Source organism: Allobosea eneae (genome assembly GCF_042657265.1).
Classification (GTDB): domain Bacteria; phylum Pseudomonadota; class Alphaproteobacteria; order Rhizobiales; family Beijerinckiaceae; genus Allobosea; species Allobosea eneae.
This window is the reverse complement of record NZ_JBHSLW010000034.1, coordinates 55,181-110,298: the sequence shown is the minus strand read 5'-3', so window position 1 is coordinate 110,298 and position 55,118 is coordinate 55,181. Positions and strand designations below refer to the sequence as shown.

52 protein-coding genes and 2 tRNA genes (2 of these 54 running past the window's edge) are annotated in these 55,118 nt (G+C 66.8%); 33 read left to right on the top strand and 21 right to left on the bottom strand.

Translation table 11 applies throughout. The features are described 5' to 3' along the window. The 3 genes in view from ACFPOB_RS20210 to ACFPOB_RS20200 are tightly spaced (at most 5 nt apart) and all read right to left on the bottom strand, a layout consistent with a single transcriptional unit that may run on beyond the window. A protein-coding gene (locus ACFPOB_RS20210; RefSeq protein ID WP_377800196.1) for an ABC transporter permease crosses the window boundary here: on the bottom strand, window positions 1-490 show its 5' portion. The gene continues 305 nt to the left of window position 1, outside the view; the window shows 490 of its 795 coding nt (coding positions 1-490); its start codon is at window positions 488-490; its stop codon lies off the left edge, out of view. 5 nt (window positions 491-495) lie between these two features. Next, window positions 496-1,353 carry an ABC transporter permease gene (locus ACFPOB_RS20205; protein ID WP_377800195.1) on the bottom strand — a complete coding sequence of 286 codons (858 nt, stop codon included), beginning with the start codon at window positions 1,351-1,353 and terminating at the stop codon, window positions 496-498. Beyond that, window positions 1,350-2,405, bottom strand: a complete 1,056-nt coding sequence (locus ACFPOB_RS20200; protein WP_377800194.1) for an ABC transporter ATP-binding protein — start codon at window positions 2,403-2,405, stop codon at window positions 1,350-1,352. Before ACFPOB_RS20200 ends, ACFPOB_RS20205 begins: the two co-directional genes overlap by 4 nt. 179 nt (window positions 2,406-2,584) lie before the next feature. On the opposite strand from ACFPOB_RS20200, the gene ACFPOB_RS20195 reads away from it, so the two are divergent. Together ACFPOB_RS20195 and pgi are read left to right on the top strand one after the other, a co-directional pair. Then, window positions 2,585-3,394, top strand: coding sequence for an IclR family transcriptional regulator (locus ACFPOB_RS20195; protein ID WP_377800193.1), 810 nt, complete (start codon window positions 2,585-2,587; stop codon window positions 3,392-3,394). A gap of 186 nt (window positions 3,395-3,580) precedes the next feature. Further along, window positions 3,581-5,209: a glucose-6-phosphate isomerase gene (pgi, locus tag ACFPOB_RS20190; RefSeq protein WP_377800192.1), complete on the top strand. Its 1,629-nt coding sequence runs from the start codon at window positions 3,581-3,583 to the stop codon at window positions 5,207-5,209. A 119-nt stretch (window positions 5,210-5,328) separates the two neighbouring features. Here pgi and ACFPOB_RS20185 read toward each other — a convergent pair whose 3' ends face one another. The 3 genes from ACFPOB_RS20185 to ACFPOB_RS20175 form a co-directional block, all read right to left on the bottom strand. Beyond that, window positions 5,329-6,603, bottom strand: coding sequence for an NAD(P)/FAD-dependent oxidoreductase (locus ACFPOB_RS20185; protein WP_377800191.1), 1,275 nt, complete (start codon window positions 6,601-6,603; stop codon window positions 5,329-5,331). A gap of 86 nt (window positions 6,604-6,689) precedes the next feature. Further along, on the bottom strand, window positions 6,690-7,070 hold the full coding sequence (locus tag ACFPOB_RS20180) for a cupin domain-containing protein (protein WP_377800190.1): 381 nt from the start codon (window positions 7,068-7,070) through the stop codon (window positions 6,690-6,692). Continuing rightward, entirely contained in the window at window positions 7,067-8,104 is a 1,038-nt protein-coding gene (locus ACFPOB_RS20175) for a LacI family DNA-binding transcriptional regulator (protein ID WP_377800189.1), read from the bottom strand. Before ACFPOB_RS20175 ends, ACFPOB_RS20180 begins: the two co-directional genes overlap by 4 nt. A 146-nt stretch (window positions 8,105-8,250) precedes the next feature. Here ACFPOB_RS20175 and ACFPOB_RS20170 point away from each other — a divergent pair, with 146 nt between their 5' ends. The 8 genes from ACFPOB_RS20170 (at window position 8,251) to ACFPOB_RS20135 (ending at window position 17,926) form a co-directional block, all read left to right on the top strand. After that, window positions 8,251-9,528: an ABC transporter substrate-binding protein gene (locus ACFPOB_RS20170; RefSeq protein WP_377800188.1), complete on the top strand. Its 1,278-nt coding sequence runs from the start codon at window positions 8,251-8,253 to the stop codon at window positions 9,526-9,528. A gap of 5 nt (window positions 9,529-9,533) precedes the next feature. Then, window positions 9,534-10,562, top strand: coding sequence for a carbohydrate ABC transporter permease (locus ACFPOB_RS20165; protein ID WP_377800187.1), 1,029 nt, complete (start codon window positions 9,534-9,536; stop codon window positions 10,560-10,562). Next, entirely contained in the window at window positions 10,559-11,611 is a 1,053-nt protein-coding gene (locus tag ACFPOB_RS20160; protein ID WP_377800186.1) for a carbohydrate ABC transporter permease, read from the top strand. The genes ACFPOB_RS20165 and ACFPOB_RS20160 overlap by 4 nt, the downstream gene beginning before the upstream one ends. Next, window positions 11,611-12,678 (top strand): ABC transporter ATP-binding protein, encoded by a 1,068-nt coding sequence (locus tag ACFPOB_RS20155; protein WP_377800185.1) that lies wholly within the window; start codon window positions 11,611-11,613, stop codon window positions 12,676-12,678. Before ACFPOB_RS20160 ends, ACFPOB_RS20155 begins: the two co-directional genes overlap by 1 nt. Window positions 12,679-12,698: 20 nt before the next feature. Next, window positions 12,699-14,975 (top strand): glycoside hydrolase family 31 protein, encoded by a 2,277-nt coding sequence (locus ACFPOB_RS20150; protein ID WP_377800184.1) that lies wholly within the window; start codon window positions 12,699-12,701, stop codon window positions 14,973-14,975. A gap of 86 nt (window positions 14,976-15,061) precedes the next feature. Next, window positions 15,062-15,766: a GntR family transcriptional regulator gene (locus ACFPOB_RS20145; protein WP_377800183.1), complete on the top strand. Its 705-nt coding sequence runs from the start codon at window positions 15,062-15,064 to the stop codon at window positions 15,764-15,766. Window positions 15,767-16,043: 277 nt separating this feature from the next. Beyond that, on the top strand, window positions 16,044-17,003 hold the full coding sequence (locus tag ACFPOB_RS20140; RefSeq protein ID WP_377800182.1) for a dihydrodipicolinate synthase family protein: 960 nt from the start codon (window positions 16,044-16,046) through the stop codon (window positions 17,001-17,003). A gap of 161 nt (window positions 17,004-17,164) precedes the next feature. Then, on the top strand, window positions 17,165-17,926 hold the full coding sequence (locus tag ACFPOB_RS20135) for a hypothetical protein (protein ID WP_377800181.1): 762 nt from the start codon (window positions 17,165-17,167) through the stop codon (window positions 17,924-17,926). A gap of 112 nt (window positions 17,927-18,038) precedes the next feature. Here ACFPOB_RS20135 and ACFPOB_RS20130 read toward each other — a convergent pair whose 3' ends face one another. Continuing rightward, window positions 18,039-19,073: an Ldh family oxidoreductase gene (locus ACFPOB_RS20130; RefSeq protein ID WP_377800180.1), complete on the bottom strand. Its 1,035-nt coding sequence runs from the start codon at window positions 19,071-19,073 to the stop codon at window positions 18,039-18,041. A gap of 102 nt (window positions 19,074-19,175) precedes the next feature. On the opposite strand from ACFPOB_RS20130, the gene ACFPOB_RS20125 reads away from it, so the two are divergent. After that, window positions 19,176-20,177, top strand: a complete 1,002-nt coding sequence (locus ACFPOB_RS20125) for a 4-hydroxyproline epimerase (protein ID WP_377800179.1) — start codon at window positions 19,176-19,178, stop codon at window positions 20,175-20,177. On the opposite strand, the gene ACFPOB_RS20120 is transcribed toward ACFPOB_RS20125, so the two are convergent. Then, entirely contained in the window at window positions 20,131-21,078 is a 948-nt protein-coding gene (locus tag ACFPOB_RS20120; RefSeq protein ID WP_377800178.1) for an AraC family transcriptional regulator, read from the bottom strand. The genes ACFPOB_RS20125 and ACFPOB_RS20120 overlap by 47 nt on opposite strands. Before the next feature lie 98 nt (window positions 21,079-21,176). On the opposite strand from ACFPOB_RS20120, the gene ACFPOB_RS20115 reads away from it, so the two are divergent. Continuing rightward, complete coding sequence (locus ACFPOB_RS20115; protein WP_377800177.1) at window positions 21,177-21,935, top strand: SDR family oxidoreductase; 759 nt, start codon at window positions 21,177-21,179, stop codon at window positions 21,933-21,935. Window positions 21,936-21,983: 48 nt separating this feature from the next. Here ACFPOB_RS20115 and ACFPOB_RS20110 read toward each other — a convergent pair whose 3' ends face one another. The 7 genes from ACFPOB_RS20110 to ACFPOB_RS20080 form a co-directional block, all read right to left on the bottom strand. Beyond that, window positions 21,984-22,247, bottom strand: a complete 264-nt coding sequence (locus ACFPOB_RS20110; RefSeq protein WP_377800176.1) for a formate dehydrogenase subunit delta — start codon at window positions 22,245-22,247, stop codon at window positions 21,984-21,986. Beyond that, on the bottom strand, window positions 22,244-23,089 hold the full coding sequence (fdhD, locus tag ACFPOB_RS20105) for a formate dehydrogenase accessory sulfurtransferase FdhD (protein WP_377800175.1): 846 nt from the start codon (window positions 23,087-23,089) through the stop codon (window positions 22,244-22,246). The genes ACFPOB_RS20110 and fdhD overlap by 4 nt, the downstream gene beginning before the upstream one ends. Continuing rightward, window positions 23,076-25,958 (bottom strand): formate dehydrogenase subunit alpha, encoded by a 2,883-nt coding sequence (gene fdhF, locus ACFPOB_RS20100; protein WP_377800173.1) that lies wholly within the window; start codon window positions 25,956-25,958, stop codon window positions 23,076-23,078. The genes fdhD and fdhF overlap by 14 nt, the downstream gene beginning before the upstream one ends. 10 nt (window positions 25,959-25,968) lie before the next feature. Continuing rightward, a complete protein-coding gene (locus tag ACFPOB_RS20095) occupies window positions 25,969-27,540 on the bottom strand; it encodes a formate dehydrogenase beta subunit (RefSeq protein WP_377800170.1) in 1,572 nt (523 codons plus the stop codon). Continuing rightward, complete coding sequence (locus tag ACFPOB_RS20090; protein WP_377800167.1) at window positions 27,537-28,007, bottom strand: NAD(P)H-dependent oxidoreductase subunit E; 471 nt, start codon at window positions 28,005-28,007, stop codon at window positions 27,537-27,539. Before ACFPOB_RS20090 ends, ACFPOB_RS20095 begins: the two co-directional genes overlap by 4 nt. 214 nt (window positions 28,008-28,221) lie before the next feature. Further along, window positions 28,222-29,136 (bottom strand): LysR family transcriptional regulator, encoded by a 915-nt coding sequence (locus ACFPOB_RS20085; protein ID WP_377800164.1) that lies wholly within the window; start codon window positions 29,134-29,136, stop codon window positions 28,222-28,224. A 342-nt stretch (window positions 29,137-29,478) separates the two neighbouring features. After that, a complete protein-coding gene (locus ACFPOB_RS20080) occupies window positions 29,479-30,417 on the bottom strand; it encodes a LysR family transcriptional regulator (RefSeq protein WP_377800163.1) in 939 nt (312 codons plus the stop codon). 79 nt (window positions 30,418-30,496) lie between these two features. Between ACFPOB_RS20080 and mdlC the strand changes: the two genes are divergently transcribed. From mdlC to ACFPOB_RS20045, 7 genes are all read left to right on the top strand, one after another. Continuing rightward, window positions 30,497-32,110, top strand: a complete 1,614-nt coding sequence (mdlC, locus tag ACFPOB_RS20075; protein WP_377800161.1) for a benzoylformate decarboxylase — start codon at window positions 30,497-30,499, stop codon at window positions 32,108-32,110. Between the two features lie 17 nt (window positions 32,111-32,127). Beyond that, the gene (locus ACFPOB_RS20070; protein ID WP_377800159.1) at window positions 32,128-33,582 is read left to right on the top strand and encodes an aldehyde dehydrogenase; all 1,455 of its coding nucleotides are present in this window, start codon (window positions 32,128-32,130) and stop codon (window positions 33,580-33,582) included. Window positions 33,583-33,590: 8 nt separating this feature from the next. Then, complete coding sequence (locus ACFPOB_RS20065) at window positions 33,591-34,514, top strand: ketopantoate reductase family protein (RefSeq protein WP_377800157.1); 924 nt, start codon at window positions 33,591-33,593, stop codon at window positions 34,512-34,514. Between the two features lie 189 nt (window positions 34,515-34,703). Then, window positions 34,704-35,252, top strand: coding sequence for a TRAP transporter small permease (locus ACFPOB_RS20060; protein ID WP_377800156.1), 549 nt, complete (start codon window positions 34,704-34,706; stop codon window positions 35,250-35,252). Further along, a complete protein-coding gene (locus ACFPOB_RS20055) occupies window positions 35,249-36,583 on the top strand; it encodes a TRAP transporter large permease (protein ID WP_377800154.1) in 1,335 nt (444 codons plus the stop codon). The genes ACFPOB_RS20060 and ACFPOB_RS20055 overlap by 4 nt, the downstream gene beginning before the upstream one ends. A 58-nt stretch (window positions 36,584-36,641) precedes the next feature. Continuing rightward, entirely contained in the window at window positions 36,642-37,703 is a 1,062-nt protein-coding gene (locus ACFPOB_RS20050; RefSeq protein ID WP_377800153.1) for a TRAP transporter substrate-binding protein, read from the top strand. A gap of 195 nt (window positions 37,704-37,898) precedes the next feature. Further along, window positions 37,899-38,033: a hypothetical protein gene (locus tag ACFPOB_RS20045; RefSeq protein ID WP_377800152.1), complete on the top strand. Its 135-nt coding sequence runs from the start codon at window positions 37,899-37,901 to the stop codon at window positions 38,031-38,033. Window positions 38,034-38,080: 47 nt separating this feature from the next. On the opposite strand, the gene ACFPOB_RS20040 is transcribed toward ACFPOB_RS20045, so the two are convergent. Continuing rightward, complete coding sequence (locus tag ACFPOB_RS20040) at window positions 38,081-38,989, bottom strand: LysR family transcriptional regulator (RefSeq protein ID WP_377800151.1); 909 nt, start codon at window positions 38,987-38,989, stop codon at window positions 38,081-38,083. 116 nt (window positions 38,990-39,105) lie between these two features. On the opposite strand from ACFPOB_RS20040, the gene ACFPOB_RS20035 reads away from it, so the two are divergent. The 10 genes from ACFPOB_RS20035 (at window position 39,106) to ACFPOB_RS19990 (ending at window position 48,790) form a co-directional block, all read left to right on the top strand. Then, window positions 39,106-40,539 (top strand): NAD-dependent succinate-semialdehyde dehydrogenase, encoded by a 1,434-nt coding sequence (locus ACFPOB_RS20035; RefSeq protein ID WP_377800150.1) that lies wholly within the window; start codon window positions 39,106-39,108, stop codon window positions 40,537-40,539. Window positions 40,540-40,566: 27 nt separating this feature from the next. Next, a complete protein-coding gene (locus tag ACFPOB_RS20030) occupies window positions 40,567-41,547 on the top strand; it encodes a dihydrodipicolinate synthase family protein (RefSeq protein WP_377800148.1) in 981 nt (326 codons plus the stop codon). A gap of 32 nt (window positions 41,548-41,579) precedes the next feature. After that, window positions 41,580-42,131 carry a 3-hydroxyanthranilate 3,4-dioxygenase gene (locus ACFPOB_RS20025; RefSeq protein WP_377800147.1) on the top strand — a complete coding sequence of 184 codons (552 nt, stop codon included), beginning with the start codon at window positions 41,580-41,582 and terminating at the stop codon, window positions 42,129-42,131. A 153-nt stretch (window positions 42,132-42,284) separates the two neighbouring features. Beyond that, window positions 42,285-43,424 carry an ABC transporter substrate-binding protein gene (locus ACFPOB_RS20020; protein ID WP_377800146.1) on the top strand — a complete coding sequence of 380 codons (1,140 nt, stop codon included), beginning with the start codon at window positions 42,285-42,287 and terminating at the stop codon, window positions 43,422-43,424. Between the two features lie 75 nt (window positions 43,425-43,499). Continuing rightward, on the top strand, window positions 43,500-44,414 hold the full coding sequence (locus ACFPOB_RS20015; RefSeq protein ID WP_377800144.1) for a branched-chain amino acid ABC transporter permease: 915 nt from the start codon (window positions 43,500-43,502) through the stop codon (window positions 44,412-44,414). Further along, window positions 44,407-45,429, top strand: a complete 1,023-nt coding sequence (locus ACFPOB_RS20010) for a branched-chain amino acid ABC transporter permease (protein WP_377800142.1) — start codon at window positions 44,407-44,409, stop codon at window positions 45,427-45,429. The genes ACFPOB_RS20015 and ACFPOB_RS20010 overlap by 8 nt, the downstream gene beginning before the upstream one ends. Continuing rightward, window positions 45,426-46,178, top strand: a complete 753-nt coding sequence (locus ACFPOB_RS20005) for an ABC transporter ATP-binding protein (protein WP_377800141.1) — start codon at window positions 45,426-45,428, stop codon at window positions 46,176-46,178. The genes ACFPOB_RS20010 and ACFPOB_RS20005 overlap by 4 nt, the downstream gene beginning before the upstream one ends. Next, complete coding sequence (locus ACFPOB_RS20000) at window positions 46,178-46,879, top strand: ABC transporter ATP-binding protein (RefSeq protein WP_377800140.1); 702 nt, start codon at window positions 46,178-46,180, stop codon at window positions 46,877-46,879. The genes ACFPOB_RS20005 and ACFPOB_RS20000 overlap by 1 nt, the downstream gene beginning before the upstream one ends. Continuing rightward, window positions 46,866-47,978, top strand: a complete 1,113-nt coding sequence (locus ACFPOB_RS19995; protein WP_377800139.1) for an alpha/beta hydrolase — start codon at window positions 46,866-46,868, stop codon at window positions 47,976-47,978. The genes ACFPOB_RS20000 and ACFPOB_RS19995 overlap by 14 nt, the downstream gene beginning before the upstream one ends. Further along, window positions 47,978-48,790 (top strand): aspartate dehydrogenase, encoded by an 813-nt coding sequence (locus ACFPOB_RS19990; protein ID WP_377800137.1) that lies wholly within the window; start codon window positions 47,978-47,980, stop codon window positions 48,788-48,790. The genes ACFPOB_RS19995 and ACFPOB_RS19990 overlap by 1 nt, the downstream gene beginning before the upstream one ends. Window positions 48,791-48,903: 113 nt before the next feature. Here the strand turns inward: ACFPOB_RS19990 and ACFPOB_RS19985 are convergent. After that, window positions 48,904-48,978, bottom strand: a tRNA-Gln gene (locus tag ACFPOB_RS19985). Window positions 48,979-49,149: 171 nt separating this feature from the next. Between ACFPOB_RS19985 and ACFPOB_RS19980 the strand changes: the two genes are divergently transcribed. Beyond that, window positions 49,150-49,226, top strand: a tRNA-Pro gene (locus ACFPOB_RS19980). Window positions 49,227-49,602: 376 nt separating this feature from the next. Here ACFPOB_RS19980 and ACFPOB_RS19975 read toward each other — a convergent pair. The 4 genes from ACFPOB_RS19975 to ACFPOB_RS19960 are packed head-to-tail and all read right to left on the bottom strand — an operon-like array spanning window position 49,603 to window position 52,128. After that, window positions 49,603-50,265 (bottom strand): MIP/aquaporin family protein, encoded by a 663-nt coding sequence (locus ACFPOB_RS19975; protein ID WP_377800136.1) that lies wholly within the window; start codon window positions 50,263-50,265, stop codon window positions 49,603-49,605. Window positions 50,266-50,267: 2 nt separating this feature from the next. Then, window positions 50,268-50,717: an arsenate reductase (glutaredoxin) gene (gene arsC, locus ACFPOB_RS19970; protein ID WP_377800135.1), complete on the bottom strand. Its 450-nt coding sequence runs from the start codon at window positions 50,715-50,717 to the stop codon at window positions 50,268-50,270. Further along, the gene (locus tag ACFPOB_RS19965; protein ID WP_377800134.1) at window positions 50,714-51,613 is read right to left on the bottom strand and encodes a metalloregulator ArsR/SmtB family transcription factor; all 900 of its coding nucleotides are present in this window, start codon (window positions 51,611-51,613) and stop codon (window positions 50,714-50,716) included. The genes arsC and ACFPOB_RS19965 overlap by 4 nt, the downstream gene beginning before the upstream one ends. Further along, complete coding sequence (locus tag ACFPOB_RS19960; RefSeq protein WP_377800133.1) at window positions 51,610-52,128, bottom strand: arsenate reductase ArsC; 519 nt, start codon at window positions 52,126-52,128, stop codon at window positions 51,610-51,612. The genes ACFPOB_RS19965 and ACFPOB_RS19960 overlap by 4 nt, the downstream gene beginning before the upstream one ends. Window positions 52,129-52,260: 132 nt before the next feature. On the opposite strand from ACFPOB_RS19960, the gene ACFPOB_RS19955 reads away from it, so the two are divergent. The 3 genes from ACFPOB_RS19955 to ACFPOB_RS19945 all read left to right on the top strand — a co-directional run. Then, a complete protein-coding gene (locus tag ACFPOB_RS19955; protein WP_377800132.1) occupies window positions 52,261-53,304 on the top strand; it encodes an ArsJ-associated glyceraldehyde-3-phosphate dehydrogenase in 1,044 nt (347 codons plus the stop codon). Window positions 53,305-53,308: 4 nt separating this feature from the next. Next, window positions 53,309-54,553, top strand: a complete 1,245-nt coding sequence (arsJ, locus tag ACFPOB_RS19950; protein ID WP_377800130.1) for an organoarsenical effux MFS transporter ArsJ — start codon at window positions 53,309-53,311, stop codon at window positions 54,551-54,553. Window positions 54,554-54,776: 223 nt separating this feature from the next. After that, window positions 54,777-55,118 carry the 5' portion of a hypothetical protein gene (locus ACFPOB_RS19945; protein ID WP_377800128.1) on the top strand. 39 nt of this gene lie beyond the right edge of the window, so only the first 342 of its 381 coding nucleotides appear in the window; it begins with the start codon at window positions 54,777-54,779; its stop codon lies beyond the right edge, outside the window.

Below are 55,118 nucleotides of genomic sequence, written 5' to 3'. Positions count from 1 at the left end.
CCGCCTGCTCGGCCGAGCGGTCGAGCCCGGTGAAGGCAGCCATCACGAGGCGCAGCACATAGGGCGTGATCACCACGACATGGCAGGCGACCAGCCAGGCGAAGCTGCCGGTCGCGCCGATCAGCGCGAAGAGCCGCAGGAAGGCGACGCCGAGCACGAGGTGCGGGATGATCAGCGGCGAGAGGAAGAGCGCGTTTAGCGCATCGCGACCGGGGAAGTCGTAGCGGTCGATGGCCAGCGCCGCCGGCACCGAGATCGCGACCGAGAGCGTCGCGGCGAGCGTCGCCAGCCAGAGGCTGTTGACGAAGGAGGCGACGAAATCGGGATGGCGGAAGATCTCGCGGAACCAGCGCAGCGAGAAGCTGGTGGTCGGGATCGAGAGCGTGTTCTCCGGCGTGAAGGCGACGAGGCAGATCACCACCAGTGGCGCCAGCACGAAGGCGACGACGAGGGTGTGGAAGAGGAGCGCGACGGGGCCGTTCTTTTGCATCGAGCTCACCCCAGGGCCTTGCGGGCGCGCGTCTCGACGACGCGGTTATAGGCCAGCATGATCACGAGATTGGCGGCGAGGACGATGATCGCGATCGTCGCGCCGAGCGGCCAGTTCAGCTCGTGCATGTATTCGTCGTAGACCAGCGTCGCCGCCATCTTGAGCCGGCGCCCGCCGAGCAGGCCCGGGATGGCGAAGGCCGAGGCCGAAAGGCCGAAGACGATCAGGCTGCCCGACAGCATGCCGAGCGAGACCTGCGGCAGCACGACCCGGCGCAAGGCGGTGAAGTGGGAGGCGCCAAGGCTCCAGGCGGCGGCCTCGACCATCGGATCGAGCTTCTGCAGCGCGGTCCAGACCGGGATCACCATGAAGGGCAGCATGACGTGGACGAGCGCGATCACGATCGCGGTCTCGGTGTAGAGCAGGCGGACGCTGTCGAAGCCGAGCGCCTGCAGCGACTGGTTCACCAGCCCGGTCGAGCCGAGCAGCATGCTCCAGCCGAAAGCGCGGACGACCACCGAGACCAGCAGCGGCCCAATGATCACCAGGAGGAAAACCGAGCGCCAGGGATCGCGCATCCGCGACAGGATATAGGCCTCGGGCGCGCCGATGACGGCGCAGATCAGCGTGGTCAGCGCGGCGAGGCGGAGCGTGCGCCAGAAGATGCCGAGGTAGTAGTCGTCCGAGAATACAGCCGCGTAGTGGGCGAGGGTGAACTCGTTCTTGATGCCGGTGGTGTGGTCATAGGCGTGGAAGGACAGGATCACCGTCAGCACGAGCGGCAGGACGATGAGCCCGAGGAAGACCAGCGCGCCCGGCCCGGCGAGCCAGAACGGTGTCGCCGCGGAGCGCCCGACACTCATGCCGCCGCTCCCGGCGCGAGCGGCTCGATGCGCAGGCTGGCCGGAGCCCAGTCGAGCGCGACCCTGGCGCCTTCGCGGTCCGGCTCGTCGCCGTCGTTCGGCGCCGAGACCAGGATGGCGCCCGCCGCGGTCTCGACCGTGAACAGCCAGGAGCTGCCGAGGAAGAAGCGATTGGCGATGGTGCCGTCGAGCCGGCCTTGCCCTGGCGGCTTCAGCGCGATCTTCTCTGGCCGGATCGAGAGCGCGATCGCCTGTCCTTCCTGAAGACCGCTGGCCTCAGCGGGCAGGGCGACGCCGGCAACCTCCGCCGCGCCCTTGCGCCAGACGCCGTCCAGCCGGTTCATCTTGCCGACGAAGGTGGAGATGAACGGCGTTGCCGGGTTCTCGTAGAGCCTGTAGGGCGCGTCGACCTGCGTCATCCGGCCCTGCTCCATCACCACGACGCGGTCGCTGATCGAGAGCGCCTCGGCCTGGTCGTGCGTCACCATGATCGTGGTGGTGCCGACGCGCTGCTGGATGCGGCGCAGTTCGAACTGCATCTCCTCGCGCAGTTTCGCGTCGAGATTGGAGAGCGGCTCGTCGAGCAACAGCACCGGCGGCTGGATGACGAGGGCGCGCGCAATGGCGACACGCTGGCGCTGGCCGCCGGAGAGCTGGCGCGGATAGCGCTCGGAAAAGCCGCCGAGATGGACGAGGCCGAGCATGGTCGCGACGCGCTCGTCGCGCTCGGCCCTGGCGATCTTGCGCATCTCCAGCCCGAAGGCGACGTTCTGCGCGACCGTCATATGCGGGAAGAGCGCATAGCTCTGGAAGACGATGCCGAGCCCGCGCCTGTTCGGGGTCTCACGGGTGATGTCGCGGCCATCGAGCATGATCGTGCCGGTGGTCGGCTCGACCAGCCCGGCGATCATCTGCAGCGTCGTGGTCTTGCCGCAGCCGGAGGGGCCGAGCAGCGAGACGAACTCGCCCTTGGCGACGCTGAGGTCGATGTCGCGCGCGGCGGCGAAGTCGCCATAGATCTTGCTCAGCTTCTCCAGCGTCAGGAAGCCCATGATCTCTCCCGCTTGGCTTGCCCCGCCCGCTCATCGGGGTCTTTTGCCCTCGTGCTTTCCAGAAGCCGCAGCGATGGAACTTCGTCAACGAATAATTCCATATGAGAGAATTTTTATCCTATAAATTCCGTTATATGAAATTTATTGCGCCATCACTCTAAGTCGATTAAGATGGGTGAATGACGGATTCTGCCGAACCTCTCTCCAGCCTGCGCCGCGCGCTCGGCCTGCTGCGTCTGGTCGGGGCGGCGGAGGCCGGCGGCATCCGCCTGAAGGACCTCGCCGAGCAGGCCGGCTGCAGCCAGCCCACAGCGCACCGCGCCCTGCAGGACCTCGTAGCCGAGGGCTTCGTCGAGCAGGTCGGCAAGCGCTACCGACTGGCACTCGACCTCTTCGTGCTGGCGGCCCGCGCCGGCCATGCCGATGGCTTGCGCGACCTCGCCAAGCCGGTGCTGCTGCGCCTCTCGGCGACGCTGACCGACACGATCTTCCTGCTGGTCCGCAACGGCTATGAAGCCGTCTGCCTCGACCGGATCGAGGGGCCGTTCCCGATCCGCTCCTTCACCGGCGACATCGGCGGCAAGGTACCGCTCGGGCTCGGGCAGGGCAGCCTCGCCATCCTCGCCCATCTGCCCGAGGCCGAGCGCGAGGCGGTGATCCGCTTCAACGTGCCGCGCCTGCTCGATCGCGGCTTCCTCGACGAGGCGGCGCTGCGGGTCGAGCTGGAGAAGGCGCGCGAGCAGGGCTGGGTCAATCTCAACACCGGGCTGATCCCGGGCATGGCGGGGCTGGGCGTGCCGGTCTTCGATGCGCAGGGGCGTGTCGTCGCCGCGCTCAGCGTCGGCACGCTGGCGGATCGTCTGAGGCCTGAGCGCCTGCCCGGCGTCGTCGCCATCCTCAAGGCGGAGGCCGCGACGCTCGGCGCCATGCTCAACCCGTTCGACACGGCCTTGCGCCATCCCTCGCGCAGCCTGAGCGCGGTCTCGTGACCCAGGCTGGCGGCGAGGCGCGGCTGGTCTCCCGAAAGCGGTAGAGATCGACGCCGAGCTCGCCCGTCCGGGCCGATGCTAATCCGTCTGCATGGCTCCCCTGTCTCGTTGCCGCCGTGACCTTGCGGCCATCGATATGCTACCTCGGCTTGCCGCTGCGGCGGCCGATCGCAGTCGCCACGGAGGATGATCGTGCTTGAGAAGGCCTGGGCGGATCTTGCCGCGCATCGTACCCGAACCGCCTCGCAGCATTTGCGCGAGCTCTTCGCCGCCGACAGGCAGCGCTTCCAGACCTTTTCGGCCCGGCTCGAAGACCTCCTGCTCGACTATTCCAAGACGGCGGTGACGCCTGAGACCATCGAGCTGCTGCTGGCGCTCGCCGGAGCGGCCGATGTCGCAGCCAAGCGCGACGCGATGTTCGCCGGTGAGCCGATCAACACGACGGAAGGGCGCGCCGTGCTGCACACGGCGCTGCGCAATCAGTCGGGCCGGCCGGTCATGGTCGACGGCGCCGACGTCATGCCGGAAGTCAATGCGGTCCTTGAACGGATGTCGACCTTCGCCAACGGTATCCGCAGCGGCACGATCGCGGCTTCCGATGGCGAGCGCTTCACCGATGTCGTCAATATCGGCATCGGCGGCTCGGATCTCGGGCCGGTGATGGCGACGCTCGCGCTGGCGCCCTATCATGACGGGCCGCGCCTGCATTACGTCTCCAATGTCGACGGCGCCCATATCGCCGATACGCTGGCTAAGCTCGATCCAGCCCGAACGCTGGTGATCGTGGCCTCGAAAACCTTCACCACGATCGAGACCATGACCAATGCCGCGACGGCGCGGCGCTGGATTGCCGGGGCGCTCGGCGAAGACGCGGTGGCCGGGCATTTCGCCGCCGTCTCGACCGCGCTCGACAAGGTCGCGGCCTTCGGCATCGCGCCGGACCGGATCTTCGGCTTCTGGGACTGGGTCGGCGGGCGCTATTCGGTCTGGTCGGCGATCGGCCTGCCGGTGATGATCGCGATCGGGCCCGAGAACTTCCGCGCATTCCTCGCCGGCGCGCATGCCATGGACGAGCATTTCCGGACCGCGCCGCTCGACAAGAATCTGCCCGTTCTGCTGGGGCTGGTCGGGCTCTGGCATCGCGAGAGTTGCGGCTACCCCGCCCGCGCCGTCCTGCCTTACGACCAGCGGCTGGCGCGGTTGCCCGCCTATCTGCAGCAGCTCGACATGGAGTCAAACGGCAAGCGCGTGCACAAGGCCGGCGGTGCGGTGACGCGGCCGACCGGGCCGCTGGTCTGGGGCGAGCCCGGCACCAATGGCCAGCACGCCTTCTTCCAGCTGCTGCATCAGGGCACCGACATCATCCCCTGCGAATTCCTGGTCGCGGCGGAGGGGCATGAGCCGGAACTCAGCCATCAGCATCGCCTGCTGCTCGCCAACTGCCTGGCCCAGAGCGAAGCGATGATGAAGGGCCGCACGCTGGAGGAGGCGAAGGCGCAGCTGGCCAAGCAGGGGCTGTCGGCGGAGGCGGCCGAGCAGCTCGCGCCTCACAAGGTCTTCCCCGGCAACCGGCCGAGCGTGACCATCGCCTATCACAAGCTCGACCCGTTCACGCTCGGGCGGCTGATTGCGCTCTATGAGCACCGCGTCTTCGTCGAGGCGGCGGTGTTCGACATCAACGCCTTCGATCAATGGGGCGTCGAGCTCGGCAAGGAGCTGGCGACGGCGTTGCTGCCTGTGATCGAGGGCAAGGCGCCGGCCGAGGTGCATGACGCCTCGACGGCGGGGCTGGCGCGCTATCTGACCGGGCGTTGAGCGAGGCCGTCATTCTCGGGCGAAGCGAAGCGTAGACCCGAGGGTCTCTGGACGAGATGACACTGACCTGAATCTCCTCCGGCCGGATATGCTCGGGTCAAGCCCGAGCATGACGCGCTTCAGCTCCCACCCCCCGGTTGCTTCACGTCGCGCTGGGTGATCAGTCTGGCGCTGCGCTGGTCGCGCGCGTGAATCCACAGCCAGCTCAGTGCGACGCTGAGCCGGTTGCGCACGCCGATCAGGAAATAGATGTGCGCCAGGCCCCAGAGCCACCACGCCAGCCAGCCCTTCAGTTTGACCCGGCCGAAATCGATGATGGCGACGCGCTTGCCGACGGTCGCGAGGCTGCCGGCATGGCTGTAGGCGAAGGGTCGCGGCGCCTTGTCGCCGGCGAGCCGGCGCTTGATCGTCGCTGCGACATGGCGGCCCTGCTGCTTGGCAGCGGGCGCGATGCCGGGCACCGGCTTGCCGTCCTGGTCCTTGACCATGGCGGTGTCGCCGAGCACGAAGATCTCCGGCCGGCCGGGCACGGTCAGATCGGCCGCGACCTCGACGCGCCCGGCGCGGTCCATGGGAGCGTCGAGCCAGGCGCCGGCCGGCGAGGCGCGTACGCCTGCGGCCCAGATCATCGTCGCGGCCGGCAGTCGCTTCTCGCCGATCATCACGCCCTCAGGACCGCAGGCGGTGACCGGCGCGCCCGTGCGGATCTCGACGCCGATGCGCTCCAGCTCCTTGTGCGCATAAGCCGCCAGTTCCTCGTCGAAGCTGGGCAGGATGCGCGGGCCGGCCTCGATCAGCACGACGCGGGTCTCGCGAGTGTCGATCCGGCGGAAATCCTGAGGCATTGTGGCGCGCGCCAATTCCGCGATCGTGCCGGCGAGTTCGACGCCGGTCGGACCGGCGCCGATGACGACGAAGGTCAGGAGCGCGGCCCGACGGCCTGCATCGGTTTCCGCTTCTGCCTGTTCGAAGGCGAGCAGGATACGGCGGCGAACCGTCGTCGCGTCTTCGAGGGTCTTGAGACCCGGCGCGTAGGGCTCCCAATCGTCATGGCCGAAATAGGCATGGGTCGCGCCCGTGGCGACGACGAGCGTGTCGTAGTGCAGGATCTCGCCGGTCGAGAGCGCGACCTCGCGCCTGACGGTGTCGATCCCGGTGACCTCGGCGAGCAGCGTGGTGACGTCGTCACGGCGCCGGAACAGATGCCGGATCGGCCAGGCGATCTCCGAGGTCGCGAGCGAGGCGGTGGCGACCTGGTAGAGCAGGGGCTGGAAGAGATGGTGATTGCGCCGGTCGACGATGGTGACGCGCACGTCGGCGCCGGCGAGACGATGCACGGCCTCCAATCCGGCAAAGCCGCCGCCGATCACCACGACATGATGCGGTCCGCTCATCGGCCATCCCTCGTTGCGGCAGCACAACGGTTTTGTAGCATGACTGCAGGGCCGGGGCTGTATCTGGCTCTTCGCACCCGTCCGTTTCAGGGAATCCAGCGCCGCGACTGCTCGGCGCGGTCGTCATAGCTCGCCTCGAAGATCGGGGAGGCGAGGGTGGCGCGGACCTTGAGGATGCCGCTGCCGATATTGCGGAAGCCGTGCCTGGCGCCGGCCGGGATCACGATCGACTGGTTGGCGCGCAGGATCAGGATCTCGCCGCGAAGCGTGACCTCGGCTTCGCCTTGCATCACTTCCAGCACCTCCTCGACGGCGTGGTGATGGAGGGGAGCGCCGAGACCGGGATCGCAGAACTGCTCGAATATGCAGAGCTGGGCCGAGTGCTCCAGCGCCGAGACCCGCATCAGCGTCATCACGCCCTCGCGCCATTGCTCAAGCGGCTGGGTCTCGTGGTCGATGCGGTTCATGCCGTCGCCTTCTGTGCGAACCCTATCATGGGTGGCTCATGCGGAATGCGAACCTCCGAGGTCGGCGCGCCGCTCCAGAGCGATTCCAGCTGGCTGACGACATGCCCGCCGAAGCTCTCATAGGGGATGCGGATCGAGGTCAGCCAGGGCGCGATCCAGTGGTTGAGCGCATTGCCGTCGACGCCGACCAGGGTGCAGCGCTGCGGGATCGGCACGTTGTTCTCGACCGCAAGCCGATAGGCGCCATAAGCGATCAGATCGCTGACGCAGAGCGCGCCTTGCGGCCAGCCCCCCTCTTGCACCAGCGTCCTGGCGGCGGCGTAGCCGATCTCGATATGCGACAGTCCCGGCCCGCTGGCGCGGCGGATTGCATCGGCCGGGACACCGCGTTCGACGAGGCGGTCGATGAAGCCCGAGGCGCGCTCCTGGGTGCTCGAGACGTTCTGCGCCGCCATCAGCACGGCCGGGCGCTCGATGCCGCGCGCCAGCATGAAATCGGCGGCGTCGGCACCGGCGGCGCGGTTGTCGATGCCGACATAGGCGCCGCCGCCGAGCGGGTTGTGGCGGGCGACGAAGACCATCGGGTCGCCGCGCCGGAGCGTCTCCTCAAGCCCACGGCTGCGCACGGCGCTGACCATCACATAGCCGGCTACGAACTGCTCGCGCATCGCCTGCAGGTAGTCGTCCTGCAGTTCGGCGCGGTCATGCGTGTCGCAGAGGATCATGACGTAGCCGGCGGCGCGTAGCGCTGCCTCGGTCGAGACCGCGATCGCTGCCATCGCCGGGTTGTCGAGATTGGGGGAGAGCATCGCCACGACTCGGCTGGCACGCTGGCGCAGCGCGCGCCCGACCGGGTTCGGCCGATAGCCCAGCCGCGCGATCGCTTCCTCGACACGCGCCACTGTCTCGGGCGAGGCGCGCCCGCTCTCGCCATTGACGATGCGCGAGACGGTGGAGATCGAGACGCCGGTATCCTCCGCGACCGTGGTGAGCGATACCGAACCCTGATGTGCCCTGGCGGCCCTGGTCTTCATCGCGCTCCATCCCCGATTCTGCGCCTAGTGAACCGGCTCCCAAGAGATGCCGGCTCACTTCGGGATTGACAAGCTAGGCAAACGTTTGCCTAAATGATTGTCAAGGTGCTCATCGAGGCACCGGTTCAAGCGGGGATGGAACGCTCATGCACAGCAAGCATTGGATTTCGGCGCTCGCCTTGACGGCCGGCCTCGTCATCGGCGGTCTCGCGCAGGCCCAGACCACAGTGCGCATCGCCTGGTATTCCGACGGCAATGAGGGCGAGGTCATCACCGACCTGCTCAAGCGCTTCGAGGCCCAGAACAAGGACATCAAGGTCGTGCTCGACCAGGTGCCCTACAAGGCCATCACCGAAAACCTGCCCGTCCAGCTCGCCTCGGGCCAGGGCCCCGACATCGCCCGCGTCGTCGATCTCGGCGGCATCGCCCGCTATGCGCTCGACCTGCGGCCGCACCTCAAGGACGCGGCCTACTGGGAAAAGAATTTCGGGCCGTTCCTGCCCTGGATGCGCCCCGAGGGGGACACCAAGGCCATCACCGGCTTCATGACGCAGCTCACCGTCACCGGCCCCTTCGTCAACAAGACGCTGTTCGAACAGGCCGGCATCGCCATGCCGGGCGCCAAGGCGACCTGGGAGGAGTGGGGCAAGGCGGTCAAGGACGTCGCGGCCAAGGTCCAGGCGCCGTTCCCGCTGGCGATGGACCGCTCCGGCCACCGCTTCTTCTCGGTCGCGGTCTCCGAGGGCGCCAAGGTCTTCGACGCCAAGGGCGAGCCGGCTGTCATTGACGACGGTTTCAAGCGCGGCGCCAAGCTGGTCTATGACTGGCACAACAACGGCGTGATGAAGAAGGAGCTCTGGGGCTCGGTCTCCGGCACCGCCTATCGCGGCGCCAATGACGAGTTTAAGAACGCCCAGGTCGTGATGTATCAGTCGGGCTCCTGGCAGATCGCCCAGTTCGACAAGACCGTCGGCGACGCCTTCGACTGGATCGCGGTTCCCTCGCCCTGTGGCGCTGGCGGCTGCTCGGGCATGCCGGGCGGGGCCGGCCTCGTTGCGATCAAGACGACCAAGAGCCCGGAAGCTGTCGCCAAGGTGATGGACTATCTCGCCAGCGAGCCGGTGCTAAGCGAGTTCTACGCCCGCTCGCTGTTCGTGCCAGGCCATCTTGGCATCGCCGCCAAGGGCCTCGACTATCAGGGCGCGAGCGCGCCGGCCAAGGCGGCGCTCAAGGTCTTCTCCGACCAGGTCGCGCAGCTCTCGCCGGTCGCCTATCAATTGCAGGGCTATACGAGCAACCGCGTCATCTTCAACGCGGTGATCAGCCGGCTCGGCCAGGCGATCTCGGGCGAGGGCAGCCTCGACGAAGCCTATAAGCGGATCGAGTCGGACATCGCCCAGCAGATCGCCGAGCGCAAGAAGTAAGGCGGATGGCCTCCGACGCTCCCATCCCCGCGGCGCAGCTGGAACGCGCCGGCGCAGCGAACCTCTTCGCCGCGCCGCTCGCGATGCTGATGCGCCTCATCGACTGGCCGATGCAGGCGCTGCAGCGGCTGATCGGCGAGCGCCGGATGGCCTATGTCTTCCTCCTGCCCAATCTGGTTTTCTTCTCGCTCTTCGTCTTCCTGCCGCTCATCATCAACTTCATCTTCTCGGTGACGGGTGGGGCGGGGCTGTTCCCGTCCGAGCGGCCTTATGTCGGGGCGCAGCAATACGCCTATCTCTTCGACTGCGGCTCCTTCCTCGATCCGTCGTCCTGCCGCGAGGACCATTTCTGGCGCGGCGTCGCCAACACCGCGCGCTTCACCGTCTTCCAGGTCACCGCGATGGTGCTGTTCTCGCTGCTGACCGCGGTGGTGCTGAACATGAAGATCAAGGCGCGCGGCTTCTTCCGCGCCGTCTATTTCTTTCCGGTGCTGCTTTCGCCGGTGGTGGTGGCGCTGACCTGGAAATGGATCCTGCAGCGCGACGGCCTGCTCAATGCGGCGATCACCTCGCTCGGCGGCGAGCGCATCCTGTTCCTGGTCGATCCGAGCTGGGCGATGTTCTGGATCGTCTTCGTCTCGATCTGGGCCCATATGGGCTTCTACACGCTGATCCTGCTCGCCGGCCTGCAGGCGATTCCCGCCGATCTCTATGAGGCCGCGGAGATGGATGCGACGCCGCGCTGGCGCGTGTTCTGGCGCATCACCCTGCCGCTGCTCTGGCCGAACATGATCGTCGTGATCGTGCTGGCGCTGATCCGCGGCGTGCAGACCTTCGACGAGGTCTTCGTGCTGACGGGTGGCGGCCCGGGCACCGCGACGCTGATGGTCGTGCACTACATCTACGAGACCGCCTTCGCCAACCAGGTCCAGAACTTCGGCCTGGCGGCCGCCGCCTCCGTCGTGCTCGGCGTCGTGCTGTTCGCGCTGACGTTGGCCCAGCTCGCGGCGAGCCGCCGCAAGGGGGCGGCATGAACAGGCTCGCCCGCATGGCGGTAGCCCGCCGCAATCCCGGCCGCTGGCACTGGACCGATATCGCGGCCTACGCCTATCTCGGGCTCGGCGTCGTGTTGATGTTCGGCCCGGTGCTCTGGCTCGGCCTCTCCTCCTTCAAGACGCAGGCCGGCCTGCTCGAATTTCCGCCCTCGCTGCTGCCGATGTCGCAGAAGGAGGTCCGGGTCGAGGGCCATGCCCAGCCGCTGCCGCTCTTCGAGGTGACGATGGAGGACGGCAGCAAGCGCGTGCTGGCGCAGGTCCGCCGCATCGGCATCCAGGCGCAGATGATCGACCCGGCCAATCCCGGCCAGAGCATCCGCGTGCCGATCGACAAGCGCACCCCGGTGCGTGAGTTCAAGCTCGCGACCGAGAACTACACCGAGCCGCTGGAGCGCTTCGCCTTCACCCGCTTCTTGTGGAACTCGGTTTTCGTGACGGCAGTCGCGACGCTGATCACCCTGGTGATCAACTCGATGGCGGCCTATGCGCTCTCGATCTACGAGTTCCGTGGCAAGACGGCGGTGATGCTGATGGTGATCGGCACGCTGATGATCCCGATCACCATCATCCTGGTGCCGGTCTATCTCGTCATCACCAAGCTCGGCCTGGTCAACTCGCTCTGGGCGGTGATCCTGCCCGGCGCTGCAACGCCGACCGGCGTCTTTCTGCTGCGCCAGTACATGCTGACCCTGCCGCGCGACCTGATCGAGGCAGCGCGCATGGACAAGGCTTCTGAGTGGCAGATCTACTGGCGCATCGTCATGCCGCTCGCCATGCCGGCGCTCGCCGTGCTCGCGATCTTCTCGATCATGTGGCGCTGGAACGAGTTCCTCTGGCCGCTCGCGGTGCTGACCAAGACCGAGGCCTATACGCTGCAGATCGGTCTCAACGCCTTCCAGGGCGAGTTGCAGACGCAGTGGCATTACCTGCTCGCGATGACGGTGGTGACGCTGCTGCCGGTCGCGCTGGTCTTCGTCTTCCTGCAGCGCTTCATCACCACCGGCATCGCCAATACGGGAATGAAATAATGGCGGGACTGAGCCTATCGGGCGTCCGCAAGGCCTATGGCGCGACGACGGTGCTGCATGGCATCGACCTCGACGTCGCCGATGGCGAATTCGTCGTCTTCGTCGGTCCCTCCGGCTGCGGAAAGTCGACGCTGCTGCGCTCGATCGCCGGGCTGGAGACGATCACCGGCGGGTCGATCGCGATCGACGGCGCAGATGTCACCGGGCTGCCGGCCTCCGAGCGCGGGCTCGCCATGGTGTTCCAGTCCTATGCGCTCTACCCGCATATGAGCGTCTACGCGAACATGGCCTTCGCGCTGGAAAACATTGGCTTCAAGCGCGACGAGATCGACAGGCGGGTGAAGCGCGCCGCCGGCATGCTGCGCCTGACCGACTATCTCGAGCGCAAGCCCAAGGCGCTCTCCGGCGGCCAGCGCCAGCGCGTCGCCATCGGCCGCGCCATCGTGCGCGATCCAAAAATCTTCCTGTTCGACGAGCCGCTCTCGAACCTCGACGCCGAACTGCGCGTCGCCACTCGCAAGGAGCTCGCCGCGCTCCATGCCGAGATCGGCGGCACGATGATCTACGTCACCCACGACCAGGTCGAGGCGATGACGCTGGCGCACCGTATCGTCGTGCTCCATGGCGGCAAGATCGAGCAGGTCGGCACGCCGCTGGAACTCTACAACCGGCCCGACAATCTCTTCGTCGCCGGCTTCATCGGCTCGCCGCGCATGAACCTGCTGCCGGGCAAGGTGGTGAGGCCGGGCGCGGTCGCGCTCGGCGAAGCAGGCCATGAGGTCGCCTGCGCGACCGGGAACGTTGCTGCGGGCGCATCGGTCACGCTCGGCATCCGGCCGGAGCATCTTTCGCTCGCCGCGCCGGGCGGCGGGGTGCCGCTGACGATCGAGCTGGTCGAGCGCCTCGGCGGCGAGAGCTATCTCTATGGCGCTTCGCCCGGCCTGCCGCAGATCACGCTCCGGCTCGACGGCCAGAGCGAGCACCAGCGCGGCGGGAGCGTCGCGCTCGCCTTCCCGCAGCAGCATCTGCACCTGTTCGACGAGAACGGCCGGGCTGTCCGGTCCTGACGACTGACTAGAGAGATTCCATGAAAGCCCTGACGCAAGGCCGCTATCTCGGCCGCGACGGCGAAGCCGCCTTGTTCGATGTCGGCCTTGGCGCGACCATCGCCGTGCGTATCCTCGAAGGCGATATCGGCCGGGTGACGCTGAAGCCGCAAGACGGCTACCGGCTCGACCGCGGCTGGTCGATCGCGCCCGGCGGGCTCGAGCCGCCCTATGAGGGGCGCCCGCGCGACGATCTTTCCGGCTTCTCCTGCCCGCAGGCGAGTGTCGCCGAAGGCGAGGGCAAGGTCACGCTCTCGGCTGGCGGCCTCTCCGCCGAGGTGACGCTGTCGCCGTTCGGTATCGCCTGGCGGCGCGAGGGCGAGGCTGAGCCCTTCCTGCAGGACCGCACGACGCAGGCCTATCTGGTCTCGCCGCGCACCGGCGCAGTGGCGCATTTCATGGCGCGTGACTATGCCGAGCGGCATTACGGGCTCGGCGACAAGGCCGGCCCGCTCGACCGGACCGGGCGGCGCTTTGCGATCGATGCTGTCGATCCCTGCGGCTTCGATGCCGAATTGTCCGACCCGCTCTACAAGATGCTGCCCTTCTTCATCGTCGACGGGAAGGCGGGCGCCCATGGCGTGTTCTACGACAACCTCTCGACCGGCAGCGTCGATCTCGGCTGCACGCTCGACAATTATCACGGCCTGTTCCGCTCCTGGAAAGGCGATGATGGCGATCTCGACTATTACGTCTTGGCCGGCCCGACCGTGCCGGATGTGGTCAAGCGCTTCTCCTGGCTGACCGGCGGCCAGGCCTTTGCGCCGCGCTGGTCCTTCGGCTTCGGCGTGACCTCGATGGCGATCGCCGATGCGCCCGATGCTGATGCCCGCATCAGCGACTTCATCGCCAAATGCCGCAAGCACGCCATCCCCTGCGACAGCTTCCATTTCGGCTCGGGCTATACCCAGATCGGCCAGCGCCGCTACGCCTTCAACTGGAACCGCGACAAGTTCCCGGAGCCGCTGGCGACGATGAAGCGGCTGAACAAAGCCGGCATGCACACGGTCGCCAATCTCAAGCCCTGCCTGCTCGATGATCACCCGCGCCTCAAGGAAGCGCTCGACCAGGGCTTCCTGGTCAAGGATGCCAAAACCGGCGAGCCGGCGGTGGCGCAGTTCTGGGACGGGCTCGGCTTCCATGTCGACTACACCAACCCGAAGGGCCGGGCCTGGTGGCGCGCCGGCATCGAGAGTGCGCTGCTCGACCATGGCTTCACCACGGTCTGGAACGACAACAACGAATACGAGATCTGGGACGAGGACGCGGTCTGCGACGGCGACGGGCGACCCTTCCGCCAAGCGCTGGCGCGCCCGGCGCAGCCGCTGCTGATGACCAAGCTCTCCTATGAGACGCAGGCTGCGCGCGAGCCGGGCAAGCGGCAATATGCGATCACGCGCGGTGGCTGCGCCGGCATCTCGCGCTACGCGCAGACCTGGTCGGGCGACAACGAGACCGCTTGGAAGACGCTGCGCTACAACCTGACCCAGGGGCTCAATATGAGCCTGTCGGGCCTATTCTCGATCGGCCATGATGTCGGCGGCTTCCATGGGCCGACGCCCGGCCCGGAGCTCTTCGTCCGCTTCAACGAGTTCTGCGCGCTCTGGCCGCGCATGGTGATGAACTCCTGGAACGATGACGGCGTCGTCAACCTGCCCTGGATGTATCCGGAGATGATCCCGCAGGTGCGCGAGGCGATCTCGCTGCGCTACCGGCTGATGCCCTATCTCTACACGCAGATGTGGCGGGCGAGCCGCGACGGCATCCCGGCCGTGCGCCCGCTGCTCTACGATTTCCCGCAGGATGCGACGGCGGTCACGGTCGACGATGTCTTCATGCTCGGCCCGGACGTACTGGTCGCGCCGGTGCTGGAGGAGGGCGCGCGCGAGCGCAGCGCCTATCTGCCGCAGCATGAGGGCGGCTGGTATGACTGGCATGACGGCAAGCACTACCCCGCCGGCGTCACCGTCACGGTTCCCGCGCCGCTCGGCAGGCTGCCGCTGTTCGTGCGGGCCGGGGCGCTGATCCCGCTCGGCGATGCCAAGGGCATCAGCGATGAACGCGAGGTGCTGGTCTGCGGCGTGGTCGAGGGCGCCTCGGGCGAGCTCTACGAGGACGATGGCGAGACCGCCGACTGGCGCGGTGCCGGCTCGACCGTGCTGCGCTTCGAGGTCCGCAATGGCGAGGTCGCGATCGAGCAGCAGGGCGAAGCCAAGCCGCGCTTCAACAAGATCGCGATCCGGCAGATCGGCGGCTGAGTCTGCTCGACCGCGCCGGTCTCGGCCGGCGCGGTTGCTGCCTCTGGGTACAATCTGTATTCGTCATGTCGACAAGAGGTTTCGACATGACCGACAGGACCACGGCGGCTCCGGCCGAGCGCAAGCGGGGCGAGGGCGTCAAGCTCGTCTACGACATTCTGCGCGACGACATCATCGACCTGGTGCTGCCGCCGGGCAGCCCGATCGACGAGATTCAGCTCGCCGAGCGGCTGTCGATGTCGCGCACGCCGATCCGCGAGGCGCTGGTGCGGCTGGCGAGCGAAGGGCTGGTGACGACGCTGCCCAACCGCTCGACGGTGGTGTCCAATATCGACTTCCTCAACCTGCATACCTTCTTCGACGCGATCACGCTGATGTATCGCGTCACCACAAGGCTGGCCGCCGAGTTCCACGTGCCGGCGGATCTCGACGTGATCCGCGCCCGGCAGGCCGCCTTCGCCGGGGCGGTCGAGGCGCAGGACGCGCTCGCCATGATCGCGACCAACCGTGATTTCCATGCCGCCATCGCCGAAGCCGGGCGCAACCCGTATTACACGGGACTGTTCTGCCGCCTGCTCGACGAGGGCCGGCGCATCCTGCGACTCTATTACTCCTCTTTCGAGGATCGCCTGCCGCAGCGCTATGTGGCGGAGCATGAGGAGATGATCGCGGCGATCGCGGCCCGCGACGTCGAGGGCGCCGACCGGCTGGCCAAGGCCCATGCCGACCAGATCGTCCAGCAGATCCAGCAATTGATCGCCCGCGACAGGCGCCAGACGCTGGTGCTGTAGGACGCTCTCTTCTCTCGTCCAGCTACCGTCATTCCGGACAAGCGGCGGAGCCGCGCAGTTCCGGAGTCCATCGAAGGGCGCTGAGCTCTACGATGGATTCCGGCGCTCCGCTCCGCTGCGGCCGGAATGACCGCACCTTGGGTGAAATGCTCGTTCCGAAGGGAGCTCCAGGCCGCTCAATTTTCTTGTCGACAAATAAAATACAAAGAGTATTATTTTTGTCGACCAAGGCGGTGACATAGGCCGCGCGTTGAACCGCCAGCCCGAGGAGCGCGTAATGAAGGCCCAGATCTTTTCCGGCTGCATGCCGGCGCTGATGACCCCCTGCAAGGACGACCGCAGCCCAGACTTCGAGGCGCTGGTGCGCAAGGGCAAGGAGCTGATCGCCGCCGGCATGTCGGCCGTGGTCTATTGCGGCTCGATGGGCGACTGGCCGCTGCTCACCGACGCGCAGCGCATGGAAGGCGTCGAAGCCCTGGTGAAGGCCAGCGTGCCGGTGATCGTCGGAACCGGCGCGGTCAACACCGCCTCCGCCGTCGCCCATGCCGCCCATGCCCAGAAGGTTGGCGCCAAGGGGCTGATGGTGATCCCGCGCGTGCTGTCGCGCGGTTCGGTGGTCGAGGCGCAGCGCCACCATTTCAAGGCGATCCTCGCCGCGGCGCCCGATCTGCCGGCGGTGATCTACAACAGCCCCTATTACGGCTTCGCCACCCGCGCCGACCTGTTCTTCGCGCTGCGGGCCGAGCATCCGAACCTGGTCGGCTTCAAGGAGTTTGGCGGCGCCGCCGACATGCGCTACGCCGCGGAAAACATCACCAGCCGCGACGATGACGTCTCGCTGATGATCGGCGTCGACACCTGCGTCTTCCACGGCTTCGTCAACTGCGGCGCGACCGGCGCGATCACCGGTATCGGCTGCGTGCTGCCCAGGGAGGTGCTGCACCTCGTCAGCCTGAGCCAGGCGGCGGCGAAGGGCGATGTCGAGGCGCGGCGCCTCGCGCTCGAGCTGGAGGCGGCGCTCGCGGTGCTGTCCTCCTTCGACGAGGGGCCGGAGCTCGTGCTCTATTTCAAGCACATGATGGTGCTGAAGGGGGATGCCGAGTACACGCTGCACTTCAACCCGACCGATGTGCTCGGCGAGAGCCAGCGCGGCTATGTCGAGGCGCAGCTCAAGCTGTTCGACGGCTGGTACGCGCAGTGGGCGAAGCAGCCCGCCGCGCTGAAGCATGCGGCCTGAGGCATTTGCTCAGGACAGGCCGTCCCGGAGACGGGAGGGCCTCACCATTGGCCATGGGTGGCAAGCAGCCCCACGTGACGAATGTCTCAGTTGGGTCGAAAGCGGAAGTTAGCAACTTTGGACTAGTTCTCCCGCAAAGGTTGTGGCAGGCGGCAAGCAATATGTCCAAATGGAAGATCGCCCTCATCCTGCTCATCGGAGCGATCTATGCCGTCTCTTTGACAGCGTGTGGTGAGAGTTTCGGCACGTATCACTTCCGCCTCACGATCGAAGCTGACACACCCGAGGGCGTGCGCAGTGGCTCCGGCGTTATGAGCGTAAGCTATGGCCGCGGACCGCGGTGGGCAGCCGGCATTGGTGGTGGGAATGCTTACGCGCGCTTGCGCGGTGAAGCTGTATTTTTCGACCTCGGAAATGGCCGCAATGTTGTAATGCTGATTGCGCATGGAGCGCGCGCCGAAAGTGGATTTGAGATGCGCTGGTTGCCCGTCACTGCGTTGACCGGTGCCGTTCAGGGCTGGGGCAGCACAGACGCGCTAGCCGCATTGCAGTCCAAAGGCTTGCGCCTTGAAGGCAAGGTGGAACTGCCGCCGCCGCTCATCCCAACGCTCGCAACATTCTCGGAAGTTAACGATCCAACAACAATGAGACAGCTCGGCCCATCCGAGTTCCCCTATTATTTTGGCAAGGGATACACGTTTAAGCGCGCCACACTCGAAATTGTCTCATCTGGCATTTGGCCATTCTCTCTTCTGCCGTTGCCTTGGCCGCGCTGGTTGTTCGGATATCCAATAACTCGAGGCATCAAGGACCGGCTACCAGCCCTAAATGTGCCAGACGGCCCAAATACCGCATTTCGCTCGGCGAGACTTACGTTTGGCGGCGTTGGAAACGGCGAGAGCGCCTTTCGCACGAACTATTAAGGCTGGTCTCGGATTCATTCACGCCGCGCGCCGTATTCGAGAAGTCGAGACCGCAATGTCCGTAATGGGTCGTGAGCTGACCGTTCCGCCAAGCCTCTGGCCTTCTCGTTGGTCAGGTGACGGCGTCGAGCCCCAGCGCCTCCAGCCGGTCCAACTGATCGATCTCGGCTGCGGTCAGCGCGACACCCTCCGCCAGCGAGGCCTCGCGGGCCTTGAAGCGGCGCTGCGAGGGCAGGCGCGCACCCTGTCCGGCGATCGCCTCGAACAGGATCTCGGCGCGGGCGAAGGGATCGCCGGGGCGGCCGGCGGCGAAGCGCTCGGGCGAGAATGCGAGGATCAGTTCGCCATGCTGCGGCGCCAGCGTCGTGGTTCCCAGGACATCGAGCGCGCCCTGGCTGGTCAGGTCGCCGATCATCACGCCGGCCAAGAGTTCGATCATGGTCGAGATCGCCGAGCCCTTGTGTCCGCCGAAGGGCAGCATCGCCCCGGCGAGCGCCGCGGCCGGATCGGTGGTCGGCTGGCCCTGCGAGTCGAGGGCCCAGCCCTCGGGCAGGGGCTTGCCGGCACGGCGATGCAATTCGATCTCGCCACGCGCCGCGACGCTGGTGGCGAAGTCGAAGACGTAAGGGTGGCTATCCTTGCGCGGCCAGCCGAAGGCGAGTGGATTGGTGCCGAGCAGCGCGCTGGTTCCGCCTGAAGGTGCGACGGTGGCATAGCTCGGGCACATCGCCAGCGCAGCAACGCCCATTTCGGCGAGCGCCTCGACCTCCGGCCAGAGCGCCGAGAAATGCGTGCAGTCGTTGATCACCAGCGCGGCCAAGCCTAGTTTCCTGGCGCGTTCCGCCAGTGCCAGAGCCCCCAGCTCGAAGCCGGCGCAGGAGAAGGCGCCGCCGGCCGAGACGCGCAGCACGGCCGAGCCGTCATCGTGCAGCATCGGCTCGGCGTCGGGCGAGACCTTGCCGGCCTTGATGGTGCGCAGGCAGCCTTCGACCCGGTAGACGCCATGCGACTTGCAGCCGTCGCGCTCGCCGGCCGCGATCACGCGGGCCAGCGCCGCGGCATGAAGCGGCGACAATCCGCCCTTGCGGAAGACCGCCTCGATCCGGCGCGTCAGTGCCTCCACACTGAGGGTTGTCGTCTCGCTCATGGCGTTGCCTGCCTCTGTCATTGCAAATCTGTATACATGCTGTATTCAAAAAGCCGACATGACTTCAAGCAGGCTTTGCGCGCCTGAGGAAAGTTCTGAACCATGGCCAGCCACACCTTCTCCTGCATCGACGGCCACACCTGCGGCAACCCGGTTCGCCTGGTCTCGGGCGGCGGGCCGCGCCTCGACGGCGCGACCATGCTGGAGAAGCGGGCGCATTTCCTGCGCGAGTTCGACTGGATCCGCACCGGGCTGATGTTCGAGCCGCGCGGCCACGACATGATGTCGGGCTCGATCCTCTATCCGCCGACACGGCCCGATTGCGACGTCGCCGTGCTGTTCATCGAGACCTCGGGCTGCCTGCCGATGTGCGGCCATGGCACGATCGGCACGATCACCATGGGCATCGAGAACGGGTTGATCACGCCGCGCGAGCCGGGCAGGCTCTCGATCGACGCGCCGGCCGGCAAGGTCGACATCAGCTATCGCCAGGAGGGCCGCTTCGTCGAGGAGGTCCGCCTGACCAATGTTCCGGGCTTCCTCTATGCGGAAGGGCTGAGTGCCGAGGTCGAGGGGCTCGGCGAAATCGTCGTCGACGTCGCCTATGGCGGCAATTTCTATGCGATCGTCGAGCCGCAGAAGAATTTTCGGGACATGGCCGACCACACCGCCGGCGAGCTGGTCGGCTGGTCGCCGAAGCTGCGCGCGGCGCTGAACGCGAAATACGAATTCGTCCATCCGGAGCATCCGGAGATCCAGGGCCTCTCCCACATCCAGTGGACGGGCAAGGCGACGCAAGGTAGCGCCCATGCGCGCAACGCCGTGTTCTATGGCGAGAAGGCGATCGACCGCTCGCCCTGCGGCACCGGCACCTCGGCGCGGATGGCGCAGCTCGCCGCCAAGGGCAAGCTCGCGGTCGGCGACGAGTTCGTGCACGAGTCGATCATCGGCTCGCTGTTCAAGGGCCGCGTCGAGGCGGCGACGACGGTGGCGAATCGCCCGGCGATCATTCCCTCGATCGCCGGCTGGGCCCGGATGACCGGCTACAACACCATCTTCATCGACGACCGCGACCCGTTCGCGCACGGCTTCGTGGTGAAATAGGCCGCTCCGCCAGGCTGCGGGCATAGCGGCCGGGCGGCTGGCCGACATGGCGGCTGAAGGCCGTGCTGAAGGTGCTGGCCGAGCCATAGCCGACACGCTCGGCAACCTCAGCGACGTCGATGTCGCGACGTAGCAGGTCCTTGGCCAGCGCCATCCGCCAGCCCAGCAGATATTCCATCGGCGGCACGCCGACATTGCGGGCGAAGCGCTCGAAGAAGGCCGAGCGCGACAGCCCGGCCTTCCTGGCGAGCCGGGCCATCGTCCAGGCGCGGGCCGGCTCGGCATGGATGCTGCGGATGGCGTCCGCCAGCCTGGCATCGCCGAGGCCGCGCAAGAGCCCTGCCGGCGCATCCGCCGCCTGCGTTAGCCGTAGCGCCTCGACCAGCAGGATCTCGACGAGGCGGCCGAGCACCAGCTCCCGGCCGGGCCGCTGAGCGCCGGATTCCTCGATGAGGAGCCGCACCAGGGTCGAGAGCCGCGGGACCTCGCGGATCTGGATCTGTGCCGGCAGCAATGAGACGAGCAGGCCGGCCTCGTCGACATCGAAGGTGAAGTAGCCGCCGAGCAGGCGCACATTCGCCGGGGCGTCGGGATCGCCATGGCGCAGCTCGGTATCAGGCGAGGGCGCGAGATCGGGCGTGATTAGCATCGGCGTCGCCGGCTCGAAGCCGGACAGGATAAATCCGGGCGTCGTCGGCAGCAGCACGAAATCGCCCGCGGCCAGGGTCAGGACCTCCTCTCCGTCGATGGCGAGGCGGCAGCTGCCCTCGACGACCGCGCAGAAGCTGGGATAGCCGAAATCGGCATAGCGCACGGCCCAGCGTCCGGCGCCGCTGATGCCCTTGGTGAACACCGCGCGTGGCCGCAGCAGGCTGATGATCTCGGCGAGCGGGTCGATCATGATCCGGACTATCTCAAATAAAATATGGACTATCGATCGTAGATCGTCCTGAACGCTGCTCGTATCACGGTAGCATCGAAACCAGCAAGGACATCATCATGAAGACGGTGCTGATCACCGGTTGCTCCTCGGGCTATGGTCTGGAGACCGCCCGCCATTTCCTCGCGCAGGGCTGGAACGTTGTCGCGACCATGCGCACGCCGCGCGAGGACATCCTGCCGCGCTCGCCGGCGCTGCGCATCCTGCCGCTCGACGTGACCGATGTGGACAGCATCGCGACGGTGCTCGCGGAAGCGGGGCCGATCGACGTCCTCGTCAACAATGCCGGGATCGGCGTGGCCGGCGCCTTCGAAGCGACGCCGATGGACCATATCCGCAAGGTCTTCGAGACCAACACCTTCGGAACGATGGCGATGTGCCAGGCCGTGATCCCGCAATTCCGGGCGCGGGGCTCCGGCGCGATCGTCAACGTCACCTCCAGCGTCACGCTGGTGTCAATGCCGCTGGCGGCGGCCTATACGGCGAGCAAGCAGGCGATCGAGGGCTTCACCGGCTCGCTCGCCCATGAGCTCGGCCATTTCGGCATCAGGGCCAAGCTGGTCGAGCCGGGCTATGCCCCGACCACGCGCTTCACGCAGAACAGCGGCGTGCGCATCGAGGACATGATCCCGGCGAGCTACGCCGCCTTCGCCGAGCCGATCTTCGCCGCCTTCGCCAAGCCGGCCTTGGTGACCAGGGAGAGCGACGTCGCAGAGGTCGTCTGGCAGGCGGCGAACGACAGCTCGGGCCGGCTCCACTTCCCGGCCGGTGCGGATGCGGTGGCGTTGGCGGAGAGGGCGGGCGGCGGGCGCCGCTAGGGTATCACTGTACGATCTGCCGGGGCGCGCGAGGGGCGGCTCAGCCGGTCAATTGCCCGGCCTGACCTTGGCGCGCGCCTGCCGTACGAGCGGCGACAGGGCCGTCGCATCCGCCTCGAAGCCGGTCCGGAACTCCTCGCGCATGCGCTTCGTCCAGAATTGGTTGATGTGGTCGGCGATCGCGGCGATCGCCTGCTCCTCGGGATACGACTTGAAGAAATCGCTGATCTGGTTGGCCATGAAGGCGAGCTTGGCGAGATGCTCGCCGGCATGATCGTGGCTCATCGTTTTGGCGCTGGTAACCTCGATCATCTCGCTGCGCTCTCCACGGTGTCGGCGAGACGGCCGGTGAAGACCGTCGCGGAATCGGCGCGCGCGATGCAGACCAGGGTCAGGCCGAGCGCGTTCGCCCGCTCGATCGCCAGCGAGGTCGGCGCCGAGATCGCGACCAAGGTGCCCGCCCCGAAGATCGCCGCCTTCTCGACCATCTCAAAAGAGGCTCGGCTGGTAACCAGCATGAATCCGTCGTTCCCATCATGGCCGGCACGCAGGCGTGCGCCGATCAGCTTGTCGAGGGCATTGTGGCGGCCGACATCCTCGCGCACCGCCAGGATCGCGCCGCCACGATCGCACCAGGCGGCGGCATGGACCGAGCGGGTCAGGCGGTTGAGCTGCTGATGGGTATCCAGTTCGGCGAGCGCCCTGGCGATCGCGTCCGCTGCGATCGGAAGATCCGCGCGGCATGCGCTCTGCGCTGTCGGCAGATCGGTCAGGGTCTCGACGCCGCAGAGGCCGCAGGCCGTGCGGCCGGAGAGATTGCGCCGGCGCGCCAGATGCTCGCGGAAGCGGCCCGGCGCCAGCTCGACGGTCGCGACGATGCCCTCGTCCTGCGGCGTCACCACGATCGACCTGATCTCGTCGATGCCGCGAATGATGCCCTCGGTCAGGGAGAATCCGGCGACGAAATCCTCCAGATCGGACGGCGTCGTCATCATCACCGCATAGGGCATGTTGCCATAGACGATGTTGACCGGAGCCTCGACCGCGACCTCGGCGCTGGCATCGCGCACAGTTGCAGCCGCGCTGAAGCGCACGGTCCGGATCGGGACCGCGTGGCTGGCCGGCGGCTGGGCGGGCGGGCTATTCCGCGGCATCGGGCAGGCGTCCGGCGATCAGGCGTAGCGAGATGTCCTCCTCGCGATTGCGCTCCTGCCATTCGGAGTAATAGTTCGTCCTGCGCACCTCGACCGCGGTGACCTTGTATTCCGGGCAGTTGGTCGCCCAGTCGGAATAGTCGGTGGTGATGACGTTGGCGCCGGTCGAGGCGTGGTGGAAGGTGGTGTAGACCACGCCTGGCTGCATCCGCTCCGAGATCTCGGCGCGCAGCGAGATGTCGCCCGAGCGGCTGGCGAGCGCGACGAGATCGCCGTCCTTGATGCCGCGGCTCTCGGCGTCGAACGGATGGATCTCCAGAACGTCCTCGTCATGCCAGGTCTGGTTCTCGGTGCGCCTGGTCTGGGCGCCAACATTGTATTGCGAGAGGATGCGCCCGGTGGTCAGGATCAGCGGGAAGCGCGGGCCGGTGCGCTCCTGCGTCGGCACGTATTCCGTGATCATGAACTTGCCCTTGCCGCGCACGAAGCGGTCGACATGCATCAGCGGCGTGCCGGCCGGGGCCGTGTCGTTGCAGGGCCACTGCACCGAGCCGAGCTCGTCGAGCTTGGCGTAGCTGACGCCGGCGAAGGTCGGGGTAACCAGGGCGATCTCGTCCATGATCTCGCTGGGATGGGCGTAATTCATCTCGAGGCCCAGCGCCCGCGCCAGGTCGATCGTGACCTGGAACTCGGCCTTGCCGGAGAGCGGCGTCATCACCTGGCGGACGCGGTTGATGCGGCGCTCGGCGTTGGTGAAGGTGCCGTCCTTCTCCAGGAAGGAGGAGCCGGGCAGGAAGACATGGGCGTATTTCGCGGTCTCGTTCAGGAACAGGTCCTGGATGACGACGCATTCCATCGCGGCGAGCCCGGCCGTGACGTGCTGGGTGTTCGGATCGGACTGGGCGATGTCCTCGCCCTGGACATAGAGGCCCTTGAAGCTGCCGCCGACCGCATCGTCGAGCATGTTCGGGATGCGCAAGCCCTGCTCGGAATCGAGCTGGACGCCCCAGAGCTTCTCGAAGATGTCACGCGTGGCGTCGTCGGAGACATGGCGATAGCCGGTGAACTCGTGCGGGAACGAGCCCATGTCGCAGGAGCCCTGGACATTGTTCTGGCCGCGCAGCGGGTTCACGCCGACGCCCTCGCGCCCGATATTACCGGTCGCCATGGCGATGTTGGCCATGCCCATCACCATGGTCGAGCCCTGGCTGTGCTCGGTGACGCCGAGGCCGTAGAAGATCGCGCCATTGCCGCCAGTGGCATAGAGCCGAGCCGCGGCGCGCAGATCGGCGGCCGGCACGCCGGTGTACTGCTCGCTCGCCTCCGGCGAGTTGCGCTCCTCGGCGACGAAGCGGGCCCAGACCTCGAAATCGGCGAGATCGCAGCGCTCGCGGACATAATCCTCGTCGATCAGCCCCTCGGTGACGATGACATGGGCGAGGGCGTTGATCAGCGCGACATTGGTGCCGGGCCTGAGCTGGAGATGGTACTGCGCCTTGATGTGCGGCGACTTCACCATGTCGATCCGGCGCGGGTCGGCGACGATCACCTTGGCGCCCTGGCGGATGCGCTTCTTCATCCTGGAAGCGAAGACCGGGTGGCCGTCGGTCGGGTTGGCGCCGATGACGAGGATGACGTCGGCCTGCTCGACCGATTTGAAATCCTGTGTGCCGGCGGAGGTGCCGAGCGTGGTCTTCAGGCCGTAGCCGGTCGGCGAATGGCAGACGCGGGCGCAGGTGTCGACATTGTTGTTGCGGAAGCCGGCGCGCACCAGCTTCTGGACGAGATAGACCTCCTCATTGGTGCAGCGCGAGGAGGTGATGGCGCCGACCGATTCCCGGCCATATTTGGCCTGGATGCGCTTGAACTCGCTGGCGGCGTAGTTGATCGCCTCGTCCCACGAGACCTCGCGCCAGGGATCGGTGATCTTCTCCCTGATCATCGGCTTCGTCATGCGATCCTGGTGGGTCGCATAGCCCCAGGCGAACCGGCCCTTGACGCAGGAATGCCCTTCGTTCGCCTTGCCGTCCTTATAGGGCACCATGCGCACGACGCGGTCGCCCTGCATCTCGGCCTTGAACGAACAGCCGACGCCGCAATAGGCGCAGGTCGTGACCTTCGAATGCTCGGGCTGGCCGAGCTCGATCACCTTGTTCTCCATCAGCGTCGCGGTCGGGCAGGCCTGGACGCAGGCGCCGCAGGAGACGCATTCGGAGCCGAGGAAGTCGGTCGGCCCGGCAGCGACGCGCGAATCGAAGCCGCGGCCGGTGATCGTCAGCGCGAAAGTGCCCTGTACCTCGGCGCAGGCGCGCACGCAGCGATTGCAGACGATGCACTTGCTTGGGTCGTAGGTGAAATAGGGGTTCGAGGTGTCCTTGGGCAGCCAGTTCTCGTTGGCGTAGCCCTCCATCGCCAGCGGCTTGACGTGGTTCTCGCCGTCATAGCCGTAGCGGACCTCGCGCAGGCCGACGCTGCCGGCCATGTCCTGCAATTCGCAATCGCCATTGGCCGAGCAGGTCAGGCAGTCGAGCGGGTGATCGGAGATGTAGAGTTCCATCACCCCCTTGCGCAGACCGGCGAGGTTCTCCGACTGGGTCCGGACGACCATGCCCTCTTCTGCCGGCGTCGTGCACGAGGCGGGCGTGCCGCGCCGGCCCTCGATCTCGACCAGGCAGAGCCGGCAGGAGCCGAAGGGCTCGAGCGAGTCGGTGGCGCAGAGCTTGGGGATCTTGGTGCCCAGGCTCATCGCCGCCGCCATCACCGAGGTGCCGGCCGGAACGGTGACACTCTCGCCGTCGATGGTCAGTGTCACCGTCTTCTCGGCGACCCGGATCGGCGTTCCGAAATCGATTTCCTTGATCAGGCTCATCGATGCCTCCTCACTCGGCCGCCAGCGGCAGGCGCTCGGCCGGCGGACGGTCGAAATCCTCGAAGAAATGGTTGAGCGCGCTCATCACCGGCATGGGGGTCAGGCCCCCCATGGCGCAGAGCGAGGCGTCGGTCATCAGCTTGTTGAGATCGCGCAGCACGGCGAGGTTCTTCGGCCGCTCGGTGCCTGCGATGATCTTGTCGACCAGCTCGACGCCGCGCGTCGCGCCGATGCGGCAGGGCGTGCACTTGCCGCAGCTCTCCTTGGCGCAGAACTCGAAGGCGAAGCGCGCCTGCTTGGCCATGTCGACGCTATCGTCGAAGACGACGATGCCGCCATGGCCGAGCATCGCCTTGATGCCGGCCAGCGCCTCGTAATCCATCGGCGTGTCGAGCTGCTTTGCCGTGAGATAGGCGCCGAGGGGACCGCCGACCTGCACGGCCCGGATCGGCCGGCCCGACAGCGTGCCGCCGCCCAGATCCTCGATGATCTCGCGCAGCGAGATGCCGAAGGCGAGCTCGATCAACCCGCCACGCTTGATGTTGCCGCCGAGCTGGACCGGCAGCGTGCCGCGCGAGCGACCCATGCCGTAATCGGCATAGGCCTTGGCGCCATGGGCCAGGATCCAGGGCACGGCGGCGAAGGAGAGCACGTTGTTGACGATGGTCGGCTTGCCGAACAGGCCCTGCAGAGCCGGGATCGGCGGCTTCGCCCGGACGATGGCGCGCTTGCCTTCCAGGCTCTCCAGCAGCGAGGTCTCCTCGCCGCAGATATAGGCACCGGCCCCTAACCGGACCTCGAGCTCGAAGGCCTTGCCCGAGCCGAGCACGGAGGCGCCGAGCAGGCCGGCATTGCGCGCCTTCAGGATCGCCCGCTGCAGCGCCTTGTGGGCGTGCGGGTATTCCGAGCGCAGATAGATGTAGCCCTTGGTCGCGCCGACGGCGATCGCGGCGATCGTCATGCCCTCGATCAACAGGAAGGGGTCGCCCTCCATCAGCATCCGATCGGCGAAGGTGCCGCTGTCGCCCTCGTCGGCATTGCAGACGATGTATTTCTGTGTCGCGCTGGCGTCGTGGACGGTCTTCCACTTGATCCCGGTCGGGAAGCCGGCGCCGCCGCGGCCGCGCAAACCGGACTCCCGGACTTCCTCGACGATCTCGGCGCCGGTGAGCGAAAGCGCCTTCTCCAGGCCCTTCAGCCCGTCATGGGCGCTATAGTCGGCGAGCGAGAGCGGGTCGGTGACGCCGACGCGCTCGAAGGTCAGGCGCTGCTGACGCTTCAGCCAGTCGAGCGCGTCGACCTGGCCGAGCCTCAGCTCGTGCGCGCCGCCGGTCTGGAAGCCGGCTTCGAACAGCGCAGCGATATCGCGAACGGCGACCGGGCCGTAGGCGATGCGCCCTTCTGCCGTCTCGACCTCGACCATCGGCTCGAGCCAGAGCATGCCGCGCGAGCCGTTCCGGATGATCTCGACGGCGAGGCCGCGCGCCTGCGCTTCCCTGGCGATGGCCTGCGCCACGCCTTCCGCGCCGACCGAGAGGGCGGCGGCGTCGATCGGGACGAAGATGCGGATCGCCTTGCTCATTGCCGCGCTCCGCACAGGGCTACGATGCGGTCGGCATCGACGCGGCCGAGCAGTTCGCCCTCGACCAGAGCGGAAGGACCGAGCGCGCAATTGCCCAGGCAATAGACCGTCTCGACCGCGGCCTTCTCAGGCCCGCCATGCTCATCGACGACGATGCCGTGCTCGCGCGCCAGTTCGTCGACGACCGCCTCGCAACCCAGCGCCTGGCAGGCCTCGGCCCGGCAGAGCTTGACGATCTTGCGTGGCGGTGGGGTGGTGCGGAAGTCGTGATAGAAGGAGATGGTGCCGTGCACGTCGGCACGCGACAGATTGAGCGCCTCGGCGATCAGCGGCACGGCCTGCGGATCGACATAGCCGAACTCCTCCTGCAGCGCATGCAGGATCGGCAGAGTGGCTCCTTCGAGATGCGACAGGCCCGACACGATCGAGCGCGCCTCGTCCTGATCCCAGGCTGGATAGTGGACCATCGCCCCTCCTCCAAGCGGGCCGTTCGCCCGGCCTGCGCGTTTCGAGAGAGGATGGCGAAGTTTAGGATGATTTCAAATCGATTGTTCCGACTATGCGATAGGCACTATCTATCAAAAATCCGCGAACCGCTCCCTGGCATCGTGTGGTGCGGCGAGAGCCCTGGCTGATGGGCAGGAAGATCGATGGCATTCCATCAGCTTCGATAGCTGCGAGCTATTTAACGATTGGGCGCCGTGGCAGGCTGGCATCCGCCATGGTGCCGGACATCATCAGCAGGTTGCGGGCGAGCGGCGCGGCCGGGTGGCGGTCGGCCATGATCAAGCCGATCGTACGCTTCGCGTCGGGCTCGACCAGCGGCAAGGCCTTGGTGCCGAGCGGTACGCCGAAGAACTCGAGCAATTGCGAAGAGACGATGCTGGAGACGCCCTGAATGCCGGCATGAGAGCAGAGGTTGAAGATCGAATTGGTCTCGATCGCCGGCTTGGGCGCATGCCCGACCGAGCGGAAAATGCCGTCGATGATGCGCCGGTTCTGCATGTCGGCGGTGAGCAGGCAGAGCTTCAGCGCGGCCGCCTCGGCCCAGGTGATCGTCTCGTGTCCGCCGAGCGGGCCGTCCTCGCGCGTCAGCAGCACATAGGCTTCCTGATAGATCGGCTTGGAGACGACGCGTTCGAGCGGCTCGTTGTCGAGATAGGTCAGGCCGACATCGAGCTCGAAATTGTCGATGCCGTCCTGGATCTCGGTCGAAGTCAGCGACAGCACGGTGAGCGAGGCGCCCGGATACCGTGCCGAGAACGGCGCGGTGATATGCGCGATCATCGGCAGCGCGGTCGGCACGGCGCCGAGCCTGATCTTGCCGCTGACACCGTCGCGTAGCTCGGCGATGGCGCCTTTCATCTGGTCGGCTTCGGCCAGCATGCGCCTTGCGTGGGCGAGCACGACCTCGCCTTCCCGGGTCAGCCCCTGGAAGCGCCGGCCGCGTTCCACGATCAATACGCCGAGCTCCTCCTCGAGCTGGACGATCGCGGCCGAGAGCGTCGGCTGCGAGACATGGCAGGCCTCGGCCGCCTTGCGGAAATGCTTCTCGCGGGCGAGCGCGTCGAGATAGACGAGCTGGCGGATGATCATGACCACATCTCAAGCGTTTCCGTCACAAGGCGCCAGCTCCGGCCCAGTTCCCAATTCATGTGGCGCGCTTCGGCCAGTGTTCCCAGATTCTGGACGGTTCCGATAGGCGCAGCAGAAGGGGCCGCCAGGGCGACCCCTTCCCGAAAAGCCTTTCAACACTCGGTTATGGTGCGGCAGCACACCAGTGCAACGCCGTCGCGCTGTGCCTGGCGATCGACGAATCCGGACGCGCTGGGGAGCCGGTCTCGCTGCTTGATTGTTGGAGCGGAGGCGGAAGCCGGCTCCAGATTTGAGTCTGCCGGTCATGAGCTTTCTGTCGCAGCACAGGGCCTGGCGGCGTCGCTATCGATCCGCGGCCTTTGCAATGCCGGGCCGATGAGGGCGACGAAACAGGTCGAGGATGATCGCGCGCGCCCAGCCGAGCATCGCGTTCTGGGCGTGGCGCCGGCTCCAGTGCAGGGCGACGCTGAAATCGCGCTGTGGCAAAGCCGGCTCGAGCAGAGCAAAGGCGCCGATCGGCTCGAGATGAAGACCGATCTGGCGCGGCATCAGCACGGCAAGATCTGTGGCGCGGATGATCGGCGGCAGCGCCATGAAGCTGGAGACGACCAGCCGGATGCGCGGGTCGAGATGCAGCATCTCCAGCATCCGCTGCGTCTGGGCATGCGAGCGCACGGCGACGAAATCGAGCTTTGCGATGGCTTCAGCGCTCAAGGCGCCATCGACGGCCTGGCGTGTCACCGGGTGGTCGGCGCGGACGAAGACCTGATAGCGATCGCTCAGCATCTCCGCATGGGCTGTGCCTCCCACCGTCGGCAGGAAGCCGAGCGCGAAATGCAGCTGGCCGTTGTCCAGCGCCTCGGAAATCGCCTCATGCGGCCAGGCGCGTGCGACAATGCGCAGGTTCGGCGCGATCTCGCGGAACGTGGTCATCAGCGGCGGCAGGAAGCGGCCTTCGCCGATATCGCTGAGATGCAGGCGCAGCTCGGCCTCCGTCGTGGCAGGGTCGAAACGCTCGCCTTCGTTGAGGCCGGCTTCCAACAGGGCCAGCCCCGCCTGCACCGAATGCGCGAGACGCTCGGAGCGGGCAGTCGGCCTGACGCCGCCCGCCACGCGCTCGAACAGCGGATCGCGCAACAGCAGCCGCAGGCGCGTCAGCGCCTGGCTCGTCGCCGGTTGCGACAGGCCGAGCTCCTCGGCGGCGCGGCTGACATTGCGGGTGCGGTACACCGCGTCGAACAGCCTCAGCAGGTTCAGGTCGATCGAATCGATATTCGCCATGCGAATAAGACTTAGTCGCTTCATCTAATTGAGCAATGGCCAGTGTGCCGCCACAGTGCCTGCGATCCGAGGGACGCGCATGCCAGCCGACAGAACATCCTCCCTTTCTTGCCCGAGCGTCCGCGACGCCGTGCTCGACCTGCTGCGCCAGCTCAAGATCGATACGGTCTTCGGCAATCCCGGCTCGACCGAACTGCCGATGTTCCGCGAATACCCCGAGGATTTCCATTATGTGCTCGGCCTGCAGGAAGCGGTCGTGGTCGGGATGGCCGACGGCTATGCCCAGGCGACGCGCAATGCGGCGCTGGTCAACCTGCACTCGGCCGCCGGCGTCGGCCATGCCATGGGCAACATCTTCACGGCGTTCAAGAACCAGACGCCGCTCCTGATCACCGCCGGCCAGCAGGCCCGCTCGATCCTGCCCTTCGACCCCTTCCTCGCTTCGGTGCAGGCGACCGAGTTGCCGAAGCCTTATGTCAAATGGGCGATCGAGCCGGCGCGCGGCGCCGACCTGCCGCTCGCTCTGGCGCGGGCCTATCACATCGCGATGCAGCCGCCGCGCGGCCCGGTCTTCATCTCGATCCCGGCCGATGACTGGGACCAGCCGGGTGAGTTCGTCGTCCCGCGCCGCGTCAGCCAGGCGCTTGCGCCGGCTCCCGATGCGATCGCCGCAATCGCCGAACGTCTCAACGCCAGCAAGCGGCCGGCCTTCGTCGTCGGCGCCGGCGTCGCCCGCGATTTGGCCGTCGCCGATGTCGTCGCGCTCGCCGAGCGCCATCAAGCCTCGGTCTATGTCCCGCCAATGTGCGCGCGCTGCGGGTTTCCCGAGCGCCATCCCCAATTCTGCGGCTTCCTGCCGGCGATGCGCGAGAAGATCGTCGAGCGCCTCGCTCCGCACGACTTCATCCTTGTGCTCGGCGCGCCCGCCTTCACCTATCATGTCGAGGGCAACGGCCCGCATGTCCCACCGGGCGCGCAGCTCGCCCAGATCGTCGACGATCCGCAGCAGGCTGCCTGGGCGCCGGTCGGCGACAGCGTCATCGCCAGCCTGGACCTCGGTGCGCGCGCGCTGCTCAACGCGAGTGCTCCCGGTAGCGGGCGCGAAGCGGCACTGTCCCGCCCCGTCCCGCCGGTGCCTTCGCCCGGCGTGCCGATGTCGGCCGCCTATGCGCTCTCGGTGATCGACCGGGAGCGTCATGCCGACGACGTCGTGGTCGAGGAGGCGCCGAGCACCCGCTCGACCATCCAGACCTATCTGCCGATGAACGGCGCCGACAGTTTCTACACAATGGCGAGCGGCGGTCTCGGCCACAGCATGCCCGCGGCGGTCGGCATCGCCCTGGCACGCCGGCGGATGAAGCTGCCCGGACGGGTGATCGCGCTGATCGGCGACGGTTCCAGCCTCTATTCGATCCAGGCGCTCTACAGCGCCGCGCAGCTCGACCTGCCGATGACCTTCCTGATCCTCAACAACCGTCGCTATGCGGCGCTTCAGGATTTCGCGCCGGTCTTCGGTTACGCGCCGAACGACAAGCCGGCCGGAACCGAATTGCCGGGCCTCGATTTCGCCCAATTGGCCGGTGGGCAGGGCGTGCCGGGCGAGCGGGTCGAGCGCCCGGAAGACCTCGCCCCGCGCCTGCGCGCCGCCTTCGCTGCGCCCGGCCCGAACCTGATCGACATCGTGATCGCCTGAGCTTCGAGGATCGAGAGATGACCGAGACCATCAACCTTCTGATCGACGGCAAGGCGGTCGCAGCGACGGGCGGGCGCGTCTTCGAGCGCCGCAACCCGCTCGACGGCTCGGTCGCCAGCCGCGCCGCTGCGGCGACGCCGGACGATGCGCGCGCTGCGGTCGATGCCGCCGCGCGTGCCTTCCCGGGCTGGTCGCAGACGTCCCCCGCGAAGCGTCGCGAACTCTTGGTCAAGGGTGCGCATGCGCTGGAAGCCCGCGCCGCCGATTTCACTGCCGCGATGTCGGCCGAGACCGGCGCCTCCGCCATCTGGGCCGGCTTCAATGTCCATCTCGCCGCCGACATGCTGATCGAGGCCGCCGCGCTGACGACGCAGATCAGCGGCGAGGTCATCCCCTCCAACGTGCCGGGCAGCCTCGCTATGGCGGTGCGCCAGCCGGCCGGCGTCGTGCTCGGCATGGCGCCATGGAACGCACCGGTCATCCTCGCGACGCGCGCCGTCGCGGTGCCGCTCGCCTGCGGCAACACCGTCGTGCTGAAGGGCTCGGAGCTCTGCCCGCGCACGCATGGGCTGATCATTGCGGCGCTGCAGGAAGCGGGACTGCCCGAGGGCGTCGTCAACTTCGTTACCAATGCGCCTGAGGATGCCGCCCAGGTCGTCGCGGCGATGGTGGCGCACCCTGCGGTCAGGCGCGTCAACTTCACCGGCTCGACCCATGTCGGGCGCATCATCGCAAAACTCTGCGCCGAGCATCTGAAGCCGGTGGTGCTGGAACTCGGCGGCAAGGCGCCGGCACTCGTTCTCGACGATGCCGATCTCGACGCCGCGGTCGCTGGCATCGCCTTCGGCGCCTTCGCCAATTCCGGCCAGATCTGCATGTCGACCGAGCGCATCGTGGTCGATAGCAAGATCGCCGACGATTTCGTTGCGCGTCTCGCCGCGAAAGCAACGAGCCTCCCCCTCGGCGATCCCCGCAAGGGGCCGGTGGTGCTCGGCTCGGTCGTCGACATGAAGGCGACTCAGCGCTGCAACGCCCTGATCGACGACGCGCTCGCCAAGGGTGCGACGCTGGTCTGCGGCGGCAAGTCGGAGACGACCTTGTTCCCGGCGACGCTGCTCGACCATGTCACGCCGGGGATGCGGATCTATGGCGAGGAGAGCTTCGGCCCGGTCAAGGCGATCGTGCGCGTCGATGGCGAGGAGGCGGCGATCGCCTGCGCCAACGACAATCCCTATGGGCTCTCGGCCGCCGTCTTCACCGGCGACACGGCGCGCGGCTGGCGTGTTGCTTCGCGGATCGAATCCGGCATCTGCCATGTCAACGGCCCGACCGTGCATGACGAGGCGCAGATGCCGTTCGGCGGCGTCAAGAACAGCGGCTATGGCCGCTTTGGCGGTCGCGCCGGCATCGAGGCCTTCACCGAACTGCGCTGGCTGACGCTGCAGACCACGCCGCGTCACTATCCGTTCTAGTCGCGGCGATGAGCGTCCTGCGCATCTCCATTCTTGGCGCCGGCGCGATGGGCTCGCTGTTCGGCGGGCTCCTGGCCGAAGCAGGTCATGAGGTCGAACTGCTCGACGTCAACCCGGTCCAGATCGCGACGGTGCGCGAGCATGGCCTGCTGATCCGTGACGATGCCGGCGAGCGGCGGGTCGCGATCCCGATCATGCGGCCGGAGGAGGCGACGACGCGTCCTGATTGGCTCATCGTCTTCACCAAGGCGATGCATACGCAAGGCGCGCTCGATTCGGCACGGCATCTGATCGGATCGCAGACCCGCCTGCTCAGCCTGCAGAACGGGCTTGGCAATGCCGAGAAGCTCGCGGATTTCGCCGATGTCTCGCGCATCGCGATCGGCATGACCACCGTCCCGGCCGACCTCGTCGCGCCCGGCGAGGTACATTCGCATGGGCAGAGCAAGACCCGCGTGGTCATGGTCGATGGCAGCGAAGATGCGGCGCTCGCTGCGCTGGCATCGGCGCTGGATGCGGCTGGGGTGCCTTGCGCGGTCGACCCCGATGCGGTCGTCGCAATTTGGGAAAAAGTGGCCTTCAATGTCGCGCTGAACAGCCTGTGCGCGGTGACGCGGCGCACGGTCGGAGCGCTTGGCGCCGATGCTGATGGGCGACAACTCGCCCATGCCATCGCCAGCGAGGCCCTCGCCGTCGCGCAGGCAGAAGGGCTGATGGTCTCGCCCCAGCGCACCCATGCGACGATCGATCACGCACTCGATCACCATGGCGGGCACAAGCCTTCGATGTTGCAGGATCTGCTGGCGGGGCGCGCCACCGAGGTCGAGACGCTGAACGGCGCCGTGGTTCTCGCCGCCCGGCGGCACGGTATCGCGGCTGCCCGAACCGAAGCCCTCTACGCCCTGGTGAAAATGGCGGAGGAGGGCGCGTGATGATGTCCGAGACGACCTCGGCGGACCGGCCCATGCGCTCTCGCGACTTTGTGGTTGCATATTATTTAACATGTGAATTAGTTTTCACGGCGAACATCGCAGGGCTGCAAGGCGAGCCGATGAGGAACGGACCGCCTGACGAGCGAACGCGCGGAAACAAGCGCGCCTAAGACAAGGGGAGACGGTCAAATGCAGGAAGCCGTGCCGGGCGTGCCGGCCAATGATCCAGTTGTTTTCGGGCCGTCCGGGCGCGTGCTGCTGGCGACCTCGAAGCTGCTGGCGATCATCGGCGGACTGCTGTTCGTCGGCCTCGTCGTGATGTCGATCGTCTCGATCGTCGGCCGCAAGCTGCTGTCGGCTCCCGTTCCCGGCGATGTCGAGCTCCTGCAGATGATCGCGGCCGCGGCCTCCGCCGCTTTCTTCGCGTTTTGCCATCTCAACCATGGCGACGTGAAGGTCGACTTCTTCACCGCCGCTGCCCCGCCCTGGGTCAATCACCTGCTCGACGCCTTCGGCTCGCTGCTGGTCGGACTGGTCGGAGCCGTGCTGACCTGGCGCGTCTATGTCGGCGCGATCGGCACGCAGGAATCCGGCGAGACCTCCGCAATCCTCGACATCCCCGTCTGGTGGGCGCAGATCGCGATGGTGCCGGGCTTTGCGATGCTGGCCCTGGCAGGCTTCTACATGGCCGCACGCCATGCTCAGGAAGCGATGCGCCGCGGGGAGGCCCGTCGATGAGCGGGATCTCGGTCGGCTTTACGATCTTCGCCTGCCTGCTCGCGCTGATGGCGGTTCGCGTGCCGATCGGCATCGCGATGTTCGTCGCGGGCTCCGGCGGCTACATCTACCTGATGGGCGGCAACTGGACGCCCTGGCTCAACATCCTGAAATCCATACCCTATGCCCGCCTGTCGAATTACGACCTGACGGTCATCCCGCTCTTCCTGCTGATGGGCCAGTTCGCCACCCATGGCGGCCTGTCGGCGAGCTTGTTCCGCTGTGTCAGCGCCTTCATCGGCCATCGCCGCGGCGGCGTCGCCATGGCGGCGATCGGCGCCTGCGCCGGCTTCGGCGCGATCTGCGGTTCCTCGCTCGCGACCGCGGCGACGATGGGCCAGGTCGCCCTGCCGGAGCTGCGCCGCTATCGCTATTCGGGCAGCCTCGCCACCGGCGCGCTCGCCGCCGGCGGCACGCTCGGGATCATGATCCCGCCCTCGGTGCCGCTGGTGATCTACGCGATCCTGACCCAGGAATCGATCGGCAAGCTGTTCATGGCCGCCGTCCTGCCCGGGCTGATCGCGATGTTCGGCTACATGTTCGTGGTGCAGCTCATCGTCAGGCGCAATCCGGAGGCCGGTCCGGCCGGCCCGCGCGTGCCCTGGCCGGAGCGGCTCAAGGTCCTGGCCGGCGTGTTTCCGGTGATCCTCGTCTTCGTGCTCGTCATCGTCGGCATCTATGGCGGCTGGGCGACGCCGACCGAGGCGGCGGCGATCGGGGCTGCAGCCTGCGGGGCGATCGCGGTGATCAGCGGCGGCATGCGCTGGCGCGGCCTGATCGACAGCGCGCTCGGCACGGCGCAGGCGACGGCGATGATCCTGCTCGTCCTGCTCGGCGCCGACATGCTGAACACGGCGCTCGCGCTGTCGCAGATGCCGGCCGAGCTCGCGAACTGGGTCAAGCAGAGCGGTCTCGCTCCGCTCTTCGTGCTGGCGATGATCCTGCTGATCTACATCCTGCTCGGCTGCGTCATGGACTCGCTGGCGATGATCCTGCTGACGATCCCGATCTTCTATCCGATGATCGTCGGGCTCGATTTCTACGGCATGTCGGTCGAGGACAAGTCGATCTGGTTCGGCATCCTGGCGCTGATGGTGGTCGAGATCGGCCTGGTGCATCCGCCGGTCGGGATGAACGTCTACATCATCAACCGCCTCGCCAAGGACGTGCCGCTGGTCGAGACCTTCAAGGGCGTAATGCCCTTCCTGGCCTCGGATCTCGTCCGCATCGTTTTCCTCGTCGCCTTCCCCTCGATCTCGCTCGTCCTGGTCAAGGCATTCGGCGCGCTCTGAGGCAATCACTCGATCAACAAGCAAACGCACAGGCAGAAAACGCACAGGGAGGTGCAGCATGAGCAAGCAGCAGACATCCATCCTCAACCGGCTCTGCGCCGGTCTCGTCCTCGGCGGGCTGGCGAGTTTCGCCGGCATCTCGCAGGCGGCGGCGCAGCAGGTCATCCTGCGCGTCCATCATTTCCTGCCCTCGACCTCGAGCGCGCAGGTCAAGCTGATCCAGCCCTGGTGCGACAAGATCAACAAGGAGTCCGGCGACAAGCTGAAATGCCAGATCTATCCGGCGATGCAGCTCGGCGGCACGCCGGCGCAGCTCTTCGACCAGGTGCGCGACGGCGTCGTCGACGTGATCTGGACCGTGCCGACCTACGCGGCCGGGCGCTTCGTCAAGTCCGAGGTCTTCGAATTGCCCTGGATGGTGGTGACCGCCAAGGCCGGCAGCCGCGCCTTCTGGGACTACGCCCAGAAGAACGCGCAGGACGAATACAAGGGCGTGAAACCGCTGTTCATGCATGTGCATGACGGCGCGCTCTTCCACTTCACCAGCAAGCAGCCCAAGACCCTCGCCGAGATGAAAGGCCTGAAGATCCGCGCCGCGACCCGCGCCAATTCGAAGATGCTCGCGGCGCTCGGCGCGACGCCGGTGCAGATGCCGCTGCCGGCCGTGCCGGAATCGCTCGCCAAGGGCGTCGTCGACGGCGCGGCCGTGCCGTGGGAGGGCTCACCGTCGATCAAGCTCGCCGAGATCGCCAAATACCATCTCAACGTGCCGGCGGGAGCGCCGCGCATCTCGAACACGATCTTCCTGTTCGGCATGAACCAGGCGAAATACGACGCCCTGCCGGCCGATCTGAAGAAGGTGATCGACGCCAATAGCGGGCCGGAGACCTCGGCCTGGGCCGGCGAGACCGGCTTCGACGCGGTGGTCGAGACCTACAAGAAGCAGGCGGCCGATCTCGGCGGCATCTTCTACGACCTGCCGCAGGACGAGTACAAGCGCTGGGTCGAGGCCACCGCCGCGGTCGAGGAGGAGTGGGTCAAGGAGGTCGGCGCGAAGGGCGCGGACGGCAAGAAGCTGCTCGCGGAGGCTCGCGCTCTGATCCAGCAATATGGCAAGTGAGGGCCGATATCGCTCCCCGGCTATCGCCCTAGCCGGGGCCGGCCTGGTCCCTTGGCTGCTCGTAACGGCGGCTGCCGACGCAGCGATGGTCGACGCATGTGACGTCGATCATCTTATGCGAGCTGCCCAACTGACGCGGTAAGCGACGAGGGAGCCCTGTCTCAACACGGTCTCGACCTGCGGCTTGATGCAGGTATGCTCAAGCAGGACGCGCTGCAGGTCGCCATCGGGGGAGCGCAGCGGAAAGCCGGCCAGAACAATCGGCGCCGGGGCGCCGCCCCGTCGCACGAGGCTCATGACGGCTCGATCGCTCTGGAGAACCGGGCCTAAGGCGGCCTGCGCGTTACCATTTCCCGGTCGAAACTGTAGCTCTGCGCTCAGTCGACATCGGCTGGCGCGAGGCGACGCGCATAGCGACGCAGGATCGCTTCGAACGTCGCCAGCGCCGGCGATACGGAGCGGCCGCCGGGCCTGATCAGCACGATATCGCGCGCGATCGTCGGGTTCGACAATGGCCTGGCGAGAACCCTGCGCTGCGGCGCCGCCGCCCGCGCATAAGTCGGAAGCACGGCAACGCCGAGACGTGCCTCGACCAAGGCCAGAGCCGTGGTGATCTGCGACACCTCATAAGCCGGCACGAGCGGGATGCCGACGGTCTCATAGGCAACCTCGACCAGCAGCCGGATGCCGCTGTCGCGGGTCAGCGCAATCAGCGGCTCACCCTGCAGCTCTCGCCAGTCGACGGTGGCATCGGCAAAACGGCTGCCGGGACTGCAGAACAGCATCAGATTGTCGCGTGCCATCGGGATGCGCTCGATGCCGTCCTCGACGGCGGCGAAGGTTCCGAGCCCGCAATCGGCCCGGCTGGTCCGGACCGCCTCAACGATTGTGTCGGTGCGCGCATCGAGCACCGCAACCTGCACGCCGGGAAAGCGCTCGCGCATCTCCGCGATCGCCTCGGGCAGGATCGCCGCCGCCAGCAAGGGCGGGGCGGCAACGGTGATCCGGCCGCGCCGGCGTTCAGCGAGATCGTTGGCGTTCTGGATGGCAAGGTCGAGATCGTGGACGATCTTGGCCGATGCGCCCTGGAAATCGCGGCCGCCCTCGGTCAGTTCGACCCGGCGCGTGGTGCGGTCGAACAGGCGGATGCCGAGTTCGTGCTCCAGTTCGCGCACCAATTGCGACAGCGCCGGCTGCGCCATGTGCAGCCGCTCCGCCGCTTTGGTGAAGGTGCCGAGCTCGGCGACGGCGAGGAAGGCCTGGATCTGCCGGAGCGTGACTGCCATGTCAATTTATAAGCATATCATCTGAATTCAGACAAATAAGCTGAATTCCGTATGGCTCTGGTTGGAGCCATCATGCCTCGACATCGCGGCGCTGGCCGCTCCGTTCGAGGCTTTCCATGACCGCCTATCCCGATCTCAAGCTCTATATCGGTGGCGCCTGGCGCAAGACCTCCGACAGCCTGCCGGTGCTCAACCCGGCCGATGAGAGTGTGATCGGCGCAGTCCCTGTGGCGACGCGCGCCGATCTCGACGATGCGCTGGCGGCGGCCAAGGAGGGCTTCAAGGTCTGGAGCCGGACCTCGCCGCGCGTCCGTGGCGAGATCATGCTCAAGGCCGCCGCGCTGATGCGGGCCCGCATCGACGAGATCGCGCATGCGATCACGCTCGAGCACGGCAAGCCCTTCGCCCAGGCGCAGCTCGAGGTGATCCGCGGCTGCGAATTCTTCGAATGGGACGCGGCGGAAGGGCAGCGTACCTACGGCCGGGTGATCCCGAGCGAGCCCGGCATCAAATATGTCGTGATGCACCAGCCGATCGGCATGGTCGCAGCCTTCTCGCCGTGGAATTTCCCGATGAGCCAGCCGGCGCGCAAGATCGCCGGCGCGCTCGCGGCGGGCTGCTCGATCATCCTGAAGGCGGCCGAGGAGACCCCGGCGGGCGCGCTCCACATCGCCCGCGCCTTGCACGATGCCGGCCTGCCGCCGGGCGTGTTCAACCTCGTCTTCGGCGTGCCGGCCGAGATCTCCTCCTATCTGATCCCGCAGGAGCAGACCCGGCTGATCGCTTTCACCGGCTCGACCGCGGTCGGCAAGCACCTGACCCGCATCGCCGCCGACCATATGAAGCCCGTGCTGATGGAGCTCGGCGGCCATGCCCCGGTGATCGTCTGCGACGATGTCGACCCGGTCGCGGCGGCGACGGCCTCGGCCATCCGCAAGTCGCGCAATGCCGGCCAGGTCTGCACCTCGCCGACGCGCTTCTTCGTGCAGGAGCCGATCTTTGATGCCTTCGCCCGGACCTTCGCCGAGAAGGCGCGCTCGGTCTTGGTCGGCAACGGCCTCGATGCCGCAACGCAGATGGGCCCCGTCGCCAATCATCGCCGCATCGAGGCGATGGAGGCGCTGGTCGCCGACGCCAGGGCCAAGGGTGCGCGCGTTCTCGCCGGTGGCGAGCGCATCGGCAATCGCGGCTATTTCTTCCCGGTGACCGTGCTCGCCGATGTGCCCGACGATGCAAGGGTCATGCGTGAAGAGCCGTTCGGACCGCTCGCGGTGATCAACCCGGTCTCGACCCTGGACGACGCGATCGCCAAAGCGAACGGCCTACCCTTCGGCCTCGCCGCCTACGCCTTCACCCATTCCGCCAGCCGGGCCGACCGTCTCGCCGACGAGATCGAAGCCGGCAACGTCTCGATCAACACGCTGGAGGCCTCCGTCGCCGAGGTGCCGTTCGGCGGCGTCAAGGACAGCGGCTATGGCCGCGAGGGCGGCGCCGAAGGGCTCTCGCACTACACGACCATCAAGACCGTCTCGCACCGCATGGCGATCTGACCGGCGAGCGACAGGGAGGCAGCCTACATGAAATACACCAGGAAGGACGCGAAGGCCTACACCCGCGCCAATATGAAGGGCATCTGGGCGGCGGCGCTGACGCCGTTCACCTCCTCGCTTGCCATCGACGAGGACGGCTTCCGCGAGAATATCCGGCACTGGACGGAGGATCTCGGCATCGACGGCCTGTTCATCGCCGGCAAGCAGGGCGAGTTCTTCGCGATGTCGGTTGAGGAGCGCAAGCGCAGCTTCGAGCTCGCCGTCGAGGCTACGGCCGGGCGCGGCCAGACGATCATGTCCTGCTCCGATCAGAACATGGACGTTGTCATCGATCTGGCCAGGCACGCCCAGAAGGTCGGCGCCGACTACATCGTCGTGCATGCGCCGTTGCTGCACTTCTTCAAGGCGCAGGACGAGACGCTCTACGAGTACTACCGGACGATCGCCGAACAGGTCGATATCGGCATCGCGCTCTGGAGCCATCCGGACTCCGGCTATCTGATGAGCCCGCAGCTCTGCAACCGGCTCGCCGACATCGAGAACGTCGTCGCGATCAAGTACAGCGTGCCGCGCGCCATGTATGCCGAGCTCACCCGGCTCGCCGGCGACCGCATCCTGGTCAGCACCGCCTCCGAGGAGGAATGGCTCGACAACATCGTCGAGCTCGGCTGGCAGGTCTATCTCTGCTCCTCGCCGCCCTATCTGATCCAGACGGCAGCCGACCGGCGCATGCGCGAGTACACCGACCTCGCCTTCGCCGGCGAGGTCGAGAAGGCCCATGCCATCCGCGACAGCCTGAACCCGGTGCGTGAGGCCCTGCGCACGACGCGGCCGGCCGAGAAGCCGCATGCGCATCAGAAGTACTGGCAGGAACTGCTCGGCCAGGTCGGCGGGCGCGTGCGCGCGCCGCTGCTGGAGCTGACCGAGGCCGAGAAGGCGGCGACGCGCGCCGCCTTCGAAAGCTGCGGGCTGCAGCGTGCCGGTGCACCGCTGGCCAAGGCTGGCTGAGATTCAAGGCTTGAACGACGGGAGAGACGGATATGGCGAGCGAAGGACGGCTGAAGGCCTTCAATTTGAAGAAGTGGATCGCGGAGAACGAGCACCTGCTGAAGCCGCCGGTCGGCAACAAGAAGGTGTTCGACGACGGCCAGATGACCGTGATGGTCGTCGGCGGGCCGAACCAGCGCGCCGACTACCATGACGACCCGGTGGAGGAGTTCTTCTACCAGCTCAAGGGCGACATGATGCTCAAACTGGTCGACAACGGCGAGCACTACGAGGTGATCATTCGCGAGGGCGACGTCTTCCTGCTGCCGCCGCATGTGCGCCACTCGCCGCAGCGCCCGCAGGAGGGCTCGATCGGGCTCGTGGTCGAGCCGGCGCGCCACGCCGACCAGGTCGACGGCTTCGAATGGTACTGCTTCGAGTGCAACGGCCTGGTGCATCGCATCGAGCTCAAGGTCGGCGATCTCGTGAAGGACCTGCCGCCGCTCTACGAAGCCTTCTTCGCCGACGAGAAGGCCCGCACCTGCAAGCAGTGCGGCGCCGTCCACCCCGGCCGCAAGCCGCCGGCCGGCTGGGTCGCGCTCTGAGCGACGACGAAGGTGCCGGTTCGTCCGGCCACTTCGCAGCTCTTGCGCGCCAACTGGAAATTGCTTTAAGCTTAAAATAATTTCTGACAATCCGACGCGAATGATCGGAGGAGGGGAACCATGCAGCACCGTAAATCAGGATACCTGGGTTTGATGCTGGCCGCCGCCGTCGCCATGCCGGCGTTGGCCCAGCAGGCGCCGGTCAAGATCGGCATGGTCACGACGTTGTCGGGGCCGGGCGGCTATCTCGGCCAGGACATCCGCGACGCGTTCAAGCTCGCCATCGACATGAACGGCGGCAAGCTCGGCGGCGCGCCGGTCGAGCTCGTGGTCGAGGACGACGCGCTGAAGCCCGGTCAGGGCAAGCAGATCGCCGAGAAGATGCTGAAGACCGACGGCATCAGGATCATGACCGGTATCGTCTTCTCGAACGTCGCCGGCGCGACCGTGCCTGATATCGTCGATGCCGGGGCGCTCTATGTCAGCCCCAATGCGGCGCCGTCGAACTTCGCCGGCAAGGAGTGCAACGAGAACTATTTCGTCGTCTCCTGGCAGAACGACAGCCTGCATGAGAGCGCCGGCCAGCACGCCACCAATCTCGGCTACAAGAAGGCCTTTATTCTCGCGCCGAACTATCAGGCCGGCAAGGATGCGCTCGCCGGCTTCAAGCGCCTGTTCAAGGGCGAGATCGTCGGCGAGGTCTATACACGCCTCGACCAGACCGATTTCGCGCCGGAGATGGCGCAGATCCGCTCGGCCAATCCCGACGTCGTATTCCAGTTCCATCCGGGCGGGCTCGGGATCGCCTTCCTGCGCCAGTACCAGCAGGCCGGCCTGCTCGGCAAAACCCCGATGGTGCTGGCCGAGCCCTCGCTCGACGCGACCACGCTGAAGGCCGTCGGCGACGCGGCGCTCGGGCTCAGCGTCACCGCGCACTGGAACACCGACTTCGACAACGCCGCGAACAAGGCCTTCGTCGAGGCCTTCACCAAGGCCTACAACCGCGTGCCGACCTATTACGCCAGCCAGGGCTATGACACCGCCCTCGCCATCGCCTCGGCGCTGAAGGCGACCGGCGGCAAGGCCGATGTCCCGGCGCTGCGCAAGGCGCTCGCCAAGGCCGATTTCCAGTCGGTCCGCGGCGCCTTCAAGTTCGGCCCGAACCAGCACCCGGTCCAGGACTGGTACGCGCTCAAGGTCAAGAAAGGCGCGGACGGCACGCCGGTGCTGAAGACCTCGGGCAAGGTGCTGAGCAATCACAGCGACGCCTACGCCAAGGATTGCAAGCTCTGAATCGCCGATAAGCTCCCGCATCGACGGGGTGGGCTGCTGCCTGCCCATCCCGTCGCCAGCCGGACGTGACCAGCAATGACCCTCGTTCTCGAACAATTGCTCAACGGCCTGCAGTTCGGCGTGATGCTGTTCCTGCTCGCTGCCGGGCTGACGCTGATCTTCGGCATCATGGGCGTGATCAACCTCGCCCATGGCTCGCTCTACATGATCGGCGCCTATGCCGCCGCCTTTGCCGCGGCACAGACCGGCTCGGTCTTTCTCGCCATCCTGGCCGGCCTCGCGGCGGCGGCGATCGTCGGCATGGCGATGGAGCTCTTCGTGCTGCGCCGGCTCTATGCCCGCGACCATCTCGACCAGGTGCTGGCGACCTTCGCGCTGATCCTGATCTTCAACCAGAGCGTGACCTTGCTGTTCGGGCGCCAGCCGCTCTTCGTCTCGGTGCCGCCGGCACTCAACGGCTCCATCGAACTGCTGCCAGGGCTGACCTATCCAATCTATCGGCTGATCATCATCGCGGTCGGCCTTCTCGTCGCGCTCGGGCTTTACCTCCTGATCAACCGCACCCGCATCGGCATGCTGGTCCGCGCCGGCGCGACCCATCGCGAGATGGTCAGGGCGCTTGGCGTCGACATCCGCCTGCTTTACACCGCCGTCTTCGGGTTAGGCGCCCTGCTCGCCGGTCTCGCCGGATTGATGGCGGGGCCGATCCTTGCCGTCCAGGTCGGCATGGGCGAGCAGATCCTGATCATGACCTTCGTCGTGGTTGTCATCGGCGGCGTCGGCTCGATCCGCGGCGCCTTCTTCGGTGCGCTTCTGGTCGGCCTTGTCGACACGGTGCTGCGTGCCTTCCTGCCTGGGCTGCTGCGCCAGGTCATGACCGGCTCGGAAGCCGATGCGCTCGGCGCCGGCCTCGCCTCGATGGGCATCTACATGCTGATGGCCGTGGTGCTGCTGGTGCGGCCCAAGGGACTCTTTCCCGCCAATGTCTGAGGACGCCATCACCCACACCGGCTCCCCCGCGCCCAGCACCGGCCGTGCGCTCATGCTGCTCGCGCTGGCGCTTGGCCTGATCGCGCTGCCCTTCTTGGTCCAGGCGTTCGGCCAGCCGGCACTGGTGCCGCTGGCGACCCGCGTGCTGATCTACGCGATCGCCGCCGCCAGCCTCAATCTCGCGCTCGGCTTCGGCGGGATGGTGTCTTTCGGCCACGCCGCCTTCTTCGGGGTCGGCGGCTATGTCGTCGGCATCCTCTACCGCAATTATGTCGACGACAGCCTCTTCCTCGGGCTGATCCCGGGCACGAGCCAGCTGCTGATCACGCTGCCGGCCGCGATCCTCGTCGGTGGGCTGCTCGCCTTGCTGATCGGCGCACTGTCGCTCCGGACCAGCGGCGTGCAGTTCATCATGATCACGCTCGCCTTCGCCCAGATGCTGTTCTTCCTGTTCGTCTCGCTGAAAGCCTATGGCGGCGATGATGGCATGACGATCCGGCGTCGCAACGAGCTGTTCGGGCTCAACACCCGTGACGACATCATCTTCTATTTCATCTGTCTGGCCGTCGCGGCGCTGGTGTTCCTGGCGCTCTGGCGCATCGTCGGCTCGCGCTTCGGCATGGTGCTCGCCGGCATCCGCCAGAACGAGCGGCGCATGGCGGCGATCGGCATCGCGCCCTATCGCTACAAGCTCGCCGCCTTCGTCATCTCCGGCATGGGCACCGGCCTCGCCGGCGCGCTGATGGCGAATTATCTGCGCTTCGTCAGCCCCGACATGCTGCACTGGACCAAGTCGGGCGAGCTGATGATCATGGTCATCCTCGGCGGCGTCGGCACCCTTCTCGGCCCGCTCTTCGGCGCCGCCGCCCTCGTCATCCTCGAGACGGTGCTGACCTCCTGGACCGAGCATTGGCAGCTTGTCCTCGGCCCGATCCTGCTGCTCGTCGTTCTCTTCACGCAAGGTGGGCTCAACGGGCTGTTCAGCCGCCTCGGTATCGGCAGGAGCGAGCAATGACGAAGCCGCTCCTCTCGGTTCGCGGTCTGCGCAAGCGCTTCGGCGGGCTGATCGCCACCGACAATGTCCACCTCGATGTCGTCGAGGGCGAGATCCACGCTCTGATCGGCCCGAACGGCGCCGGCAAGACCACGCTGCTGACCCAGCTCTTCGGCGAGCTCAGCCATGACGAAGGCGAGATCAGGCTGGAAGGCGAGCCGATCGACGCGCTGGCAACACCGCAACGTGTCCAGCGCGGACTCGCCCGCACCTTCCAGATCAACCAGCTGCTGCCCGATTTCAGCATGCTCGACAATGTCGCGCTCGCCGTGCAGGCGCGGCAGGGGCACAGCTTCCGCTTCTTCGCCGATGCCCGCCGCGACAAGGGCCTGCGCCAGCGCGCCCGCGAGCACCTGACCACCGCCGGCCTCGCCCATCGCGCCGAGGTCAAGGTCGCCGATCTCTCGCATGGCGAGCAGAAGCAGCTCGAATTCGCCATCGCGCTCGCCTGCGAGCCGCGGCTGCTCCTGCTCGACGAGCCGATGGCGGGCCTGGGCCATGCCGAGAGCGAGCAGATGGTCGCGATGCTCTCCGGGCTGAAGGGGCGCGTCACCATGCTGCTGGTCGAGCACGACATGGACGCTGTCTTCGCGCTCGCCGACCGGATTTCGGTGCTGGTCTATGGCCGCATCATCGCGACCGGCACGGCGCAGGAGATCCGCGACAACGCCGATGTGCGCACCGCCTATCTCGGCGAGGGGGACGCCTGATGCTGAGCGTGCGCAATCTCCAGTCGGCCTATGGCGCCAGCCAGGTCCTGTTCGATGTCGGCCTCGACATCGGCGAGGGCGAGGTCGTCACCTTGCTCGGCCGCAATGGCATGGGCAAGACCACGACGGTGCGCTCGTTGATGGGGCTGCTCTCACCCAAGGGCGGCGAGATCAGCTTCGACGGTCGCGCGCTGAAGGGCAGCACGCCGGAAGCGATCGCCCGCTGTGGCATCGGCCTTGTCCCGGAGGGGCGGCAGGTCTTCCCGACGCTCACCGTGCGCGAGAACCTCGTCGCCACCGCCGCCAACCGGCTCGGGCGCTCGTCGCCATGGACGCTGGAGCGTGTTTACGCCCTGTTCCCGCGCCTTCAGGAACGCTCCGGCCAGTCCGCCCGCACGCTGTCCGGCGGCGAGCAGCAGATGCTCGCGGTCGGCCGGGCGCTGATGACCAATCCCAAGCTCCTCATCCTCGACGAGGCGACGGAGGGCCTCGCGCCGGTGATCCGGGCCGAGATCTGGCGCTGCATCGAAGCGCTGAAGGCGCAGGGCCAGTCGATCCTGCTGATCGACAAGAACATCGCGGTGCTGAAGCGCCTCGCCGACCGGCACTACATCATCGAGAAGGGCCGCACGGTCTGGTCGGGCTCGAGCAGCGATCTCGCGGCCAATGCGGAACTGGTGCATCGCTATGTCGGCGTCTGACAACGAGATCGTCGCGCGCAGTCTCGCGGCCGACCCAGTCGAGGCCTTGCGCGACACGCTAAGCGAGATCCTCGCCGGCCTGGTCGCGGCCGGCTGCGGCCCGCATCACCTCATCGGCATGGACTGGGAGAGCGCCGATCCCGCCGCCTTCCATCTCTCGCGACATACGGTCGAATTGGCCTATCGCGAGGTCTTCGCCGGCTTCGGGCCGCCGATCCGCCTTCAACTTGGAACGGAGCCGGGCCTGACCGTCCGCGCCCGCCACGCCATGCCACAGCCGCTGCCGGATATCGAGGTCGAGGGCTATCCGCTGCGCGAGCTCGGCCGGCAGTACAGCCCGCGCCTGCAGGCCGACATGACCGCGCTGTTCCGGCAATGGAGCAAAGACGGCGCCGCCTTTCGCGCCGGCCATGGTGGGCTCGACCTTGCCTATGGTCCAGGCCGCTTCGAGACGCTCGATCTCTATCGCCCGGTCGATGCAAAGCGCGCGCCGATCTTCGTCTTCATCCATGGCGGCTATTGGCAGGCTTCTGACAAGCTCCAGCACGCGCAGTTCTCGCAGGGGCTGCTCGATGCCGGTTTCGCCGTCGCCCAGCCGAATTACGGGCTGGCGCCCGACACCCCGCTCGAAGCCAGCATCGCCCAGACCGTCGCGGCGCTGAATTTTCTCGTCCACGAGGCCGATACGCTCGGGCTCGACCCGGCACAACTGCACATCAGCGGCCATTCCGCTGGCGGCCATCTCGCCGCGATGGCGCTGTGCGATCCCGCCACGCCGCCGGTGGCCTCGGCGCTGCTGCTCTCCGGCCTCTACGATCTCAAGCCGCTCGGCCATCTGCCGATCGGGCGCCTGCTCGGCCTCGACGATACCGAGCGCGCGGCCCGGCTGAGCCCGGTCGGCCGCCCCCGTCCTGCCGGCACCCGTCTCGCTTTCGCCGTCGGCGAAGGCGAGAGCGAGGCGTTCAAGCGCCAGTCGGCGACGCTGGCGACCGCTTGGCAGGCGCCCGAGCCGCTGATCTGCCCGGGCAATCATTTCAGCCTGCTCGACGGGCTCAATGGCGGCGCTTTGCTCGATCTGGCCCTGCGGACAGCCATGTGATGGCAGGCCGCTCGCGCAGACCGCTCCGCGTCGCGATCATCGGGTGGGGTGCGATCAGCCGGCGTGTCGTCGCATTGCTGTCAGGCGCGCAGGACATCGCAATCATCGCCATCGGCGTCCGCTCGCTCCCGCGGGCGCAGGATGTTCCCGCCGGAGCAGCCCTCATCACCGATCCGGGAGAGCTCGCCGGCCTGGAGCTCGACCTCGTGGTCGAGGCGGCTGGTCGGGAGGCGGTGGCGCTCTGGGGCGAGGTCGCGCTGCGCGCTGCGCCGGCCTTCGCGATCGCCTCGGCCAGCGCGCTGACCGACACCGCGCTGCTCGAACGCCTGCTGGCGACGGCCGAGGCCAGCCGCAGCCAGCTCATCCTGCCCCCCGGCGCGCTCGCCGGGATCGATGCCCTCGCAGCCGCATCGGCGCTGCCGCTCGACGAGGTCCTGCATAGCATCGTCAAGCCGCCCGGAGCCTGGCGCGGCACGCCCGCCGAAGAGATGGTCGCGCTCGATGAATTGAGAGGGCCTGTCACCTTCTTCTCCGGCTCGGCGCGTGAGGCGGCCAGCCGCTTTCCCCAGAACGCCAATGTCGCGGTGATCTCGGCGCTCGCCGGCATCGGGCTCGACAGAACCCGGATCGAACTCGTGGCGGATCCGGATGCCGCCGCGAATTGCCACAGGCTGAGCGTCGATGGTGCGTTCGGTCGCTTGAGGCTGATGATCGAGAACAGGCCCCTCGCCGACAATCCGAAATCCTCCGACATGGCGGCACTGAGTCTGGTCAGGGCGATCAGGAACAGAATTGCGCCGCTCGCTCGGTAACCGTTCGGCGGGAGCGAGAGCGCCTCGACAGACAGCGATACGACCGACATCTCCACAGGCCGCGTTGCAGTGGCCGGATGCCGAATTTTTCCTGAAACAGATCGTGACGGAGATGGCTGGGGCGCCAGGATTCGAACCTGGGAATGGCGGTACCAAAAACCGCTGCCTTACCGCTTGGCGACGCCCCAATCTCCGCTGCCTTCTAGAGCGCGTCGCCGCAGCGTGCAACACCGGATCGGTTCGGCCGACGCCGCCGTCACCAGGACAGGCACGGCTCTCGCGGAAAAGATTGCATAGCCCTTATCCTTTGGCTGTTGCGCTGCGGCGGCCGGCTGGCTATAAGCCGGCCACCAGTTGATCGGAGTGTGGCTCAGCCTGGTAGAGCACCTCGTTCGGGACGAGGGGGTCGCAGGTTCAAATCCTGCCACTCCGACCACTGGATTTCCCGATGTTCATTGATTTTACGCGAGTTTTGGCCTTGGGCCGCCCCTTCAGGTACAAAAGGGCGGTACAACATGGCGTTCGCGCTCCGCATGGCTAAGCTGACGAGAGACCCCAAGACGGGGAACTGGAAATCCCGAAAGCCCATCCCGAAGGATTGCCGAGCGCTTTTCGGCAAGCGCGAGGGCAAGCCTGTATGGCCTGCGCAACTCACTGGAGTGGAGTCGGTGTTGCCCCACATCTGGAGTGCGCCGCAGCGGGTAGACAGGTTCAAGCTGCGGATTTGACCGCGACACGTGATCGTCTTGAGCGCCCGAACGTTGCGCGCCCACGACAGTCGCCAGCTGAACCCCAGACCCGAGGACCGTCGCCTACCTCCGATTGAATGACAGGGCTCCCGCCACGGCCAGACCGATCAGCGCCCCGACGGTCTGCGCCATGATGAACATCGGCACGTGTCCGATCGCTATGCCGGAGAAGCTCGTCGTAAAGCCGCGCGCCACCGTCACCGCTGGGTTGGCGAACGACGTCGAGGCGGTGAACCAATAGGTCGCGGTAATGGTCAATCCGACGATGACGGGAACGCTCTCCGGCCGCACCTTGAGCGAACCGAGGATGGCGAGCACAAGCGTGAAGGTCGCGACGGCTTCGGCCAGCCATAGCGATGGCCCCGTCCGCAGCGTCGTGCCGATCACAAGCGGCGCCAGCCCGAACATCAGATGGGCCGCGACCGTCCCGGCGATGCCGCCGAGGCACTGCGCCAGCGCATAAGGCGCGAATTCTCGCCAGGGTAGTTCGCCGCGGAGCGCGAAGACGAGGCTGACCGCCGGGTTGAAATGCGCTCCGGAGACCGGCCCGAAGATCGTGATCAGCACGACGAGAATCGCGCCGGTCGGGATTGTGTTGCCGAGAAGCTGGATCGCGACGTCCTGGGACAGCTTCGTCGCCATGATGCCGGAGCCGACGACGGTGGCGACGAGGATTCCGGTACCGAGTGCTTCCGCAAACAGGCGGGTGGAAAGAGGTTGGGCCATCCTCAGGCTACGGCAATACGCCGCCCCTGCCCATCGATCACCGGCTCACCATCTTCCTTGGTGAACGGGCCGAGCTGCGGCAGCGGCAGGATGTCGAGGACGGCTTCCGACGGGCGGCAAAGCTTGACGCCCCAGGGTGTCACCACGATCGGCCGGTTGATCAGGATCGGATGCGCGGCGATAGCTGCCCAGATCGCCTCATCACTGACCGTGGGGTCACCGAGACCGAGTTCAGTGAACGGCGTCCCCTTCTCGCGCAGGATCGACCGTAGCGGCTGGTTCATACGCTTGAGCAGTCGGGTCAGCAGTTTCCGATTCGGCGGCGTCTTCAGATATCCGACAACATGCGGCTCGACCCCGGCATTCCGGATCAGCGCCAGCGTGTTGCGCGAGGTGCCGCAGTCCGGGTTGTGGTAGATGATGACGTCAGTCGCGGCGGGGTCGTGGCTCACGCAGCTCGCTCCAGGGATTTTTCGGTCGCCCCGTCCATCCTGCCAATGGCCGCTAGCACGGGTTCGAGCTCAGCAAGGCTCATTTTCTCGAATGGCAGATTGACGAAGGCGGTGACGCGCGCGGCCAGATCGCGATAGCTCCGGCGGAAGGCGGCGCGCCGTGCCTCGACAGGTCCTGCAACCTGGGCTGGATCGTCCAGCCCCCAGTGCACTCGCATGGGCACGCCCGGGAAGGCCGGGCAGGCATCGTCGGCCGCCGAGTCGCAGACGGTGATGACGAGATCGAGCCTCATGGCATCCGGGCCCAGGAATTCGTCCCAAGACTTGGAGCGGAAGCCCTCGGTCGCGTAGCCGAGCTCGGCGAGCAGTCCGATCGCGAGCGGATGCGGCGCCTCGTGCGGCCTGCTGCCTGCCGAAAAGGCCTGGATGCGGCCGAGCCCTTCCCGATTGAGCACTGCCTCAGCCATGATCGAGCGGGCGGAATTGCCCGTGCAGACGACGAGCACGCGCAAGGGCGCGTCGGTGGGCTGGACTTCCTTCCGGGAGGGGTACGAAGGATCCGCGGAAGGCTGACATGCGGCCGGCCGCTCCGTGCAGCAGGCCTCCGACAGGAAGCCGAGCAGGGCGTCAGCCCGGTCCGGCACGGCCGCGAAGATGATGTGGCGGCCTTCGCGGCGAGACGCCAGAAGACCGACCTGCTCAAGCGCGGCGAGGTGGGTCGAGAGCGTGTTGTGCTGGACGGCCAGCAGTCGGCCGATATCGCCGGCGGCGAGCCCGTGCGGGCGATAGCGCATCAACAGGCGGAAGATCTCCAGCCGCGTAGGCTGGGCGAGTGCGCCCAGCAGGTCGACCGCATCTGCGGATTCAAGTCTCGATGCGTCAGGTTTCGGCGTCACGCCGCGTCTTCCCTTCTGCCGGTGTCCTTACCGATGGCGTCCAGCCGATGCTGCAGCGCCATGCCCTGCAGCGTCGCCAGAGGCAAGCTTGCAAAGATCGAGATGCGGTTGTTGAGCATCCGATAGGCATCGGCGAAGGCAAGCGCTTTCTGGACGTCCTCGCCCTCGAAGGCCGCGGGATCGGGCAACGTCCAGAGGGCCGTAGTCGGATTGCCGGTCCAGGCCGGAGGCGCCGCATTGGCCGCGGTCTCGGACAAGGTGAAGACGAAGTCGAGCTCCGGCGAGTCGGGTTGGGCGAACTCGGTCCAGCTCTTGGGGCGAAGGCCTGCAGTATCATGGTTCAGGGATGTCAGCAGCCGCAGGGCGAAAGGGTTGATCTCGGGCTGCGGCTGGCTGCCGGCGCTGAAGACGGTGAACTTGCCGCCAGGAAGGCGTCGCAAGATCGATTCCGCCATGATGGAACGCGCGTGATTGCCCTTGCAGACGAAGAGAACCTTGAGCGGGGCCGTTTCCATGAGCTGATCTCGTTATGTCGGTTAACGTCGACGCAATTACTGATCAATCGATATGTCGGAGTCAATCGACATATTGACATTTTGATCTGACTTGGGTGATGGACGAGCCTTATCGGCAGGGGAGCGGACAGCATGCGAGTGGGCATTAATGGCATGGGACGCATCGGTCGCCTCGCATTGCGCGCGGCGCTCGGCGCAGCCGAGCGGCCGCCTAACGATCCGCGGCACGGAAATCGTCTCGACGTTGTTCACCTCAACGAAATCAAGGGCGGTGCCTTGGCGACGGCGCACCTGCTGGAATTCGACAGCATGCAGGGCCGCTGGCGGGCTGATTTCGGCCACGACGGGGACACCTCGGTCCGGATCGACGATCGCAAGCTGAGCTTTTCGTCGCATGTTGCTCCGGGCGATCTCCCCTGGGGCGATCTCGGCGTCGATGTCGTGCTCGAATGCACCGGCAAGTTCCTGACGCCCGCAACCCTGGAGGGGCATCTGAAGCGCGGCGCCAAGCGCGTCATCGTCGCCGCGCCGGTCAAGGATTCGTCCGTCCTGAACGTCGTCGTCGGGATCAACGATCACCTCTACGACCCGGCCAGGCATTCCATCGTGACGGCCGCCTCCTGCACCACGAACTGCCTCGCCCCCGTGGTCAAGGTGGTGCACGAGAACCTCGGCATCCGGCACGGCCAGATCACCACGATCCACGATCCGACCAACACCAATGTCGTGGTCGACGCACCGCACAAGGACCTGCGCCGGGCGCGATCCGCGATGCTCTCGCTGCAACCGACCACGACGGGGAGCGCGACCGCAATCGCGCTGATCTATCCGGAACTGAAGGGCAAGCTCGACGGCCACGCCGTGCGCGCGCCCGTGCTCAACGCGTCGCTGACGGACTGCGTTTTCGAGCTGGAGCGCCCGACCACGGCCGCCGAGGTCAACGAGCTCTTCAAGGCTGCGGCGAAAGGCGCGCTCGCTGGAATCCTCGGCTTCGAGGAACGCCCGCTCGTCTCGGTCGACTATCAGCGCGACACCCGCTCCAGCATCGTCGATGGCCCCTCCACCCTCGTCACCGACGGCACGCTGCTCAAGGTCTACGCCTGGTACGACAACGAGATGGGCTATGCCTGTCGGATGGTCGACCTCGCCCGCCACCTCGAGACGGTCGGGATCTGAAGCCATGAACGACGGCACGCGCAACTATGCGATCGTGACGGCCGCCTATTGGGGCTTCACGCTCACCGACGGCGCGCTGCGCATGCTCGTGCTGCTGCACTTCTTCCGGCTCGGCTACTCGGCCTTCACCCTCGCCTTCCTGTTCCTGCTCTACGAGGCGGCGGGCGTCTTGGCGAACGTCATCGGCGGCTGGCTTGCAGCCCGCTACGGCATCACGCGGATGCTGACGGTCGGCCTGGCGACGCAGGTCATCGGGTTCCTGGTCCTGTCGGCGCTCTCACCGGACTGGTCCGCCGGTGCCTCGGTGATCTGGGTCATGCTCGCCCAAGCCATCTGTGGCGTCGCAAAGGACCTCACCAAGACCGCCTCGAAATCGGCCATCAAGATCGCCGAGAGCGCGGCCAAGTCGGAGGATGCCGAAGGCCGCCTCTTCCGCTGGGTCGCCTGGTTCACCGGTTCCAAGAACGCGATGAAGGGCTTCGGCTTTTTCCTCGGCGGACTGCTGCTGGAACTGCTCGGATTCCGCGGCGCGCTCTGGGTCATGGCGGCGGCGCTCGGCTTGATCCTGCTCGGCGTCGTGATCTCGCTTCCGCCCATGCTGGGAAAGGCCAAGGCCAGCAAGAGCGCGCGCGACCTCTTCGGCAAGAACCGCGGCGTGAACCTGCTGGCGATCGCGCGTCTCGCACTGTTCGGCGCCCGGGACGTCTGGTTCGTCGTCGGCGTTCCGGTCTTCCTCTACGCCGCGGGCTGGACCTTCACCATGGTCGGTAGCTTCGTCGCGCTCTGGACCATCGGTTATGGGCTCGTGCAGGCCGCAGCGCCGGCGGTGGTTAAACGCAGCTCTGACGGGCTGACACAGGAGCTTCGGGCGGCTCGGCTCTGGTCCTTCGGCCTCGCCGTCATTCCTGCCGCGATCGCGGCGATCCTGGCGAGCAATTCGGGGTTGAGACCGGACCTGATCCTCGTCATAGGGCTTGGCCTGTTCGGCTTCGCCTTCGCCGTCAATTCCTCGGTGCACTCCTATTTGATCCTAGCCTATGCCGGGTCGGAGAAAGCGGCCGAGGATGTCGGCTTCTACTATGCCGCCAACGCCCTGGGACGCTTCGCCGGCACGTTGCTGTCGGGGCTGCTCTATCAATGGGGGGGCGTCTACGCCTGCCTGATCGGTTCCTGCCTCATGCTGGTTGCCTGCTTCCTGGTCACGCTTGCACTGCCGGGGCGGGAGGCCCCGGTACCGGTGCGGAGCTGAGATTCGCGTATCGTCGAGATCGGTGAGGCACCAGCCGACGATGGCGAGTGCGAAGACGATCAGCGCCGACCTTGCCCGCGGATCGAGCGATAGACCGAACCAGATGGCGGCGAGAGCGCTGGCGATCAGGATGGCGAGGCCAGGCGGAACGCTGCCCGGACGCTGCGCCAATGATCGGGACGGCGGCCGCCGGCCATGATGGGACCAGCGGAGGCGGGAATGAGTGCATCGTCATGGCAACGCCAACGGTGCAGGCGGGCGCTTATTCCCTGGCGGGCTACCACAATTCGATGGAGGGCGTCACGCGCAATCGGCCGGCGCGCGATCCGCGCGAGCAGACGCCTATAACGAAGCCTCGACATCGCAACGCAAGCGTGCATCGATCTGCGGCAAGCTCGCGTTTCGTGCGTTTGTGCTGCGGGATGAGGCGAAAGCAAGAGGGGACGCCAAATCTTTTATCGCGTCGGCTACTGACATCGGCCGCGCGCTGGTTATTCTGATGCCGCTTTCAACCGGCTCACCGGAGGCTGCCTGGGCGAGGGGCCCGCGCAACCTCTGTGATCAG

Excerpts from the sequence above, each read along its gene's own strand:
- ACFPOB_RS20205 (WP_377800195.1), bottom strand. The coding sequence starts at position 1,353 with ATGAGTGTCGGGCGCTCCGCGGCGACACCGTTCTGGCTCGCCGGGCCG.
- ACFPOB_RS20200 (WP_377800194.1), bottom strand. The coding sequence starts at position 2,405 with ATGGGCTTCCTGACGCTGGAGAAGCTGAGCAAGATCTATGGCGACTTC.
- ACFPOB_RS20195 (WP_377800193.1), top strand. The coding sequence starts at position 2,585 with ATGACGGATTCTGCCGAACCTCTCTCCAGCCTGCGCCGCGCGCTCGGC.
- pgi (WP_377800192.1), top strand. The coding sequence starts at position 3,581 with ATGATCGTGCTTGAGAAGGCCTGGGCGGATCTTGCCGCGCATCGTACC.
- ACFPOB_RS20185 (WP_377800191.1), bottom strand. The coding sequence starts at position 6,603 with ATGAGCGGACCGCATCATGTCGTGGTGATCGGCGGCGGCTTTGCCGGA.
- ACFPOB_RS20180 (WP_377800190.1), bottom strand. The coding sequence starts at position 7,070 with ATGAACCGCATCGACCACGAGACCCAGCCGCTTGAGCAATGGCGCGAG.
- ACFPOB_RS20175 (WP_377800189.1), bottom strand. The coding sequence starts at position 8,104 with ATGAAGACCAGGGCCGCCAGGGCACATCAGGGTTCGGTATCGCTCACC.
- ACFPOB_RS20170 (WP_377800188.1), top strand. The coding sequence starts at position 8,251 with ATGCACAGCAAGCATTGGATTTCGGCGCTCGCCTTGACGGCCGGCCTC.
- ACFPOB_RS20165 (WP_377800187.1), top strand. The coding sequence starts at position 9,534 with ATGGCCTCCGACGCTCCCATCCCCGCGGCGCAGCTGGAACGCGCCGGC.
- ACFPOB_RS20160 (WP_377800186.1), top strand. The coding sequence starts at position 10,559 with ATGAACAGGCTCGCCCGCATGGCGGTAGCCCGCCGCAATCCCGGCCGC.
- ACFPOB_RS20155 (WP_377800185.1), top strand. The coding sequence starts at position 11,611 with ATGGCGGGACTGAGCCTATCGGGCGTCCGCAAGGCCTATGGCGCGACG.
- ACFPOB_RS20150 (WP_377800184.1), top strand. The coding sequence starts at position 12,699 with ATGAAAGCCCTGACGCAAGGCCGCTATCTCGGCCGCGACGGCGAAGCC.
- ACFPOB_RS20145 (WP_377800183.1), top strand. The coding sequence starts at position 15,062 with ATGACCGACAGGACCACGGCGGCTCCGGCCGAGCGCAAGCGGGGCGAG.
- ACFPOB_RS20140 (WP_377800182.1), top strand. The coding sequence starts at position 16,044 with ATGAAGGCCCAGATCTTTTCCGGCTGCATGCCGGCGCTGATGACCCCC.
- ACFPOB_RS20135 (WP_377800181.1), top strand. The coding sequence starts at position 17,165 with ATGTCCAAATGGAAGATCGCCCTCATCCTGCTCATCGGAGCGATCTAT.
- ACFPOB_RS20130 (WP_377800180.1), bottom strand. The coding sequence starts at position 19,073 with ATGAGCGAGACGACAACCCTCAGTGTGGAGGCACTGACGCGCCGGATC.
- ACFPOB_RS20125 (WP_377800179.1), top strand. The coding sequence starts at position 19,176 with ATGGCCAGCCACACCTTCTCCTGCATCGACGGCCACACCTGCGGCAAC.
- ACFPOB_RS20120 (WP_377800178.1), bottom strand. The coding sequence starts at position 21,078 with ATGATCGACCCGCTCGCCGAGATCATCAGCCTGCTGCGGCCACGCGCG.
- ACFPOB_RS20115 (WP_377800177.1), top strand. The coding sequence starts at position 21,177 with ATGAAGACGGTGCTGATCACCGGTTGCTCCTCGGGCTATGGTCTGGAG.
- ACFPOB_RS20110 (WP_377800176.1), bottom strand. The coding sequence starts at position 22,247 with ATGATCGAGGTTACCAGCGCCAAAACGATGAGCCACGATCATGCCGGC.
- fdhD (WP_377800175.1), bottom strand. The coding sequence starts at position 23,089 with ATGCCGCGGAATAGCCCGCCCGCCCAGCCGCCGGCCAGCCACGCGGTC.
- fdhF (WP_377800173.1), bottom strand. The coding sequence starts at position 25,958 with ATGAGCCTGATCAAGGAAATCGATTTCGGAACGCCGATCCGGGTCGCC.
- ACFPOB_RS20095 (WP_377800170.1), bottom strand. The coding sequence starts at position 27,540 with ATGAGCAAGGCGATCCGCATCTTCGTCCCGATCGACGCCGCCGCCCTC.
- ACFPOB_RS20090 (WP_377800167.1), bottom strand. The coding sequence starts at position 28,007 with ATGGTCCACTATCCAGCCTGGGATCAGGACGAGGCGCGCTCGATCGTG.
- ACFPOB_RS20085 (WP_377800164.1), bottom strand. The coding sequence starts at position 29,136 with ATGATCATCCGCCAGCTCGTCTATCTCGACGCGCTCGCCCGCGAGAAG.
- ACFPOB_RS20080 (WP_377800163.1), bottom strand. The coding sequence starts at position 30,417 with ATGGCGAATATCGATTCGATCGACCTGAACCTGCTGAGGCTGTTCGAC.
- mdlC (WP_377800161.1), top strand. The coding sequence starts at position 30,497 with ATGCCAGCCGACAGAACATCCTCCCTTTCTTGCCCGAGCGTCCGCGAC.
- ACFPOB_RS20070 (WP_377800159.1), top strand. The coding sequence starts at position 32,128 with ATGACCGAGACCATCAACCTTCTGATCGACGGCAAGGCGGTCGCAGCG.
- ACFPOB_RS20065 (WP_377800157.1), top strand. The coding sequence starts at position 33,591 with ATGAGCGTCCTGCGCATCTCCATTCTTGGCGCCGGCGCGATGGGCTCG.
- ACFPOB_RS20060 (WP_377800156.1), top strand. The coding sequence starts at position 34,704 with ATGCAGGAAGCCGTGCCGGGCGTGCCGGCCAATGATCCAGTTGTTTTC.
- ACFPOB_RS20055 (WP_377800154.1), top strand. The coding sequence starts at position 35,249 with ATGAGCGGGATCTCGGTCGGCTTTACGATCTTCGCCTGCCTGCTCGCG.
- ACFPOB_RS20050 (WP_377800153.1), top strand. The coding sequence starts at position 36,642 with ATGAGCAAGCAGCAGACATCCATCCTCAACCGGCTCTGCGCCGGTCTC.
- ACFPOB_RS20045 (WP_377800152.1), top strand. The coding sequence starts at position 37,899 with ATGCTCAAGCAGGACGCGCTGCAGGTCGCCATCGGGGGAGCGCAGCGG.
- ACFPOB_RS20040 (WP_377800151.1), bottom strand. The coding sequence starts at position 38,989 with ATGGCAGTCACGCTCCGGCAGATCCAGGCCTTCCTCGCCGTCGCCGAG.
- ACFPOB_RS20035 (WP_377800150.1), top strand. The coding sequence starts at position 39,106 with ATGACCGCCTATCCCGATCTCAAGCTCTATATCGGTGGCGCCTGGCGC.
- ACFPOB_RS20030 (WP_377800148.1), top strand. The coding sequence starts at position 40,567 with ATGAAATACACCAGGAAGGACGCGAAGGCCTACACCCGCGCCAATATG.
- ACFPOB_RS20025 (WP_377800147.1), top strand. The coding sequence starts at position 41,580 with ATGGCGAGCGAAGGACGGCTGAAGGCCTTCAATTTGAAGAAGTGGATC.
- ACFPOB_RS20020 (WP_377800146.1), top strand. The coding sequence starts at position 42,285 with ATGCTGGCCGCCGCCGTCGCCATGCCGGCGTTGGCCCAGCAGGCGCCG.
- ACFPOB_RS20015 (WP_377800144.1), top strand. The coding sequence starts at position 43,500 with ATGACCCTCGTTCTCGAACAATTGCTCAACGGCCTGCAGTTCGGCGTG.
- ACFPOB_RS20010 (WP_377800142.1), top strand. The coding sequence starts at position 44,407 with ATGTCTGAGGACGCCATCACCCACACCGGCTCCCCCGCGCCCAGCACC.
- ACFPOB_RS20005 (WP_377800141.1), top strand. The coding sequence starts at position 45,426 with ATGACGAAGCCGCTCCTCTCGGTTCGCGGTCTGCGCAAGCGCTTCGGC.
- ACFPOB_RS20000 (WP_377800140.1), top strand. The coding sequence starts at position 46,178 with ATGCTGAGCGTGCGCAATCTCCAGTCGGCCTATGGCGCCAGCCAGGTC.
- ACFPOB_RS19995 (WP_377800139.1), top strand. The coding sequence starts at position 46,866 with ATGTCGGCGTCTGACAACGAGATCGTCGCGCGCAGTCTCGCGGCCGAC.
- ACFPOB_RS19990 (WP_377800137.1), top strand. The coding sequence starts at position 47,978 with ATGGCAGGCCGCTCGCGCAGACCGCTCCGCGTCGCGATCATCGGGTGG.
- ACFPOB_RS19975 (WP_377800136.1), bottom strand. The coding sequence starts at position 50,265 with ATGGCCCAACCTCTTTCCACCCGCCTGTTTGCGGAAGCACTCGGTACC.
- ACFPOB_RS19960 (WP_377800133.1), bottom strand. The coding sequence starts at position 52,128 with ATGGAAACGGCCCCGCTCAAGGTTCTCTTCGTCTGCAAGGGCAATCAC.
- ACFPOB_RS19955 (WP_377800132.1), top strand. The coding sequence starts at position 52,261 with ATGCGAGTGGGCATTAATGGCATGGGACGCATCGGTCGCCTCGCATTG.
- arsJ (WP_377800130.1), top strand. The coding sequence starts at position 53,309 with ATGAACGACGGCACGCGCAACTATGCGATCGTGACGGCCGCCTATTGG.